This is a genomic window from Photobacterium carnosum (genome assembly GCF_021236965.1).
Classification (GTDB): Bacteria; Pseudomonadota; Gammaproteobacteria; order Enterobacterales; family Vibrionaceae; genus Photobacterium; species Photobacterium carnosum.
In genome coordinates this window covers 115,343-173,013 of record NZ_WMDN01000003.1, presented here as the reverse complement: position 1 = coordinate 173,013, position 57,671 = coordinate 115,343, and the positions used below count along the sequence as shown (strand labels likewise).

At 38.0% G+C, this 57,671-nt stretch carries 50 protein-coding genes, 3 pseudogenes and 1 riboswitch (2 of these 54 running past the window's edge); of the genes and pseudogenes, 28 read left to right on the top strand and 25 right to left on the bottom strand.

Annotated elements, in window-relative coordinates:
• Positions 1-372, bottom strand: partial view of a hypothetical protein gene (locus GLP24_RS04375; protein WP_232615579.1) — the 5' end (the start) only. 1,203 nt of this gene lie to the left of the window's left edge; the window shows 372 of its 1,575 coding nt (coding positions 1-372); the start codon lies at positions 370-372; its stop codon lies off the left edge, out of view.
• Between the two features lie 212 nt (positions 373-584).
• Here GLP24_RS04375 and GLP24_RS04370 point away from each other — a divergent pair, with 212 nt between their 5' ends.
• A complete protein-coding gene (locus GLP24_RS04370; protein WP_232615578.1) occupies positions 585-761 on the top strand; it encodes a phage integrase N-terminal SAM-like domain-containing protein in 177 nt (58 codons plus the stop codon).
• A 680-nt stretch (positions 762-1,441) separates the two neighbouring features.
• On the opposite strand, the gene GLP24_RS04365 is transcribed toward GLP24_RS04370, so the two are convergent.
• Positions 1,442-1,972, bottom strand: coding sequence for a GNAT family N-acetyltransferase (locus tag GLP24_RS04365; protein WP_012551863.1), 531 nt, complete (start codon positions 1,970-1,972; stop codon positions 1,442-1,444).
• A complete protein-coding gene (locus GLP24_RS04360) occupies positions 1,969-2,238 on the bottom strand; it encodes a type II toxin-antitoxin system TacA family antitoxin (RefSeq protein WP_232575517.1) in 270 nt (89 codons plus the stop codon). Before GLP24_RS04360 ends, GLP24_RS04365 begins: the two co-directional genes overlap by 4 nt.
• 311 nt (positions 2,239-2,549) lie before the next feature.
• On the opposite strand from GLP24_RS04360, the pseudogene GLP24_RS04355 reads away from it, so the two are divergent.
• Positions 2,550-2,794, top strand: a pseudogene (locus GLP24_RS04355) (phage integrase N-terminal SAM-like domain-containing protein); the annotation flags it as partial.
• Positions 2,795-3,065: 271 nt separating this feature from the next.
• Here the strand turns inward: GLP24_RS04355 and GLP24_RS04350 are convergent.
• Positions 3,066-3,923 (bottom strand): DUF6236 family protein, encoded by an 858-nt coding sequence (locus GLP24_RS04350; RefSeq protein WP_232615577.1) that lies wholly within the window; start codon positions 3,921-3,923, stop codon positions 3,066-3,068.
• 217 nt (positions 3,924-4,140) lie between these two features.
• Between GLP24_RS04350 and GLP24_RS04345 the strand changes: the two are divergent.
• Positions 4,141-4,380: pseudogene (locus GLP24_RS04345) on the top strand (phage integrase N-terminal SAM-like domain-containing protein); the annotation flags it as partial.
• Positions 4,381-4,924: 544 nt separating this feature from the next.
• Here the strand turns inward: GLP24_RS04345 and GLP24_RS04340 are convergent.
• Positions 4,925-5,326, bottom strand: coding sequence for a hypothetical protein (locus GLP24_RS04340; RefSeq protein ID WP_232615576.1), 402 nt, complete (start codon positions 5,324-5,326; stop codon positions 4,925-4,927).
• Positions 5,305-5,721 (bottom strand): hypothetical protein, encoded by a 417-nt coding sequence (locus GLP24_RS04335; RefSeq protein WP_232615575.1) that lies wholly within the window; start codon positions 5,719-5,721, stop codon positions 5,305-5,307. The genes GLP24_RS04340 and GLP24_RS04335 overlap by 22 nt, the downstream gene beginning before the upstream one ends.
• Positions 5,722-6,454: 733 nt before the next feature.
• On the opposite strand from GLP24_RS04335, the pseudogene GLP24_RS04330 reads away from it, so the two are divergent.
• Positions 6,455-6,553: pseudogene (locus GLP24_RS04330) on the top strand (IS1595 family transposase); the annotation flags it as partial.
• A gap of 45 nt (positions 6,554-6,598) precedes the next feature.
• Here the strand turns inward: GLP24_RS04330 and GLP24_RS04325 are convergent.
• Entirely contained in the window at positions 6,599-7,489 is an 891-nt protein-coding gene (locus GLP24_RS04325; protein ID WP_152652601.1) for a LysR family transcriptional regulator, read from the bottom strand.
• Between the two features lie 205 nt (positions 7,490-7,694).
• Here GLP24_RS04325 and GLP24_RS04320 point away from each other — a divergent pair, with 205 nt between their 5' ends.
• Complete coding sequence (locus GLP24_RS04320) at positions 7,695-8,147, top strand: DoxX family protein (RefSeq protein ID WP_232615574.1); 453 nt, start codon at positions 7,695-7,697, stop codon at positions 8,145-8,147.
• A 162-nt stretch (positions 8,148-8,309) separates the two neighbouring features.
• On the opposite strand, the gene GLP24_RS04315 is transcribed toward GLP24_RS04320, so the two are convergent.
• Positions 8,310-9,173: a hypothetical protein gene (locus GLP24_RS04315; RefSeq protein WP_232615573.1), complete on the bottom strand. Its 864-nt coding sequence runs from the start codon at positions 9,171-9,173 to the stop codon at positions 8,310-8,312.
• 416 nt (positions 9,174-9,589) lie between these two features.
• Between GLP24_RS04315 and gss the strand changes: the two genes are divergently transcribed.
• Entirely contained in the window at positions 9,590-11,470 is a 1,881-nt protein-coding gene (gss, locus tag GLP24_RS04310) for a bifunctional glutathionylspermidine amidase/synthase (protein WP_232615572.1), read from the top strand.
• Positions 11,471-11,566: 96 nt separating this feature from the next.
• Here gss and GLP24_RS04305 read toward each other — a convergent pair whose 3' ends face one another.
• Positions 11,567-13,702 (bottom strand): TonB-dependent hemoglobin/transferrin/lactoferrin family receptor, encoded by a 2,136-nt coding sequence (locus tag GLP24_RS04305; RefSeq protein WP_232615571.1) that lies wholly within the window; start codon positions 13,700-13,702, stop codon positions 11,567-11,569.
• Between the two features lie 323 nt (positions 13,703-14,025).
• Here GLP24_RS04305 and rplY point away from each other — a divergent pair, with 323 nt between their 5' ends.
• Positions 14,026-14,304 (top strand): 50S ribosomal protein L25, encoded by a 279-nt coding sequence (rplY, locus tag GLP24_RS04300; RefSeq protein ID WP_045040311.1) that lies wholly within the window; start codon positions 14,026-14,028, stop codon positions 14,302-14,304.
• A 126-nt stretch (positions 14,305-14,430) separates the two neighbouring features.
• Here the strand turns inward: rplY and GLP24_RS19825 are convergent, their stop codons facing one another.
• Positions 14,431-14,562: a hypothetical protein gene (locus tag GLP24_RS19825; protein ID WP_269154954.1), complete on the bottom strand. Its 132-nt coding sequence runs from the start codon at positions 14,560-14,562 to the stop codon at positions 14,431-14,433.
• Positions 14,563-14,665: 103 nt separating this feature from the next.
• Here GLP24_RS19825 and GLP24_RS04295 point away from each other — a divergent pair, with 103 nt between their 5' ends.
• Entirely contained in the window at positions 14,666-14,983 is a 318-nt protein-coding gene (locus tag GLP24_RS04295) for a hypothetical protein (RefSeq protein ID WP_152652596.1), read from the top strand.
• A 54-nt stretch (positions 14,984-15,037) separates the two neighbouring features.
• Here GLP24_RS04295 and GLP24_RS04290 read toward each other — a convergent pair whose 3' ends face one another.
• On the bottom strand, positions 15,038-17,422 hold the full coding sequence (locus GLP24_RS04290) for a DNA polymerase II (protein WP_232615570.1): 2,385 nt from the start codon (positions 17,420-17,422) through the stop codon (positions 15,038-15,040).
• A gap of 38 nt (positions 17,423-17,460) precedes the next feature.
• Positions 17,461-18,231: a nucleotidyltransferase domain-containing protein gene (locus GLP24_RS04285; RefSeq protein WP_232602499.1), complete on the bottom strand. Its 771-nt coding sequence runs from the start codon at positions 18,229-18,231 to the stop codon at positions 17,461-17,463.
• Between the two features lie 226 nt (positions 18,232-18,457).
• On the opposite strand from GLP24_RS04285, the gene GLP24_RS04280 reads away from it, so the two are divergent.
• The gene (locus GLP24_RS04280; RefSeq protein WP_101768434.1) at positions 18,458-18,784 is read left to right on the top strand and encodes an HI1450 family dsDNA-mimic protein; all 327 of its coding nucleotides are present in this window, start codon (positions 18,458-18,460) and stop codon (positions 18,782-18,784) included.
• A 148-nt stretch (positions 18,785-18,932) separates the two neighbouring features.
• On the opposite strand, the gene emrD is transcribed toward GLP24_RS04280, so the two are convergent.
• From emrD to GLP24_RS04265, 3 genes are all read right to left on the bottom strand, one after another.
• Positions 18,933-20,141: a multidrug efflux MFS transporter EmrD gene (gene emrD / locus GLP24_RS04275; protein ID WP_101768435.1), complete on the bottom strand. Its 1,209-nt coding sequence runs from the start codon at positions 20,139-20,141 to the stop codon at positions 18,933-18,935.
• 341 nt (positions 20,142-20,482) lie between these two features.
• Positions 20,483-21,079, bottom strand: a complete 597-nt coding sequence (locus GLP24_RS04270) for a GTP cyclohydrolase II (RefSeq protein WP_193435461.1) — start codon at positions 21,077-21,079, stop codon at positions 20,483-20,485.
• Positions 21,080-21,331: 252 nt separating this feature from the next.
• The gene (locus tag GLP24_RS04265; RefSeq protein ID WP_232615640.1) at positions 21,332-22,561 is read right to left on the bottom strand and encodes an alpha/beta fold hydrolase; all 1,230 of its coding nucleotides are present in this window, start codon (positions 22,559-22,561) and stop codon (positions 21,332-21,334) included.
• A gap of 381 nt (positions 22,562-22,942) precedes the next feature.
• A riboswitch (Fluoride riboswitch) is annotated at positions 22,943-23,017 on the top strand.
• A 214-nt stretch (positions 23,018-23,231) separates the two neighbouring features.
• Here GLP24_RS04265 and GLP24_RS04260 point away from each other — a divergent pair.
• From GLP24_RS04260 to GLP24_RS04240, 5 genes are all read left to right on the top strand, one after another.
• The gene (locus tag GLP24_RS04260; RefSeq protein ID WP_101768437.1) at positions 23,232-23,924 is read left to right on the top strand and encodes an iron-sulfur cluster assembly scaffold protein; all 693 of its coding nucleotides are present in this window, start codon (positions 23,232-23,234) and stop codon (positions 23,922-23,924) included.
• A gap of 102 nt (positions 23,925-24,026) precedes the next feature.
• Entirely contained in the window at positions 24,027-25,031 is a 1,005-nt protein-coding gene (locus GLP24_RS04255) for a GGGtGRT protein (protein WP_101768438.1), read from the top strand.
• A gap of 248 nt (positions 25,032-25,279) precedes the next feature.
• Positions 25,280-26,188, top strand: coding sequence for a manganese-dependent inorganic pyrophosphatase (locus GLP24_RS04250; protein ID WP_101768439.1), 909 nt, complete (start codon positions 25,280-25,282; stop codon positions 26,186-26,188).
• Positions 26,189-26,538: 350 nt separating this feature from the next.
• On the top strand, positions 26,539-27,768 hold the full coding sequence (locus GLP24_RS04245) for an outer membrane protein transport protein (protein WP_221945297.1): 1,230 nt from the start codon (positions 26,539-26,541) through the stop codon (positions 27,766-27,768).
• Positions 27,769-27,801: 33 nt separating this feature from the next.
• A complete protein-coding gene (locus GLP24_RS04240; protein ID WP_232615569.1) occupies positions 27,802-30,276 on the top strand; it encodes a VolA/Pla-1 family phospholipase in 2,475 nt (824 codons plus the stop codon).
• An 88-nt stretch (positions 30,277-30,364) separates the two neighbouring features.
• Here the strand turns inward: GLP24_RS04240 and GLP24_RS04235 are convergent, their stop codons facing one another.
• Positions 30,365-31,579 (bottom strand): patatin-like phospholipase family protein, encoded by a 1,215-nt coding sequence (locus tag GLP24_RS04235; RefSeq protein WP_232615568.1) that lies wholly within the window; start codon positions 31,577-31,579, stop codon positions 30,365-30,367.
• A gap of 448 nt (positions 31,580-32,027) precedes the next feature.
• On the opposite strand from GLP24_RS04235, the gene GLP24_RS04230 reads away from it, so the two are divergent.
• Positions 32,028-33,020 carry a DUF2860 family protein gene (locus GLP24_RS04230; RefSeq protein ID WP_232615567.1) on the top strand — a complete coding sequence of 331 codons (993 nt, stop codon included), beginning with the start codon at positions 32,028-32,030 and terminating at the stop codon, positions 33,018-33,020.
• A gap of 151 nt (positions 33,021-33,171) precedes the next feature.
• Positions 33,172-34,824: a pyridoxal-dependent aspartate 1-decarboxylase PanP gene (panP, locus tag GLP24_RS04225; RefSeq protein WP_101768444.1), complete on the top strand. Its 1,653-nt coding sequence runs from the start codon at positions 33,172-33,174 to the stop codon at positions 34,822-34,824.
• A gap of 587 nt (positions 34,825-35,411) precedes the next feature.
• Here panP and torR read toward each other — a convergent pair.
• Positions 35,412-36,125: a two-component system response regulator TorR gene (gene torR / locus GLP24_RS04220; protein ID WP_101768445.1), complete on the bottom strand. Its 714-nt coding sequence runs from the start codon at positions 36,123-36,125 to the stop codon at positions 35,412-35,414.
• 198 nt (positions 36,126-36,323) lie between these two features.
• On the opposite strand from torR, the gene torC reads away from it, so the two are divergent.
• The 8 genes from torC (at position 36,324) to GLP24_RS04180 (ending at position 47,235) form a co-directional block, all read left to right on the top strand.
• On the top strand, positions 36,324-37,490 hold the full coding sequence (gene torC, locus GLP24_RS04215) for a pentaheme c-type cytochrome TorC (protein ID WP_101768446.1): 1,167 nt from the start codon (positions 36,324-36,326) through the stop codon (positions 37,488-37,490).
• 93 nt (positions 37,491-37,583) lie between these two features.
• Positions 37,584-40,112 carry a trimethylamine-N-oxide reductase TorA gene (torA, locus tag GLP24_RS04210; protein WP_232575504.1) on the top strand — a complete coding sequence of 843 codons (2,529 nt, stop codon included), beginning with the start codon at positions 37,584-37,586 and terminating at the stop codon, positions 40,110-40,112.
• 152 nt (positions 40,113-40,264) lie between these two features.
• Complete coding sequence (gene torD, locus GLP24_RS04205; RefSeq protein WP_232615566.1) at positions 40,265-40,912, top strand: molecular chaperone TorD; 648 nt, start codon at positions 40,265-40,267, stop codon at positions 40,910-40,912.
• 429 nt (positions 40,913-41,341) lie between these two features.
• The gene (locus GLP24_RS04200) at positions 41,342-42,478 is read left to right on the top strand and encodes a hydrogenase small subunit (protein ID WP_101768449.1); all 1,137 of its coding nucleotides are present in this window, start codon (positions 41,342-41,344) and stop codon (positions 42,476-42,478) included.
• Between the two features lie 3 nt (positions 42,479-42,481).
• On the top strand, positions 42,482-44,185 hold the full coding sequence (locus GLP24_RS04195; protein WP_101768450.1) for a nickel-dependent hydrogenase large subunit: 1,704 nt from the start codon (positions 42,482-42,484) through the stop codon (positions 44,183-44,185).
• Positions 44,186-44,198: 13 nt separating this feature from the next.
• Entirely contained in the window at positions 44,199-44,945 is a 747-nt protein-coding gene (cybH, locus tag GLP24_RS04190) for a Ni/Fe-hydrogenase, b-type cytochrome subunit (RefSeq protein ID WP_152652587.1), read from the top strand.
• Positions 44,946-44,950: 5 nt separating this feature from the next.
• The gene (locus GLP24_RS04185) at positions 44,951-45,496 is read left to right on the top strand and encodes a HyaD/HybD family hydrogenase maturation endopeptidase (protein WP_232615565.1); all 546 of its coding nucleotides are present in this window, start codon (positions 44,951-44,953) and stop codon (positions 45,494-45,496) included.
• Positions 45,493-47,235 (top strand): Kae1-like domain-containing protein, encoded by a 1,743-nt coding sequence (locus GLP24_RS04180; RefSeq protein ID WP_152652586.1) that lies wholly within the window; start codon positions 45,493-45,495, stop codon positions 47,233-47,235. The genes GLP24_RS04185 and GLP24_RS04180 overlap by 4 nt, the downstream gene beginning before the upstream one ends.
• Before the next feature lie 87 nt (positions 47,236-47,322).
• Here the strand turns inward: GLP24_RS04180 and GLP24_RS04175 are convergent, their stop codons facing one another.
• Positions 47,323-47,499 carry an HNH endonuclease signature motif containing protein gene (locus GLP24_RS04175; protein ID WP_269154953.1) on the bottom strand — a complete coding sequence of 59 codons (177 nt, stop codon included), beginning with the start codon at positions 47,497-47,499 and terminating at the stop codon, positions 47,323-47,325.
• Positions 47,500-47,571: 72 nt separating this feature from the next.
• On the opposite strand from GLP24_RS04175, the gene GLP24_RS04170 reads away from it, so the two are divergent.
• The 3 genes from GLP24_RS04170 (at position 47,572) to GLP24_RS04160 (ending at position 50,919) form a co-directional block, all read left to right on the top strand.
• Positions 47,572-48,609: an SIR2 family protein gene (locus tag GLP24_RS04170; RefSeq protein WP_232615564.1), complete on the top strand. Its 1,038-nt coding sequence runs from the start codon at positions 47,572-47,574 to the stop codon at positions 48,607-48,609.
• Positions 48,609-49,652, top strand: a complete 1,044-nt coding sequence (locus GLP24_RS04165; protein ID WP_232615563.1) for a DUF262 domain-containing protein — start codon at positions 48,609-48,611, stop codon at positions 49,650-49,652. The genes GLP24_RS04170 and GLP24_RS04165 overlap by 1 nt, the downstream gene beginning before the upstream one ends.
• Positions 49,653-49,791: 139 nt before the next feature.
• Entirely contained in the window at positions 49,792-50,919 is a 1,128-nt protein-coding gene (locus GLP24_RS04160) for a DNA cytosine methyltransferase (RefSeq protein WP_221944320.1), read from the top strand.
• Between the two features lie 39 nt (positions 50,920-50,958).
• Here GLP24_RS04160 and GLP24_RS04155 read toward each other — a convergent pair whose 3' ends face one another.
• The 6 genes from GLP24_RS04155 to hypB all read right to left on the bottom strand — a co-directional run bounded on the left by GLP24_RS04155 (position 50,959) and on the right by hypB (position 56,565).
• Positions 50,959-52,020: a hypothetical protein gene (locus GLP24_RS04155; protein ID WP_221944322.1), complete on the bottom strand. Its 1,062-nt coding sequence runs from the start codon at positions 52,018-52,020 to the stop codon at positions 50,959-50,961.
• Between the two features lie 1,066 nt (positions 52,021-53,086).
• Positions 53,087-53,443, bottom strand: coding sequence for a hydrogenase maturation nickel metallochaperone HypA (hypA, locus tag GLP24_RS04150; protein ID WP_101768988.1), 357 nt, complete (start codon positions 53,441-53,443; stop codon positions 53,087-53,089).
• Positions 53,443-54,474 carry a hydrogenase expression/formation protein HypE gene (gene hypE, locus GLP24_RS04145; protein ID WP_101768987.1) on the bottom strand — a complete coding sequence of 344 codons (1,032 nt, stop codon included), beginning with the start codon at positions 54,472-54,474 and terminating at the stop codon, positions 53,443-53,445. Before hypE ends, hypA begins: the two co-directional genes overlap by 1 nt.
• Positions 54,471-55,592, bottom strand: a complete 1,122-nt coding sequence (gene hypD, locus GLP24_RS04140; RefSeq protein WP_101768986.1) for a hydrogenase formation protein HypD — start codon at positions 55,590-55,592, stop codon at positions 54,471-54,473. The genes hypE and hypD overlap by 4 nt, the downstream gene beginning before the upstream one ends.
• The gene (locus GLP24_RS04135; protein WP_045037008.1) at positions 55,589-55,828 is read right to left on the bottom strand and encodes a HypC/HybG/HupF family hydrogenase formation chaperone; all 240 of its coding nucleotides are present in this window, start codon (positions 55,826-55,828) and stop codon (positions 55,589-55,591) included. Before GLP24_RS04135 ends, hypD begins: the two co-directional genes overlap by 4 nt.
• A 2-nt stretch (positions 55,829-55,830) precedes the next feature.
• On the bottom strand, positions 55,831-56,565 hold the full coding sequence (gene hypB, locus GLP24_RS04130; RefSeq protein ID WP_221944328.1) for a hydrogenase nickel incorporation protein HypB: 735 nt from the start codon (positions 56,563-56,565) through the stop codon (positions 55,831-55,833).
• Between the two features lie 413 nt (positions 56,566-56,978).
• Here hypB and GLP24_RS04125 point away from each other — a divergent pair, with 413 nt between their 5' ends.
• Positions 56,979-57,554, top strand: a complete 576-nt coding sequence (locus GLP24_RS04125) for a hypothetical protein (RefSeq protein ID WP_101768983.1) — start codon at positions 56,979-56,981, stop codon at positions 57,552-57,554.
• Positions 57,555-57,659: 105 nt separating this feature from the next.
• On the opposite strand, the gene GLP24_RS04120 is transcribed toward GLP24_RS04125, so the two are convergent.
• Positions 57,660-57,671 carry the final stretch of a hypothetical protein gene (locus GLP24_RS04120; RefSeq protein WP_101768982.1) on the bottom strand. The gene runs 384 nt beyond the window's last position, so the window shows 12 of its 396 coding nt (coding positions 385-396); the start codon falls outside the window, past its right edge; it ends in the stop codon at positions 57,660-57,662.

Here is a 57,671-nt window from a genome sequence, read left to right as displayed (position 1 = left end):
ATGCGACACTTCGTCATATTTCTTTTTTATAAGTAATTGTTCTAAAACATCACTGAATTTACTTATGTTATTTTTATTAACTCTAAAGAGTTTAAATTTAACAACTAAGTAAATAGATAAAAGTAAAAATATTAAATATGTAGTATTATTCCGATTAAATCCAAACTTCCATACCCCAAAGTTATACTTAAACCCCAATTCATTAAGTATTGGATAATACATAATATAATGTATAGCTATTAGAGATGCTAAAATCACAATCCTGTCAACGACTGATATTCGTAAACTAAGATCTAATTTATTTTCTTTTGGAATAATCGCATAAACAGCAGTAATCAAACCTAACATAGTAAGAACTGTACTTGAATCCAAATTGCCTCCTAGGGCTTAACGCCTGCATAACACGTTTGCTACGATACAGACTTACCTGAATTTTAACGCCTTAATCACTGAAACTAAAGGCAAACTGACAACGCCGAATGTAGCAAATCGTGTTGATGCATTTGTTGAACGAAGCCGCTACGCGGCAGAGTAAAGCAGACAGCGATTAAGCTACCTTTAATACTCCTTACAATGGAATATTAATGATGAATAACGAACAACAACAACGTTCAGATTATCTTTATGAACAACATGTTACCCACCTAACCTTGCAAGGTAAACGTCCAGCCACTATTGATGGTTATAGTCGTGCACTTCGTCGCATTACTCACCATTTAGATAAATCACCCAATACGTTAACCACTGAGAATTTCAAGTGATACTTGGGTCAACTGATTAACAACCATTTATGGAGTACCGTCAGAATTGATCATAATTGATTATGAAAATTATGGGTGTCCTATGTTTATTTTTCCTTAGCCTAATATCCGTCATCTCGGAAGTGAGGCACGAACTATCCGTGATCTACTCAACGCGTGATCGAGCCTTAAAGACACCAGTGAAACACGTTAAATTTCACGTAGAAACATAGAATCTATAACACTGAATAGTAGATTCTCTATTACTCATATTGAATAAATTGATTGATACATTAACTACTGAGGATCTCAAGCGATACTTAGCTCAACGTATTACAACCATTTATAGAGTACCGTCAGAATTGATCAAAATAGATTATGAAAGTTGTGGGTGTACAGTTTTACTTGACCACTACACTGTCAGCATGTCATGCAATTGGCGGGGATTTTTCGACCCAGATAAAAACGTAAAATAATAAGGATAATGGCATTAACGCGTAATAATTAAAGAGGATCTAATTATAAATCAATGAATTAAATTGATTGGTTCACGCCAAGAATAACGCTCGACTTCTTTTTAGCATCACACTTCATGACATTCGCAATATTTACTTATATAAAGCCGCTCGGGCTTGTCCAACACTTCGAATAGGTGTCGGCTGCGCGACACATATCCTTACCTGTTATATTCACTCTTACGTCTAAGTGAATAACTGGCCGACTGTTTTCATTGGAATGAACATTCTTACTCGACCATTGATTTCACAAAGAACCTCGAAACCATATTTTGCATAGAATGACTCCGCTTGTTCAGTTAAACAATCGACAACAATGGCATAAGCTCTCATGTGGGAGTTAATTTCCCAAAGATATTCGAGAGCTTTGATTAAACTAACTTTACCTAACCCACTTCCATGAAATTCTTTATGAACCGCAAGTTGAGCTAAAAGGAAAACAGGAATTGGATAGCGTGGTAATTTTTTAGCCATCGCTTGTGGCAACGTATCACGGCTAATCGAACTTGGCGCAATACTATAAAATGAACAAATTGGATATTTCTGATTTGGTAGTGGCACTGAAGCAGGCAAAACCATTGTACGGCTAATACCTGCTTGCATATGTTTAGCAGCTTGAGTTTGGATAAAATCATTTAACTCTTTTTCCCCACAGTCAAATGATGCTCTATCATGCTGTGATTTATCCAATTCTTTGAAAGTTTTGGAATAACTCACTTAAACTCACCACTTTTAGTAAATGCTGCAGCTTCAAGTAATGCGTTATTCGGAGCCTTAGCCTCGTCACAAGCAAGCATGAATTGGTCAAATACATTTGCTTCAACAGTGACGCTTTCATGCTCAGAAATTACCTGAGTTGAATTTTCGTCCATTAGACGAACAACATATTCAGTTAAGCTTTTTAAACCAAGTAAAGCTGAAGCTTTCTCAGCCTTAGCTTTGATTTCTTCATCCAAACGGATATCAAGTCTTGCAGTAGCCATAAAACCTCCAATCGTACGGAGTAATTCCGTAATTAACCTGAGTATAAGATTTAAACAACCAAAGCGCAACTTGTACGGAGATAATGCGGATTCAATTTTTAAGCTTTGTGAATATAACGCCTGCATAACACGTTTGCTACTATGCAGATTAAGCCTAAATTTACCACTTAATACGGCAAACCAAAAGAAACCTAGAATGCCGAATGTAGCAAATCGTGTTGATGCATTTGTTGAACGAAGCCGCTGCGCGGCAGAGTAAAACCAAAAGCGATTAAGCTACTTTTAATACTCCTTATAATGGAGTATTAATGATGAATAACGAACAACAACAACAACAACGTCCAGATTATCTTTATGAACAACATGTTACCCACCTAACCTTACAAGGTAAACGTCCAGCCACTATTGATGGTTATAGTCGTGCACTTTGTCGTATTACTCACCATTGAATAAATCGCCTGATATGTTAACCACTGATGATCTCAAGCGATACTTTGCTCAACTAATTAAAACCCATTCATGGAGCACCGTCAGAATTCATCGTAATGGATTACGAAAGTTATGGGTGTCCTATGTTTATTTTGGCGGGGATTTTTCGACCCAGATAAAAACGTAAAACAATAAGGATAATGGCATTAGCGCGTAATAATTAAAGAGGATCTAATTATAAATCAATGAATTAAATTGATTAGTTGACGCCAAGGATAACGTTCGCTTCTTTTCAGCACCACCCTTCATGATATTCGCAATATTTACTTATATAAGGTTGCTCGGTCTTGTCCAACACTTCGGATAGGTGTCAGCTGCGCGACACATATCCTTATCTGTTATACGAGCTTTTTCTGTATACTTGATAAGTACGCAAAATGCTTATATTCGGCTGGAATATTTTTCCCAACACTTAACTCACGATAACTAAATTTAACAGCACAAGCGCCTAAAGCCGCTACATTTAATCCCTGTATGTATGGTTGATAATTTACAGGTAAATAACTATTACCCAACATCATAGCATTACTTACACCAAACCACGGATCTGTAGCTACTGCTGTTAAAGAACGCTTAACTCTTTGAAAACCTGTCTCTTTCATAACCCGATTAAAATCATTTAAATCACGATGAAGTTTATTAATTGCTTTATTTTTACGCTTAGGTATATCTTGGCTTGTAATTACACTATCAACAATAGAATCCATTGCATCTCGTAATGCTAACAGCTCTGGCAATCTTTTATTCTTAAACTCAACTACTTCTGATAAAGGAACATCACCAGTTGGTACTTGAATAGCATTGTATAATTCAAACTCTAAGCACCCTTGTTTCTTAGCATATTGTTGAGGGACAATTAGATTACTAGTTGGCTGTGCAATGCTCCATTCCTGATTTTCAACTTTATTGTTTTCCTCGTAAGCTGCCATTTGTGTAGCTAATGGCAAAAAACCATTTTGATCACCTCGTAGCTCACGGAATCTAATTTCGGTTGACTTAGCGATACCTTCTTGAATTAAAAAATCAACATCTTGGCCGCCAGCAATATGAATCATATTATTTGTTGGGTAGTCGATTTTATCCCAAAAAAGTAGGTAATTCCTAAGATTTGTAGGTTCCACAGAACCATTCATTTGTAAACCATGACCATTATTCAAAATTGAATAATTTGGTGTAATAATTATACCACGTTCCATTTAACCTCCTTGCTCGTATAACGCCTGCATAACACGTTTGCTACGATACAGACTTAACTGAATTTTACCGCCTTAATCACTGAAACTAAAGGCAAACTGACAACGCCGAATGTAGCAAATCGTGTTGATGCATTTGTTGAACGAAGCCGCTGCGCGGCAGAGTAAAACCAAAAGCGATTAAGCTACCTTTAATACTCCTTACAATGGAGTATTAATGATGAATAACGAACAACAACAACGTTCAGATTATCTTTATGAACAACATGTTACCCACCTAACCTTACAAGGTAAACGTCCAGCCACTATTGATGGTTATAGTCGTGCACTTCGTCGCATTACTCACCATTTAGATAAATCACCTGATACGTTAACCACTGATGATCTCAAGCGATACTTGGCTCAACTGATTAAAACCCATTCATGGAGCACCGTCAGAATTGATCGTAATAGATTACGAAAGTTATGACTGTCCTATGTTTTCTTTTCCTTAGCCTAATATCCGTCATCTCGGAAGTGAGGCACGAACTATCCGTGATCGACTCAACGCGTGATCGAGCCTTAAAGACGCCAGTGAAACACGTTAAATTTCACGTAGAAACATAGAATCTATAACACTGAATAGTAGATTCTCTATTACTCATATTGACTGATACATTAACTACTGAGGATATCAAACGATACTTAGCTCAACGGATTACAACCATTTATAGAGTACCGTCAGAATTGATCAAAATGGATTACGAAAGTTATGGGTGTCCTATGTTTTTTTCACCCAGATAAAAACGTAAAATAATAAGGATAATGACATTAACGCGTAATAATTAAAGAGGGTCTAATTATAAATCAATGAATTAAATTGATTCACGTCAAGGATAACGCTCGCTTCTTTTCAGCACCACACTTTATGATATTTTCAATATTTACTTATATAAAGCCGATCGAGCTTGTCCAACACTTCGGATAGGTGTCGGCTGCACGACACATATCCTTATCTGTTAGGTTCATTTCATACGATAAATATAAACATCATCAATATAATGCCCATTTATTGTATTTTTTGAAAACCTAACTCCACCTAAACCATCAACTTGAATCATCATTCTTAATAGCTGAACAATTCCATGATCGAGACTTGATACGCCTATATCATTTAATGATATTTTTTCAAGTTTTCGACCTAATTTCTTATTCGCTTCCATTATTCGTTTATAATACGAACGCGGCCCTTCTTCAGATATTTTTTGAGATACAAATATTAATTTCCAGATTTCTTCTTCAGAAACATAGAACCAGAATGCGGATGATACATCAGCCCCCTGTTTATCCAATTCTCTAATTAACTGAGCACCCGACTTTATCATAGTGTCAGTAAGAGTTTCATTTACCAATAATTCTTTAACCATACCAACACACCTGAGTTATCATCTATAATTGCATCATAAAGGTCTTTCGCTTTAAACTCATCGATACCTGTATCATAGCGAGCTAATTCCGACCAATCTTTTGATACTGCCCAGTTAAGTTTAAACTCTTCATCCTCACCTTCTTTTTCTGTTAACCTTTGTTTCAAGCCGGCAAGACCTATTAAGTCTTTTAAACTATGAGTATGACACGCATTTGCTAACTTTTTATCAGGAAAATCGTTCTCTCTGACTTGTTTACAAATTGAAGCCTTCAAAGCAGCTTCTAATGCATAACCCGAAAGATAGTAAGCACCATGAAATGCACCACCATCAAGTAATAACCTAGCTTCCTCTAGCCTTAGATCAACTAGGTTTTCGAAATCTTGTTTATTCATACAAAATATCTGTCCATTTCTTCACTACTTTAAGATTATACAACAAAATAAAATTAAACTCTCGCTCAAGATATTGTGGGGCACACCAGAACATAACAGCTTATTATATTAACAACTTGCCCGAATTTGTTCTTTGAACCTGCGCCTGTATTTTATTCGTAATTATACAAAAAACATTATTACATTCGTTGCCCGATATAAGTCACAAAATTAGATATATTCCTTTTAGCTTTATTCCTAATACTAATTCGGGTATCCATTAACAGTATAAAAAGTGCAATATAGTTTATCTTTCTCTTATTTAAATAAAGAAACACATCTAGCAAAAATAATAACACTACAACATGCTGTAAGTAGATTCCCTATCTCGTTCGTAACCTCACTGTAGGGAATGACGGGGTGAGTTTTGCATTTACTATTGGAATTTTCAGTAAAACATTGGCAGCAAACATTGGACAGCCATATATTTTGTTCTTAAATCGAGTCCCTAAAAAATAAACCATTCCACCAGCAACAGCTTTTTTTACTGTGAAAATTACTGCTTATTTTTACATTCTTGGTTAAATCGATTCCATTTCTATATTTCAAGATCACCAAAAACCACAATATTAACCGTTATTGCGGTATTTTTATCTCATTCTAAGAAGCTATATTAATTAGGATTTAACTGATAACTCGCTGACTTTCCTTTGCACTTAAAAGCGCAAGATTATGGCTATTCTATGTTTTTTTCTTGATTTCTGATGGGTTAGCTTGCTTCAAAGACGTTGAGAAAACCGATGTGTTTCATCATACCATCGTCGCTGGAAACGGTGGCAATCAGGTACATCTACTTATCAATAATCGATGCTTGCGGTAATAGTTATAAAGTAGACAATTACAACCATGCCTTACTGATTAATTCATTAGTTAACCATTCGCACGCTTTACCATCGTTATCTTTATGCCAAGCAATGAATAAAGGCGGGTTAACTCTTGGCACTGTGCATTTTTTCTCAATCAAAATACCGTCATGTAGTTGCTGTTTAATTAAATGTCGAGGTAAAAAACCGACACCAAGCCCCATTGTCTGAGCCTCAATTTTAGCCTGCATGGTTTTAAAGCGGATTTGTTGTTTGCTTTTAAACAAACCCATGTCTCTGGTGGGCAGTAATACAGAAGAATCAGATACAATTAAAGAGGGATAAAGCAATAAATCACTGGCTTCGATAGGTCGTTCTATAAGGGCTAAGGGATGACTCTGGCTTACTACAAATAGAAAATCGACTCTACCAATCTCTTTTATTTGATACTCGCCTTTTGGTAAGTGATCTGAAACGCCAATGGCGATATCGGTACGATTACTATGCAGCGCATCCCACCCTCCACCAAGTGATTCTTCAGAAATGGTAATATTGGTATCATGTTCTAATTTATTGAACTCAAGAACAGACTCTAGTAATGGAGCTAGCGGGATAATGGTATCTCTTGAGATGATAATATTTCTTTCCCACCCAGAATCAAGTTGCTTTACTGCCGATTCTAATTTATCGGTAGCTATCAAAATTTCTCGTCCTTGATCTAAAATTAATCTGCCGGCTGAAGTTAACTGCGCTTTTTGTTTTGAACGATCAAACAAAACCACATTAAGGTCGTCTTCGAGCTTTTTAATGGTATAAGTGAGTGCAGAAGGGACTTTAAATAAGGATTTTGCTCCAGCGGCAAAGCTGCCTTTTCTATCAATGGCATCTAATGCTCTTAGTGAATCAAGAGTGATGGGTGATTGCATAACGATCCTCATTTTAAAGATATTAAGCCATAATATGACAGCATATAGCGAATTCAAGTTCACTTACCCTACCATGCCTATTTATATATTCAAAAAATTGAACTATAAGCTCAAATACTTCCAATTTTCTTTGAGAACCAATTATCTATAATCATTTAGCAACAGAGAGGAAAATCCTCTTATATTGAATTGGTAAGGAAATAAAATGAAACAGAAAATTGAGCAACTATTAACGTCAAATGCAGGCTTTAGCACGTTAGCACTTCGTATTCCTGTAGGTATTATATTTATGGCTCATGGTTCTCAAAAACTGTTTGCATGGTTTGGTGGTTATGGTTTAGCTGGAACCGGACAATTCTTTGAATCTATTGGACTAGCACCGGGTGTCGCTATGGCATTTTTAGCAGGCAGTGCTGAGTTTTTTGGTGGTCTATTTATTATTCTTGGTTTATTGACTCGACCATCCGCGCTGGTATTAGCCTTTACTATGTTGATTGCGATTGTAAGTGTTCATTTATCTAATGGGTTGTTTATCTCTAATGGTGGTTATGAATTTGGGTTAGCACTATTGGCGGCGTGTGTGTCTTTGATGTTATCTGGTGGCGGTAAAGTAGCTGTAGATAATTGGTTAGCAACTCGACTATCTGCACAAAAGTAATTTTTAGTCAATTTGGGTGGTAGAAAAAGAATAAGATGGTGTTTAAATGAAGAAAAGCGAATGAGCGTGATAGTGAAAATGTTCGTTGGTTAAATGCTAAGGATACCTTCTTCGTTGCTCATTTTGCTATTGAGCAACGATAGATTAGTTAATGTGATGAATCTATTTAATTTTCTCCACCCAGCGTGGGAATTCATTTAAGTAAATCATTGTCGCACCTGAGCCTTTGGTTGAAACATCGTATACTTTATTATCAACCACAACACGCATCTTGTGGGCATTTTTAATCAAGCTCATTACGTTTACATCAAGCTGTGAATCGCTAATAAAATCGTTATCAACAATTAGCGATACACCTTTGCCATCAACGTTATAAGTTAACCAACCTGTTGCTTCATCGGCTTCAAACGTGAGTATTTTTTGAGTACCCGTTAATTCCACATACGCCATTTTACCAACATAACCGCCAGAGCCTTGAGGGTATGATTGAGCAACAGTGTAATCACCAAAGGTTTTGACTGTCTTTAAATCCCAATCTTGATCATCACCGCAATTTGGCAGATTAATCACATGACGAAGCTTATCAGTTAATGACCAGATCCCACAGCGATCACCTTTAAAGTAAAGGTAATTATCTTTAATACCAATATCTTGCAGTTCATTATTGGGGAAATTGACGTCAGTGCAGTCGTTGCCGTTAAGCGCATAAAACGATGTACTACATCCAGCAGATCCACAATATATTGATGATGCATATTGAACCGCTAGGTATTGCTTACCGTCAATATTTAGAGGCCATTGGTACAACGATGGCTCAACCTTGGTTAAACCCTCTTTCATTGCCTGATGAGTTTCAGTAATAAAAGTATTCGCTGTCTTTTTAATTAAAGGGCAAAGATTATGCTCTTGCTTTAAATCAAGTTTAGTTGGGCTAACCCAAGTAATATTATCCGCAGCATTCGCACTCTCAATCGAGAATATAAATGTCGCGCAACAACATAATGTAAAAACTGTTTTCTTTTTCACTATTAGCCCTTAATCATTGCGATATTTAAGTTATCTCTTTCTTTTTTCTCTGTCATTTTAAGCGCCTTTCAACCTATATCAAAAACACATGACATTAAACGACAACAAACATCGCCATGCTTATTTTTTTGCAATACCTCATATTAATTAATCATAAGAAAAAACAAGCTAATAAACTACGGCTACGCTTCTATTTTTAGCTATTCTCAATGTCTATCACATTGCGCAAAACGTCCATATCATTGAAATATAAAGTCTAATCAACAATAACCATTGAAATATCATTGCAATAGTTTTAGGTTATAAAAAAGCCTTTATTTTCAACACTCCCCTGATGCGTTTGCATTCAATAACGCTCAATATTCTGAGCCACATCATCGGTCGAAAAAGGTTCAACAATTAACTAGGCCAAGATAATGAATACAGACAATTCCAATAATGCTCCTTTCGGTACTTTACTCGGTTATGCCGCGGGTGGTATCGCTATTTATTCTTCTGATTACAGCACCATAGATGAAGATGAATATGCTGATGACTCTGCAATGCGAAGCTACGTTCATGGTGAATACATGGGCTATAAATGGCAATGTGTTGAATTTGCGCGCCGTTTTTTATATGTCAACTATGGGTTAGTTTTTACAGATGTTGATATGGCATATGAAATTTTCTCACTCCGTTTTTTACGCCAAGTAGTTAACGATAAAATTTTACCTTTATATGCTTTTGAAAATGGTTCTCGCCAAAAACCTATTGTAGGATCATTATTAATTTGGCAAAAAGGTGGCGAATTTCAAGATACAGGCCACGTTGCGATTATTACTCATATTGAAGATGATAAAGTAATGATTGCTGAGCAGAATGTGACTTTTGCACCCTTACCATTAGGTCAACAATGGACGCGTGAACTCACATTACATATTAAAGATGGTTGTTACACCATTGAAGACACGTTTGATGATACTGAAATTTTAGGTTGGATGGCTTACAATGCCGATGTAACATATAGCTTGCCTCAGCCTTCTCCAGCACCTGAACTACTTAATATTCAATCGGCTCAGCGTCTCAATAACGGTCAGTTTGAAACTAACTGGCTAGATAACACCGATAGCCTTGAACATACATATTTACAAGTTAATGCTAACAAACTGCTTAATGATGATATTTATCGTTATTTTACCATTTCAGAAAGTGCTGAACACGAACTGGCTAAAGCAACTAACGAATTACATTTAATGTATTTACATGCAACAGATAAAGTACTGCAAGATGATAATTTATTAGCACTGTTTGATATTCCAGAAATTCTATGGCCACGGTTACGTTTATCATGGCAAAAACACCGCCATAGCATGCTAACAGGTCGTTTAGATTTCTGTATGGATGAAAAAGGCTTAAAAGTTTATGAATATAATGCTGACTCAGCCTCTTGTCATACAGAAGCTTGTTTGATTATTCAAAAATGGGCAGAACAAGGTGGTGATATTGCTGAAAATAGCCCAGCAGAAGATTTATTGAATGAACTTGCGAGTGTCTGGAAATACAGCCAAGAATATTCATTTGTCCATATAATGCAAGATGATGACGCAGAAGAAGATTATCACGCTTTATTTATGCAAAAAGCGCTGTCTCTCGCTGGCATTGAGAGCAAAATACTTAAAGGTCTGGATGGCATTCATTGGAACTCAACGGGTCAATTAATTGATGATAATGACCGTTTAATTGAATGTGTATGGAAAACATGGGCATGGGAAACAGCAATAGATCAAGTGCGTGAAGTCAGCAGCACTGAATATGCGGCAGTGCCGATTCATACGGGTTATCCTGATACTAAAGTACGTTTAATTGACGTGTTATTGCGCCCTGAAATCAAAGTATTTGAGCCACTATGGACGGTGATCCCAAGCAATAAAGCGATTCTGCCTGTACTGTGGTCTTTATTCCCGCATCATCATTACTTATTAGATACTGATTTTACAGTAACCGATGAGCTAAGCCGTACGGGTTATGCGATTAAACCGATTGCCGGACGTTGTGGCAGTAATATCGATTTAGTCAGCCATAATGAATCAGTATTAGATAAAACTGATGGTCAATTTAACGATCAAAAAAATATCTATCAACAATTATGGTGCTTACCTAAAGTCGCTAATAAGCATATTCAAGTCTGTACTTTTACTGTTGATGGTAATTACGGTGGTGTTTGTTTGCGTTCTGACAATTCATTGGTGATCAAAAAAGACAGTGATATAGAACCATTAATTGTATTAGAAGATAATGCGTTTCTAAAAAACCTATAGCAACTTCACGCTAACTATCTAAAAAGCCGTGTTAATGAACTTTATAATAAAAGATCATGACACGGCTTTGTTTTATCTGGCTATTTTACTATTTAGTTAAAAATCATAATTAACATTAACACCAAAGTTACGTCCAGGTTGACTGCGACGATCAATTCCATCTGTCGTTTGGTTCGTACCCGCCAAATCTTGATACTGCCAATATTCTTTATCTAATGCGTTAAACAGCCCCGCACGCACTGTCATGTCTTTTACTGGGCGGTAATACGTCGTTAAATCAACCACGGTGTAGCCAGCAACATTCAGATTACTTTTATCTTGCCAATTATCTTTTGCTGCAACCATCTTAACATCTAAGGCCGTTCCCCACGCTTCATTAGGGGCATCATAACCGACACCAATCACTGAGGTTAAGGGTGCAATCGTATCAAGTGTTTTACCTGTTTGTTTATCTTCACCATCAATGTATGCAACAGATACTTTTGCGTAAGTCCCCATTGGCGCATTAATAATTTCATCTAACCATACGTTCGCCGATAGTTCTGCACCGTAAATACGGGCTTTATCTATATTTTCATTGGTCATAATCTCGATATTATTAGAGTTTGTTGTCACTTTCTGAATAAAATTAGAGTAATCATTATAGTAAACAGATGCGGTTACATTACCGATACGATTTTCTGCACGTAATCCTAACTCATAAGAATTACTTTCTTCAGGTTTAAGATTAGGGTTTGATTTAATAATGTACCCGTGGGGAATGTTACTTTTATCGTAATACATTTCATACAGTGTTGGCGCTCTGAATCCTTGACTGTATTGAGCATAAGTACTGAAATTATCGTTCCAATGGTATACCGCACCTAAACGGGAAGTAAATGCCTCACTTTTATGATCTTCCAAACCAGAATTTGAATCAGGTTTAGCCTCAAATTCATCATAACGTGCGCCAGCTGTCACCACGGCTTTATCATTAAGCATGAAGATCTGATCTTGAATAAACACGCCACGTTTTTCAGATTTCGCCTTAGGCACTTCCGTCGGCCCTGGCTTTGAAGTGCCATTATCTACATTATAATCAATGTAATTTAAATCAAACTCATCATTGACAATCGTCGCACCGTAAGTCAGTTTGTGGCGTGATTGCGTCAACTCAATGGCTTTAGCAAACTGAATATCAAATTGCTTACTGGTATCTTCCCCTTCACGATAACGGTTACGATCACCAAACATATCGGTATGATCATAATTATCATGTTGGCTATGTTGTTGTTGCCAATTGACTTGCCATTTTAATGAATCAAACACGGCATTATTCGCTAGCCATTCATGCTCAAAACCAAATCGTTTACGATTATCCTCATCGACACCGCGCGTTTTAGTATAAGTAAACCCAGGCATAACGCTATAACCATCACGAGACAAAATATCACCATTAGCACTACGCGTATAATACTCACCCGTAAACCCAATACGGTTAGCGTTGTTTATCTGATAGAACACTTTGGCTAACACGTTGTGCGATTCAATATTCAACGAATCAGCTGACTTACGCGTTACCCCTTTGCTGTTATCATGAGTATCATAAGCATCGGTCTCATGGCCATTACGGTAGGTGTAGATGATCATTGTCTCTAAATCACCTATTTGCTTAGCCGCTTCAACACCTAGCTTATATTGATCATCTGCACTTGCGTAACCACTCTTTAAACCGACATGTGATGATTCACCGTTTAATAAGTCTTCAGGATTTTTAGTGCGCATGATCACAGTGCCGCCCAAAGCATCACTGCCATAAAGGGTTGATGTCGGTCCTTTATTCACTTCAATTGCTTTGAGCGTATCAATCTCATAGTTATTGCTATTCTTACGCATTGCATCAGCACCAGGATTATAAGATGCTGGCTGTTCAACCCCATCAACTAACACTTTAACGCGACTGCCTTTCATGCCTCGAATGGTAATATCTTCCATACCAAATCGACCATTACCATTAACCGACACTCCGGGTTCATATTTCAATGCTTGCTTTACATCTGTGGCTAAATTTTTATTCATTTGTTCAGCGGTAATTTTAGCCACAGAAGCGGGTATGTTTTTTATCGACTCTTCCGTTCGAGTACCTGAAACAACAATTTCATCAAATTGAGAAACGCTATCTTGCGCAAAAAGTGATGGTGAAGAAAATGCCATAACGAGTGAGCTGGCAATAAGTGTCAGTTGCTTATTCATAATTCCCTGCTTTAACAAAAATCCAACAATAAGGTTCGACGACGATTATACATATACGAATGAGAATTACTATCATTATCATGTGTATTTATTTACTCCCGATCTCATTATTATTTTTTATAAATAAGCCGCTGTTTAGGTAGATAAAAAACACGTTAAACGCTGGTATAATAATCAATAATTCCCTTAACCAATAAAAAAAAGTCCATTACGTTTAATGTGCTTGCATGTACTTGTTTTGATTGTTAGTATGCGCGCTCGTTTTACGATGCTAAGTAAGGTCGCATTACTTAGTAACTTTATTAAATCAAAGAGTATTGATTATGAAATTTAATGCAATTGTACGTACAGACCTTGGTAAAGGTGCGAGCCGCCGCCTTCGTCTTACTGAGCACTTCCCAGCAATCGTTTACGGTGGCGAAGCTGCACCAGTAGCTATCGCTCTTAAGCACAGTGATGTTATCAACCAAATGGATAAGCCTGAGTTCTACGAAGGTTTTGTTCTTGTTATCGATGGCCAGGAAGTTAAGGTTAAGCCTCAAGACATCCAACGTCACGTGTACAAGCCAAAGGTTGAGCACATGGACTTTAAACGCATCTAATTGCGGGTTCATAAAACTCTTCAAAAAAGCACTCTTCGGAGTGCTTTTTTTATGACTACGATTTATGAATATCGTCAAAAATTCAGTTGTTCCATGTCATTCTACTCTTTGTTATTACCCTCTCCTTTATTGAGCATAAATCATGCTCCCTTCGCGGTATTTAAATCGAATAAATACACTGAGTAATGTTACTAATGCTTCTTTATTGTGTTTGTTATAAATATTAATTGTTATTTTGTCATGTTGATTTTTGGTCACTAATTCTGCTAAGGTTATTAATATTGTCACGGTAGATAATTATTTATCACTTAAATGCATTTATTTATCTATAAAATAATAAATGTATTAACTGGAGGGAACCATGGATTTTTTCGTACCATTAGCTAAGAATATTGATCAAGCACAATCGGTTTATTCATCGATTGCAGAACATGTATCAGCCCCAACACCGACGACTAATAAACGTATTCAAAAATTAGTTTGGACCCATGAAGGCGTTGAATGTATAGGTGAGATAGGGAAATTACCACCTGAAATTTTTTGCGCTAAGGATGAAATTTTAGCTATTTTTGAATGTGATAATGTTTATAAAATTTGTACTCAAAATCGTGGTGTCATTAATTTTGACCCTATTTTAGCAAGTACTGATACAGTAAAACATGTCACTTACTTTGACTAACCGTCTTTGTTTTAAATCGAAGCGCGCTCAATATAGCGCGTTTTCATTGTTCCATTAAAACAAACCTAACTGTGGCGCGGTTATATTATCAAACGATTTTCCAATAAAAAGAAGGATACCATCAGCTACGGGTTTTAATTGTTTTTCTAAATAATGATTATAATCAATAGCACTTTGACGATATTCTACGGGTTCAGCGCCTGAAGTTGTAAACACATATTCTATTGCCCCTTTTTGTTGATATTGCAACGGACGTCCTAGCTTAGCATTCATTTCATCTGCCAACCTTGCCGCTCGCACTTGGGGCGGAATATTTTTCTGATAATCCTCTAAATTACGGCGTAAACGCTTACGATAAACTAATTGATCATCAAACTCCCCTGCTAAAGTTCGATTGGTATAATCACGTACGTAATCATCAACAGCCTGATCATGAAATACCATAGAATATAATGTTTGTTGAAAATGTTGAGCTAACGGTGTCCAATCAGTTCGTACTGTTTCTAAACCTTTAAAGACCATTTGTTCAGCATCACCACGCCACACTAATCCCGCATAACGCTTTTTACTGCCGGTTTCTTGTCCACGAATGGTTGGCATTAGAAATTTATGGTAGTGAATTTCATATTCAATTTCTAATGCAGACACTAAACCATAGTGTTGTTGTAAGTGTTGTTGCCACCATTGGTTGATATGCTCAACTAATGTATTTCCAATATGATTTGCATCTTGCTGAGAGTGAGCACTTTTAAGCGATACAAAAGTCGAATCTGTATCACCATAAATCACTTCATAACCTTTTGCTTCAATCAACTCACGAGTGAACTTCATAATTTCATGACCACGCATAGTAATTGACGATGCTAAACGGTGATCAAAAAAACGGCAGCCAGATGATCCTAATACACCATAAAACGAGTTCATAATGATCTTAATCGCTTGTGAAAAAGCTTTATCTCCCTCACGTTTAGCCCGATCACGGGCAGCCCATAATGATTCAATCATTTCAGGTAAAAAGTGACGCGTTCGATGAAACTGACCACCACGAAAACCAGCAATAGCTTGGTGTTCAGCTTTACCCTCTTCTAACAATAAACCTTCCACCAAGCCCATTGGATCGATCCTAAATGATCGAATAATAGAGGGATACAGCGACTTAAAATCTAAGACTAACACTGAATCGTATAATCCAGGCTTAGAATCCATCACATAACCACCAGGGCTGGCGATCCAATTTTCACTTTCAAGATTAGGGGCTATATAACCTGCGCGGTGTAATTGCGGCATATAAAGATTAGTAAATGCCGCAACTGAACCCCCAATACGATCAAGCTCCACCCCCGTAAGACGACTTCGCTCTATCGCAAACGCTAACAAATGTGTTTGTTTAAAGATTCGCGTAACTAACTTACAATCTTGCAGGTTATATTTAGCCAATGAACACTTATCGTGCTTAAACATATGATTAATTTCAGCCATACGATCATGCACATTATGAATCGCTTTACCTTCACCTAATAGTTCTTGCGAAACTGCTTCTAACGACCACGATCGAAAATTATAAGACGCCGTTTTTAAGGTATCAATACCATCCATGACAACTCGACCAGGAACACTGATAAAACCTTGATTGGCATTTTGAGTAGAATGTCGATAATGCGGAGTTTGTTTACCACGACCGATACGAAGACTAATTTTATTCCACTCTGCACGATGCAACAGTAATCGGAAATCAAAATCAATCACGTTCCAACCAATAATGATGTCCGGATCATGCTCAATAAACCATGCTTCTAACGCCAACAATAATGCTTTTTCGTCAGCCACCCATTCAATATTAAGTTCAGCATTAGCATCATAATCAGCGGGACGCTCTCCGACCATAATAACGCGACTGTCCATCTGGCTATGAAAACCAATCGAGTATAAAACCCCTTTTTCTGAACACTCAATATCTAGAGATACCAAGGTCAGATTTGGAATATAGTCAGCGGCTTTGGCTTTGGTAAACAATATATCTTGATAACCATTACGCTGTTTTACCTCCCCAGAAAAAACTAGCCCACCACGAATAAAACGTTCCATCAAAAAGCGATCAGCCAATCGAATATCTGCTTCAAATGCCTGAATCCCTTCAGCCTGTAAACTTTTACTAATGGCGTAATTGTCACGAATAGTATCGCTATAACAACCAACGATATTCTGATGCTGAAATGTTTTGAGCGTTAACGGTTTCCACTGCACTTGAATATTAGTCGCTCGAATAATATCCATGGCTTGTTGCTGCTGATCTGCACAAATAAAGAGCACAGGTTTATCGCCAACAATCGATAATCGACAAGGACCCGTGGCGGTTTTTACCCACAGAACAATTTCCGTTTGTCCTTTTATATCTCGACTTTGACGAGTTAATACAAACCCGGTTGAATTTGACTGCAAAGAAACCTCAATCTGATCTTAATAGGGTAAAATAAGTGTTAGCCAATTTTTCGTTCAATATTATTAAACTCATTCACGATCCATGCACCAAATTGCGACAACATAAAAATAGACGCTTTCTTTGGTACTTGTGGGCCATTAATTAACACAAATAATCGTTCAATCTCTGTTGCTTTATCTGGGTAATGCGTCAGAAAAAAATCGGCACATTGTTGATCAGTATATGCCCAATCATCAACGTAAATAGCCACCAGCATAAAGCAACTTCTTAACATTTTCTTACCCGCGCACCGACAATAATATTGATATTCGCTAATACTTTTAGTGCGCCTAATCTGTTGTTCTATCGCCACTAAAGCGATTGCAATATCGTAATTGAACGCTTTTGCTATTTCCCAACAAGGTTCAAAATCACCAAATTGTTCACTGAGGTTAGTACCATATAAACACACACTACAATGTTTTAGCCAAAAGCCCCATTTAAAGATGGCAGCAATAGACAGTACATCATCAAGCAGTACCCATGTAATATCAATCGCTGAAATCACAGGATAATCACGGCGTAACGTCTGTGACACACTGGCTATTCGACGTTGATCTTCCACTGTTAATGGCGACGTGATCACCACGGTCAAATTCAAATCGGAAATACCGCGCGTTGCCTGCCGATAAGCAATACTGCCATTAAGATAAATACTGTGTAATACCGTCACTTGAGATTGTAAATCTGTAACAGCAGCCATAAGCAATGGCATGAAATCTAATTGAAAAGCGGTTTGACTATCCAACTGAGGTAAAAACTTAGCCACAAAACATACTCATTACACAACTAACACATATTAATGACGTTTTATTATCAATCTAAGTCATTAACTTACCGAAAAATCCTAATATTACCCAACAATGATTACTCAACCATATCGACATCAAATAGAATAATTATCCATACAATTAACGATTATCGCTAAATATCGCATATTCCAAGGGTTTCGGTATAATAACACCACTAAACACAGATAGAGATCAATCAGTATCATGGAAACAAAAAACCTTATTTCATACGATGATGTTATTGACGTTGCATACGATATTTTTCTAGAAATGGCAGCAGATAACTTAGAGTCTGCAGACGTATTGCTTTTCACTCTACAATTTGACGAGCGTGGCGCAGCGGAAGTTGTTGAAACCCGTGATGATTGGGAAGAACATTTAGCGTGTGAAATCGATAAAGATCTTTACGCAGAAGTCTGTGTAGGTCTAGTTAACGAAGAAAATAACGAACTTGATGATGTTTTCGCGCGTTTACTGATCAGCCGTGATCCTGAAAACAAAGGCTGTCACATTTTATGGAAGCGTGACTAAGTCAATCGCTACCCCATAAAAAAGGCGCGGGATATAACTTTCAACTAGACATTAACTAGTAAGAAAATCGTATTCCGCGCCTTTTGTCTTTCTAATCACTATTACTAATTTGCAATTCGCTAACCAATAATCTTACGTACAAATATCATTAACGAGCAAGAATCGTCGTATCTTGTTTACTGTAACGGATCCACCATAAGCTCATTATGACAATAATCGACATTACAGTCATCACTGCACCTAAGCTAAATTGGCTTTGAGCATTCATAAATGATGCCGCTAATGTTGCAGAACCAGCGCCTACATTTTGCAAACCACCAAGCACAGCGCCAGCGGTTCCTGCATGATTAGGAAAGGGTTGCACTGCCGCAGTCGTTGCAACAGGACATAGCATACCAGTACCTACAAAATACAAGAACGCACCGCCAATCAAACTCTTAATCGTAATTAAACCCGCAAAGCCAGGAATAATAATTGTCACTGCACCCAGCACAAGTGCAATCATGCCGATAACCAATACCCGATCAACACCAAGACGTCGTACTAATCGACCAGATAACCAAGCGCCACCTAAATAACCAGGCAAAGGTAAAATAAACAACCAACTAACAGTGATAGGATCTAATTTCAGCACACTACCAAGTAAGACACCCGCCGATGCTTCAAATACAGCAATACCCGCAAATGTTGCGATAAGACAAATAACATAGCCTTGAAAACGACGATTACTTAATACATATCGGTAACTTACCCATACACGTTCAACATGACGCTTCTCTGGAGGTAATGTTTCACTAAAATATCGCATCATGGCAAGCGTCACTACAGCACCAAATACTAATAGAAACGCATACACCGACTCCCAACCAAAATGCTTAGAAAGATAACCCCCTAAAACGGGTGCAATCAGTGGTGATAAAATAACACCCATACTAATTAAACTATTAGCTTGGTGTAAATCATCTCCATCATAACTATCACGAGGTACTGTACGACACATCGCACCACTACAACCTGTACCACAACCTTGAATAAAGGTAGCAAACAAGAACCAATGGAAATTTGATGATAATAAGGTGCCGATGGTACCAATAAGGAAAATCACCATTCCCGCAATGATTACAGGTCGACGACCTATACGATCAGACAATGGACCATAAATAAACTGTGATAATCCATACGGAATAAGGTATACAGCCATTACCGCTTGTAAATATGCGGATTTAACAGAAAAAAATGTTGCCATATCAGGTATCGCTGGCACATACATTGTTTGTGTCATTTGCCCTACAGCAACTAGAACAATTATTAGTATTAATAATTTACTTGTATTACTAGCCGAAGATTGCTTAATCACAACCGTCACCCTCAAAAAGATTAATATTGTTAGTTAATTAATTATTAATAATCAACATATTAAATAAGAAAAAAAATATAGAATAGTGTATCACTGCTATTGAAGACGAACGTGTTCGTTTAAATAGTATCTATGCCTGTAAAATAAGCGCAAATAGTAGTCTTCTGATTAATAACTAACAAGTGAATCTTGTTCATAATGCACGATAGTTTATTATGGTCTGCATTAGAAAAACTAATCCAAAGTAAAGATACGCATTAGGGGCGTTTTTTAGCCCAAAAAAGCCCCGTAATATTTCAATTAGACAAAGAATATTACGAGGCTCTATGGTTTTATCAATATTAGTCAAACTTTAAGCGATGCTTACCATGTGAAGCTTTCACTTTTAAATAATTTTCATTGCCATCTTTAACATGTGCTTTCGTACCAACAACTTCAACGATATTGATACCATGTTCTTCTAAGTCACGAATCTTTTTAGGATTATTCGTCACGAGGCGTACTTCATTAATCCCTAAAGCTCTTAACATGTTGGCTGCTTCAGAAAATTCACGTAAATCATCATCAAAACCCAGATGATTATTCGCCTCATAGGTATTCATACCTTGAGTCTGTAATTCATAGGCATCGATTTTATTATATAAACCAATGCCACGCCCTTCTTGGCGTAAGTAAAGAATGATACCGCCAACTTTACCCATTTTTTCGATAGTTTCATCAAGTTGTTCGCCACAATCACAACGCGAAGAATGAAACACATCGCCCGTTAAACATTCAGAATGCATACGAACCAAAGGGACTAGCGTTTTATCTGCGTCTTGAAAAATAATGGCAACATGCTCTTTACCTGAATCAAGACCGTTGAATGAAAGCAATTCAGCTGGGATATTGCTGTTAAGACCTACTTTAAAAGGCACTCTTGCCCTAACATTTACCATATTCTTCCTAAGCATTTCTTTACACCCCTGCCATAGAGGGGTATTTGATTATGATTAAATAATACCGAAATTAGGGTACTAACAACAACTATATCCAAAATCAATCAGGATCATTAATCCACATTTATTTTGAATGCGTTACATTACCACTTAGTGCCACAAATTTAAATGTTATATTATAACGTTTAATGACAATAGATAATATTAGCGATAAAATGACAAAATAAATACACCTTTAACGCTGTATTGATCTTACATACTATCGGCTAACGTAATAAGTCGCTCAAAAATATATTCACCATCAACACGTAAGCCATTATGCTCATATTGATTTGTTTGCCATGATTGCGCATTTGCTAATAAGGCTAAGGTTTCACAACTATAGCGATATTCAACATACATATCTTCAACATACACCGCAGCGGCAATCGGTACAGTATTTTTAGCCAATTGCTGTTCACAATATAATAGTGGCCAGTCTTCTTTTGCTGCTAATAAATGTGCCGCTTCGCGTAATGGTTGCAGACATGTCATTTGATCAAACATCCACGGATAAACCATTTCACCCGTAAAACACAAATCACTGCCTTTTTGATAATGGTATTGAGGATATTGCTGACGTACTCGCTCAGCGGCCCAGTCAGATGCTTGTTGCTGGCAATAAATAGCCTCATGCAAAATCGCATAAATAGGATTAGTTTGGTAACTCTGTTGGTTCAGCATGGTATTAAGAAAAGTATAGCTCAAGACTTGCTGCCCTTCGACTTCTACAAATGCGCTTTCTAACGCATAGTACATCGCCAAATCCCCTCCCGTACCGCCGAGTGTTATGCCCCATGTTTGAAATTGTTCAACCGTAAATAATTGCTCATTCGGTAAATAGACCTTATTGTTTATAATGTACTCAGCAATAGCGTTGCACTGTTGTTGTGCACCAGCAAAACGTTTAAAAAAGGCCTTATTTTTATCTGCTACTCTTTTATAGGTTGCTTGATACACCTCATCAGCTGTTGCGGTGAGCGATGGTATTCCGCCCGTCATAAATACACGCGACAAACTATGCGGATAAAAAGACAAATAATGCAATGCGCAGAAACCACCAAAACTTTGTCCAAGCAATGCCCATTGATCAATACCTAAATGTTGACGTAATTGTTCCGCATCTCGAACAATATTGTCAGCACGAAAATGCGTTAAATATTCAGCTTGTTGTTGCGGTGATTTTGCCGCTAATGTTTGATGAGAAATCGCACTACTCGCACCAGTACCACGTTGATCAAGTAATAATACCCGATAGTATTTTAACGCGACTCTTAACCAACCACTGTTTGCTTCTGGTCGTGGAGCAGCAAACCCTGGACCACCTTGTAAATAAACCAACCAAGGTGATTCTTTATTAATGTTGGATTTATGTACAACCTCTCGTGCAAAAATAGTTAATGAACCCTCGGTTATTTGTTCATAATTTAAAGGTACATTCATATTTATATTTCGAAAGCAAAGTTCATCATTCTGAATAAAGTCTTGCAATGGTATTATCTCCCTTAACAATAAAAACGATTATCATTTAGCATTGTACAAATAATAATACATTTAACTCTAATATTATTTTTATTTTTTTGATGATTTAATTTTCAAAATAAAAAACACTTTAATATTAACAGTTTACAATATTACTGTTTTTTATTTAATAACCACAAATATTAATAAGAATAATTATCAGTTAATGATTTCATATTTGAAATCTTTCTTTCAAAATTTAAGTAATATTATTTATAAAAAAAAGCGTATATTTACTCCATTAACAAATATAGGTATTAAAATCTATTTTGTTGCTATAAATGATAAATTATTATAATAATCGTTATAGCGGGAGATGATGTTCCTCCTTTAACCGCCTTATTGAATTTCTTTAAGGATAATGACGTCTGACAACATTCGGCTTTTAATAGTTGAGGTCCGTGTTATTTTCTATTGAATATCTAACGATAGATGTTCATTTTCAAACACGTCGCGTTGTTTACGTATCCGTCCTCTTCTTATTACCTGCACGATAACGAATTATCAATTCTACACTGCTCACTGTAATAGATTAATACCTAAAATATGTATTATTTTATTACTTATAAAGCGGTGTCTATGAGGCAGAGCAATGCAATACTCAAGTGAAGTTCAAAACATGTGTCCTATCTCTCGTGGTCCACAACACGAGTCAGCGCCAATTCCAGTAGAAGGTCGCTGGGTTAGCCCTAAAGATGTTATTGCTATTTCTGGCTTAAGCCATGGTGTTGGTACTTGTGCTCCTCAACAAGGTGCTGCAAAACTAACACTTAACGTTAAAAACGGCATCATTGAAGAAGCTCTAATCGAGACTATCGGTTGTTCTGGTATGACTCACTCTGCTGCTATGGCTTCAGAAATTCTTACTGGTAAAACTATTCTTGAAGCATTAAACACTGACCTTGTTTGTGATGCTATCAACGTTGCAATGCGTGAAATCTTCCTTCAATTTGTTTACGGTCGTACTCAAACTGCATTCTCTTTAGACGGTTTACCAATCGGTGCTGGTCTTGAAGATCTAGGTAAAGGCTTACGTAGCCAAGTAGGTACACACTACGGTACTCTTGCTAAAGGCCCTCGTTACATGGAGATGGCTGAAGGTTACGTAACTAAAATTGCACTAGATGATAACGAAGAAATCATTGGCTACCGTTTTGTAAACGTAGGTAAGATGATGGAATCTATCGGTAAAGGCGTTCCTGCTGCAGAAGCAATGGAACAAGCTACGGGTCAATACGGTCGCTTTGATGAAGCAGTTCGTACTATCGATCCTCGTCACGAGTAATCATAGACCTATATCACACAAGTAAATGACGCATTTATTTTAACTTTTCAAGAGTTACAGCGTCACTGAAATTGTTTTTACCGAATTAGAGGAAACTCCATCATGGCTGCATTATTTGAAAGTTTTGATCGTCGTATTGCAAAAATCACTCCAGTACTAGAACAATATGGTTTTGCTTCACTAGAAGAAGCACGTGATTACTGTAACGAACATGGTGTTGATGCATACAACATCGTTAAAGAAACACAACCTATCGCGTTTGAAAACGCATCTTGGGCTTACGTTTTAGGTGCTGCTATTGCACTTAAAGAAGGCGCAAAAACAGCAGCTGAAGCGGCTGAATTCTTAGGTCTTGGTCTACAAACTTTCTGTATTCCTGGTTCTGTTGCAGACCAACGTCAAGTAGGTCTTGGTCACGGTCGTCTAGGTGCTCGTCTACTAAGCAACGAAACACAATGTTTCGCATTCCTTGCTGGTCACGAATCATTTGCAGCAGCTGAAGGCGCAATCAAAATTGCCCTAAACGCTAACAAAGTACGTACTAACCCACTACGCGTTATTCTTAACGGTCTTGGTAAAGATGCTGCTTACCTAATCGCTCGTATCAATGGCTTCAACTATGTTGAAACTAAATATGATTACGTAACTGGCGATCTAAACGTTGTTTCTGAGCGTCGTTTCTCTCAAACACAACGTGGTGACATCAACTGTTACGGTTCTGATGATGTACGTGAAGGTGTTGCAATTATGCACCGCGAAGACGTTGATATCTCAATCACTGGTAACTCAACTAACCCAACACGTTTCCAACACCCTGTTGCTGGTACGTACAAAAAAGAACGTCTAGAAGCAGGCAAAGCTTACTTCTCAGTAGCATCAGGCGGCGGTACTGGTCGTACTCTTCACCCTGATAACGTTGCTGCAGGTCCAGCTTCTTACGGTCTTACTGATACTATGGGTCGTATGCACTCTGACGCTCAGTTCGCAGGTTCTTCATCTGTACCAGCTCACGTTGAAATGATGGGTCTTATTGGTATGGGTAACAACCCAATGGTTGGCGCAACTGTTGCTGTTGCCGTTGCTATTGAGCAAGCTCAAAAAGCATAAGCTATAGTTAAAAAAGATTTTATCTTCAAATAACGAAAAAGGCGCAAGATTAGACACTTGCGCCTTTATTTTTTATCCTTAATTGTTATTTCTGCAAAATACTCTACAATCATCCCCCATTCCAAGTTCTTGATCTCGCTTATCCCTATAAAACAATTTATCTTCAAGGTATAATCGATCAAGAATCGAGTTAATCTTATATATCTTACACAGCACCATGCTGTTACAGATAAAGTAAAGGAAATATCATGATCCAAGTTGTAGGTCACAAAAACCCAGATAGTGACAGCATTTGTTCTGCACTAGTTTGTACAGCGTTTCTTAAAGCTCGTGGTCTTGAGGCGACAGCAATTCGTCAAGGCGAAATGAACCGTGAAACTCTACATATCCTTGAGCTAGCTGGCGTTACGGCTCCTGAGCTACGTACAAGTGTTGCTGGTGAGAAAGTATGGTTAGTTGACTATTCAGACCTTGCTCAAGCACCTGATGACCTAGCTGAAGCTGAAGTTGTCGGTATTGTTGACCACCACCGTCTAGGTGATGTAATGACAATCAACCCAATGGAAGCATGGATCTGGCCTGTAGGTTGTACTTGTACTGTTCTATTCAACTTATTTAAGATTGAAGATCACAAAATCACACGTGAACTAGCCGTACTAATGATGTCAGCTATTTTGTCTGATACTGTCGGTTTTGCATCTCCAACGTGTACTCAAAAAGATAAAGATGCAGTACATGAGCTTGCTCAAATTGCTGACATACAAGACTTAGAATCATTCATCAAAGCCTTACTCATTGCCAAGACTGATATCAAAGGTCTAACGGCTGCACAACTTGTTGAAAAAGATCTTAAAGGCTACCCTTTCAACAATCGTGACGTTGTTGTTGGTCAAATCGAACTTGCGACTCTTGAGCAAGTAGATAGCATGATTGAAGAGCTTCAAGCTGATCTTCAACGTCGTTGTGACGAAGACGGTTTAGGTCTGGCAGCATTAATGCTAACAGATATCACAACAAGTACTACTCGCCTACTTTACACCGGTGATTGGAATCACATTCTTGATACACACGCAACAGACGGTGTATTAATGATGGAAAATACACTAAGCCGTAAAAAGCAAGGCTGGCCTTGGCTACAAACAGTACTTGCAAAATAATTATTTCAACTAATTATTGATAATAAAAAAGGCTCTTTTTAGAGTCTTTTTTTTGATCATAATAAAGATAAATAACACCAATAATAACCACCAATTTCCCCCTAAAAATAAAATATGTGCTACACCAATTTCCAAATTAGAGCAAATACTTTAATTATTTAAATCAATAGAAATACATCTAAAAACCATCGCTATGAGTAAATTATAAGCAAACAAACTATTTTATTGTGATATTTATCCATATTTGCTTATTATTCTCTTGAGGTATAACTATAATCCTCTCTCTTTTAAATCCAGCCTTCTTTGAAGGGTGAACAAGAAGCTACTAGAAATTATAGAGAGACAGTATAATGTCCATAAATAAAAAGCATATCTCCTTCATTATTACAGCCATACTTTCAAGCCAAGCGCATGCTGCTGGATATCAGGTATCAGAACACTCTGCTGCAGGTCTTGGTCGTGCATACGCAGGTGATGCTGCAATAGCAGACACCGCTGCGGTATTAGCACGTAACCCTGCCGCAATGACACGTTTTAAACATGCTGAAGTTTCAGGGGTAATGAGTGTCATTAATCCATCAATCAATATTGATGATCATACTCACAATGAAACTGCAAAAGATATTTCACCAATAAGTCTAGTCCCCGCAGCCTACTACATTCAGCCTATCAATGATAAAACAGCGATTGGTTTAGCTATTTTTAGTAACTATGGCGTGACCACTGACTACCCTACAGCGATGCAAGCAGGTAGCCTTGCGGGTAAAACTGCATTAGAAACGGTTAACTTCAATCCGAATATTGCTTATCGTATCTCACCAAAATTAAGTATTGGTGCCGGTGTTAGCCTTGTTTATGGCACAGCAGAATTTAATCGTCGTTTAGGCTCTTTAGCTTACGCAGCGCCAAGCCATAACCTTATCAATATGGAAGGTACCGATTGGAGCTGGGGATGGAATGTTGGTGCGTTATACGAACTAAATGACAATACTCGTTTTGGACTAAGCTACCGTTCACAAGTAGACCTCAATTTTAAAGGCCATTTTACTGACTACTTGGGTCAAGCAACATCCAAACGAAATGAAACCGTTGCAGCAAGCCTTGCACTTCCTCTTCCTGCAATTGCTGAATTTTCAGGCTTTCATCAACTGAACCCACAATGGGCGATTAGCTATAGTGTGCAATGGACGCAATACAATAAATTTAAAGAAATCAGAGCAATCAGTTCTCAATGTAAAACAGGCACTTGTTTTGTTAAAAAAGAAAACTTCAAAGATACTTACCGTTGGGCTGTAGGTACTACCTATACATTAAACCCAACGTGGACACTGCGTTATGGTTTTGCCATTGATCAAAATGCTGGACAGGCAACATTAAGCATTCCAGATACTGATCGTTATTGGTACTCAGCGGGGGCGACTTATCATTACAATCCAGCTCTATCTGTTGATCTCGGCGTATCTTATATTCACAGTAAAAAAGCTGACTTTGTAGAACAAACACCAGCAGGTGAAAATGACAGCATTACGTCATCAGGCAAAGCTTACCTTGCTGCTGCACAAGTTAATTACCGCTTTTAATGCGAAATAAACTATAAATCATTAGGAATAACAATGAAGATACGTTCAATAGCATTATTAGTCACCTCTGCATTAAGTTTAATGGGCTGTAAAAGTGATGGTACATTGGAGAATCAATCACCGATTGATCCTAATATTGCTGCAAGCTTGAATGCTGAAACAAAAATAAACTTTGACCTTTTGTCTGCCAATAAAACGCTAATATTACCAACCTATTTAGCGATGGATGCTCAAGACGGCACCCTTGCAACAGAAGCGATGGCGCAAGATAAAACCAATACCTCAGATCCATTAGTTGCCATGGGACAAACCGACGGTTGGAGTACCACTCAACCGATTACGATCAATTTTATAGGTAAAGCTCTTGATCCTACACCAGCGGCGACTAGCTTTTATTTGATTAAATCAGGCGATCCAACAAATACTGACGATACAACAAAGCCGACTCTATTATCTCAACAAAATAAAGATTTTACTCTTCAAGTCTCGGGTCACAGTTTAATTGTGATACTGCTTAAACCGTTAGATCCTGCGAGTAACTACATGTATGCCGTTACTGACGATCTAAAAGATATGAACGGCCAAGCTGTAGGTATGAGTAACTCATACGCATTATTAAAATCAGATAATCTGCCACCAGCACCTGCATTGTTACCTGCACAAAAGATCACCCATGTTACAGAAGAAGCTTTCCATGGTATTGTGCAAAAACGCGATATTATCTTCTCATCATGGTTTACGACATTATCATCTGGTGATGTGTTATTTGCAGCGAAGATGGCAACAAAAGAAGCCATGGCGCTAGGTGCTAATAATGTATGGCAAGGTTCTGCTATTGCCAAAACTGTGACTCCCGAGCAGCTTTCAACATTATTTACGTTCTCTCAACCTGTACAAGTTGACGACCTAAATAAAGTCAGTAAAAAAAGTAATGTCACAATCTATCAAGGCACTGTTTCATTACCATACTACCTCGATATTCGTGCTAACAAATTTATGAATACCCCTTGGCAAAGTGGTATGCCAAGCCTTGCTAAGATTAAATATGTATTAAGCAATGGTAGTAATGCGGATAAAGCGACGATTTTAGCTCAATTAGCCGCTGCGAAAGTAACACTAACCGACATGGCGCAAGTGGCGACAAACCCACAAGTGCAAATTAAAGTACTCACTCTATTAATGGGTAAAAAGCTATTTTTAGCCAATGGCAACCAACTTGACCCTGAACGTCTAATTACTCGCTACAGTGCTATACCTGAACTTAAATCAGTGCAGACGATTGATTACACTTTAGTCTTACCAAACAGTAAAAAATGTCAGACTCTTGGTGCTAATGATGTCACTATTTTCCAACATGGTATTACCGCAGATAAAGATGTATTAATTAAGCATATTAAAATTAAAGATGATAAAGATAAAATAGTTTCATTACCTTCTTTAGCAGAAAAATTAGTTGGGGATCAATGCCGCGCAATTTTTGCCATAAACCAACCACTTCATGGTACCGATCGTGGTATTAATATCACAAATAAAAGTGGCGTAACGGTATATAAAAATGCAGCAATAGATCCCTCAATGTATTTAAATCTTGAAAACTTAACCGTTGCGCGCGATAACTTGCGTCAAAGTACCATTGATGTAGTCAACCTACGTGCTGCTATTGGTAAATTATTTACCCATATTCAGCAACAGCAAAAAGAAGGTCAAGCTTCAAGCAATATTTCACCGTTAGACATGTTAAATCCTAATAACGGGGTGAGTTTTTCAGGTCACTCATTAGGCGCTATTGTCGGTACTAATGTCGGCAATATTGCCAACCGCCCCACACTTGAGCCGACGTTTGATAAACAATACTTTGCGATTGATAAACTGGCATTAGCGAACCCAGGTGCCGAGATCCCTTACCTACTATTAAACTCAGGCAGTTTTGGTGGTCTTCTAAAAGCAGGGGTTCTACAAAGTTCAGTATCTAATCCAGCACAAATAACGCCAGACGTAATTGAAACAGGTAAATTTCTACAAGCACTGAATGTTTGTTATGTCGCTCAAGATGATAAGCACAAAGATTTGAACAAATGTTATATTGATAACATTACAGCGATTAAAGATAACAACCCAAGTTTATTCGCTAAATGGACAGAGACTTACGTTAAGTTCGCTTATGCCGCCCAAACAGTAATGGATCCAGTTGATCCGATTAACCTTGCTGATGGTATTCCGTCTTCTGTCCCTGTCTATGTGCAAATGGTTAAAGGTGATAGTACGATTCCAAATATTACTACGCCAAACAACCTGCCTTACTCACCGTTCACAGGTACTGAACCACTGATTAAGCAATTAGGTTTAGCATTAAACAATGCAACTAAAGGTTGGAAAGAATATACACCAGGCAGCCATACATCATTACTCGATATCACGATGCCAACAAATGATAGCTTTACCATTGAAGCGTCTAAAGCAACAACATTAGAAATGCAGACTGATATGGCTGATTTTTTAAATAAATAATCTAGCCTAACAAAAAGCCTTGATACTCTTGTTTATACCACGCAAGTTATCAAGGCTTTATTTTATGTGCTTTTTTTATGTAATTGACCTAACGTAAATGCTGCATCAGACTGGTTTTTTTATTCAGTAACTGTGAAAAAGACGTCACAAACTGCTCACCAATTTGTTTTCCTTGCTGGTAATCAAGCTCTAAATCTTCATAACTACTTAATAACGCACTACTATTTAATGCCTTCTCAGGTGCAATTTGAATAACCTGCAACCCTTGCGGTGGATTCACTAAAAAATCATTCACATCACGATAAGTATGATGATAACGCGCTAACATTTCTAATATTTCAGAGTTTGTTCCCTGCCCAGTTAACGCAATGAGTCGCTCAACATTTAACTGTGAAAACCAACCTTTTTTAGATATCGATTTATTTACTAATTCAGTCTCTTGAGAATCGTTAGTTTCATCATTCCAATAATGTTGTCGCCATTGTTCAAATCGCTGGCTCAACTCTTGATGAATATTTTTAATTTTATCAACTGACTCATTCAAACTTAACTTATCAATATAATAAGGTAGTTGAATTTCAATGTTTTCCCGCCAATCATCAAAAATACCCCGTTCATTATTATCGCTACTGTCTGTATCGCTATACTCTAGTGGCTCAGTACGGATAACCACCACTAAATCAGCACCACGCCGCCATGCTTCTTTAACAGGAATTGCCGCACTCACGCCACCATCAACCCATTGAAGCTCATCCATATTGACAGGTTGATTATAAAGCAGAGGAATCGCACACGATGCTAACAGCACATCTTGCCAATCTTGTTGGTACATTGGCAAATAATAATCTTGCAGAGTATCTTTACGGGTCGCACATGCAAGTGCGGTTCGACACATTAATGTTTTGTGCGCGGTTGCAACATCGAGAGGATATAGCCCAGAGGATGACACTTGCTGTAACGCCCACTCCAAGTTCATCGGCTGTTGCTTGCTAAGGTATTTATAAAGATTAAAAAATTTATCATCCATCGATACATCACGAATAAAATGATAACCAAATCGCGGTTGGCGGCTAATAAAAGAAGATAAATTGAGCGCACCGGCAGAAGTACCAATATACAACTCAAATGGATCAAATTGATGATCAAGAAAGCTATCAAGCACACCAGCAGAAAATATACCCCGTTGGCCGCCTCCTTGAACAATTAATGCTATTTTTTTATTCGATGTAGTGTTAAGCATCAAAGAAAAATCAGCGACCGATTTTTCATTAAAATCACGTAAACTAAACGGAAGATAATTCATTGCTTCTCCCTGTTAAATATGTAAACCAACATACGTTACTATATCTAAGAGAGTAGAATATACAACGCGTACATACCAACAGGCAATAATGCTAAAAAATATTATTACATTAACTAATAATGCAGTGTTAATTACTATGCATGTACAACAATAATTCCATAGCCTGCTAATGCGAAAAGTATGATAGTTACTGTTATTAGCGTAATTTTAAATTCAATATTCATAATAAAGCCCTCTTATAATACGGAACATAACATTACCTTAAGTCTTGTTCAGGTTGTTACTAAAAGCAATATGAATTGCGATCATTACGACAATACTCACACAATACATTATCGCCAATAAAGAAAATTTTTCATTATGCTACACTATGCAAATAAACAGCTTTTTTATATTCTATGTAAGATTATAATCAACTGATTATATAGCTTATTTTATAGGGAAAATAATGAAACCATTACTCACTGTCAGCTTAATTGCTACGACAATAATCTCCACCACGGCACTGGCAAAACCCGTCGATTGGACGCCTGGAATTGGCGGTGATGTTTCTTTCATGGTTGGCTACAGTAAATCTAACTCACAGTTTAATAGTGATAATCACACTACACCAAATCTAAATAGTAGCGGTGACGATCAAAATAAAATGTTCGTTGCCCCTATTGGTAGCCTCAGCTACACCTTTAATGATGGTGATAAACAACTCTATTTTGGTACTAACCGTTCTGATATTGCTCTGGGTCGGTTTCATGTTGATATAGGTTATCGACAAAAGTTTGCTGATAATTCCATGCTAACCCTGAGCTATATACCCGGTGTACTGACTCAAAAAACATGGCAAGATCCTTACCTACAAGATGTAGAACGCAGCAAAATAAAAACCAGCATTAATGCATTTAGCGTCAAGCTTAACAACATTCGTGGTTCTCGTTTTTCTGGTCAAGTTGCCTACGGTAAATTTAGTGTTGATCATGAACGTAGTGGCAACGATCCTTTACTTTCGCTGACTATCAACGAACAAGCCACTCTAAATCGTAATGCTAACGTTCTTTATACTGAAGCCTCTTATACGAAACCATTTAGTCGTAGTTTAATTCTACGAACCTCTCTTAATTTCACTAATATTAATGCTGAGGGTAATGCCATGCGTAATAATATGTATGGTGTAGCCGCGACTATTATTCAGTTATTACCTCAATCAAGCTTTGCATTTACTTTAAATTACAAAAGAGCATTATTTGACTTAGCTAATCCCGTCTTTAATAAAAAACAACAAGATAATAAATTCGGAGCATTCTTAGCTTATGAATATAACCAACCCTTTAATTGGAAAAACTGGGGTTTAGTTTCTCTCGTCGGTTATAACTCAACACAATCAAATATAAACTTTTATGATAGTAACGAGATGTTAGTTAGTATCGGTTTAAATTATAAATTCTAATAACAACATAATAAATAATGGCACTCTTTAATTAATGGATTTCATTTGAAGTGATTACATTTTGACCATATCGAAATAATTCGAGACATCATTCAAAATATCGATTAGATTAACGATACTTTGCCAACGTTATGGAAACGTTAAATAAATTATGGCGGCTAATAATCGTACTGCAGATGCATCCCTAGAATCTTTGCATCGCATTTTTACTATACCAGAAGCACCTGATTCAACTTTGGGATCCATCGAAAAAGAGCTTTCTGAAAACCTCAATGAATTTCTGCGAACCCATATCGCAGCAATCGAAAAACCCTTAGCTGAAATTGAAAAAGATTTCTCTAATCCGAATATTCCGGAAGTTCCTTCTTTTGTTTCTGAACATACCCAATTCTTATTAAATAAACTTGTCGCCCAATCAGTTCATACTGCTGCGCCTACGTTTATCGGTCACATGACCTCTGCACTACCCTATTTCATGATGCCTTTGTCTAAGATCATGATCGCGCTAAACCAAAACCTCGTAAAAATAGAAACATCAAAAGCATTTACACCACTAGAACGTCAAGTTTTAGGTATGCTTCATAAGTTAATATTTAATCAAAATGAAAGTTTCTACCAACAATGGATGCACAGTGCTGACCATTCTTTAGGCGCTTTTTGTTCCGGTGGCACCATCGCCAATATCACCGCATTATGGGTTGCTCGTAATACAGTATTACAACCTGATGGTGATTTCACGGGTGTAGGACAACAAGGTTTACTGCGAGCAATGAAGCACTATGGTTATGATGATCTTGCTATTCTCGTATCAGAGCGCGGTCACTATTCTCTTAAAAAAGCAGCAGATGTTTTAGGTATCGGCAGAGATAGCCTTATTGCGATTAAAACTGATGATAATAATCGTATTGATCTTGATGAATTACAAATCACACTCGATATTTTAAAACAGAAAAATATTAAACCCTTTGCGATTATTGGGATTGCAGGTACCACAGAAACGGGCAATATCGACCCCCTTGATCAGCTTGCAGATATTGCGGCCGAACACCAATGCCACTTCCATGTTGATGCGGCTTGGGGCGGTGCTACTTTAATGTCAAATAAATATCGTCATTTATTGAAAGGGATTGAACGCGCAGACTCAATTACTATCGATGCCCATAAGCAGCTCTATATTCCAATGGGTGCTGGCATGGTGATCTTTAAAAATCCAGAATTAATGAGTGCAATTGAGCATCATGCTGAATATATTCTTCGAGAAGGTTCAAAAGATTTAGGCAGTCATACACTTGAAGGATCACGCAGTGGTATGGCGATGTTACTGTTTGCGAGTCTGAATATTATTAGTCGCCCTGGCTATGAATTATTGATCAATAACAGCATTGAAAAAGCCGCTTACTTTGCACAATGTATTAAACAGCACCCTGATTTTGAGTTAGTTACTGAACCTGAATTATGCCTACTGACTTACCGCTTTGTTCCCAAAAACACACAACAAGCATTACAACAAGCAACCCCAGCACAACGTGAAATATTGCTAGAGCTGTTAAATGATCTCACCCAATTTATTCAAAAACGCCAACGAGAATCAGGTAAATCATTTGTATCACGTACGCGTATTACCCCTGAAAAGTGGCAACGAAAAGCAACGACTGTGTTTCGGGTTGTGCTAGCAAATCCTCTAACAACCACTGAAATTCTAGAAAATGTCCTTATTGAGCAACAACAACTTGCACAACAAAGCACTATTAGCCTGCCTAAAATCATTAAATTGACTGAAAAAATACTAGAAAAAAGAATTTAAAACGATATATAAGGCGCTTATATCTATACGGTATTTTCTTAAAATTAACGGCATATCGCATTTTTTGCCATTTTATTGGTTTTAATTAGCGTAAATGCCTCATTCGATATATGACTATTTTATGAATAAATCACAACTTAACTATGAACAGTGAATGATTGTAGTATGAATAGCATCACCAAAAAGCATTATTTACCTTTATTAATATTCACTCACTTACACATTGAAAGTATCAATTTAAGGTAAAATAAATTTTACAAGGGAATATAGCTCAAAATACATGTTCATAAGATTTCATTTTTCAATGCCATTGCTGCGAAGATGTTTCACCAAGTGTCCGTAAATCATTTTTATAGTTTCTATGATGTTACAAAACGGCCTTGGTATTAATAATAATTCTCAGTACGCGATTTTGTTCCATTTTGACCCAAAAAAATATTTCAATGAATCATGATATAAATCAAAAAATCGCCCAAATAGCGTTCAAAAAAAATGCCCTATTCTTTTCAAATAGGGCATTTTTATGTCAATTTATGTCATAACTATTTTATTGAGACAACGTTTTTCTGACCCAAACAAGACTACTATCAGTCGCCAGCAAACATATATCCTTCGCCATGGACGGTAACAAAAATCTGTGGGTTCTTCGGATCAAGTTCCATTTTAGAACGCATTCTACGAATTAAAACATCAATAGTTCGGTCATTCGGCGCTTCAACACGGTGGCTTAGCATGTTCAAAATACGTTCACGGCTTAGCACTACATTTGGGTGTGAAGAGAACGCAACTAACAGCTCATATTCAGCCTTAGTTAACTTCACTGGAAGACCGTTATGTGTCAGTGCGCGTTTATTAATATCAAACTGCCATTCACCAAAACGAATGATGTTATCTTCCTGCATTTCAACCATCGTTTCATCACGCGCTTTTTCTACTAACGTCATGCGCCATAACAAATTTTTCACTCGAACTAATAGCTCTCGCAATTCAAAAGGCTTAGTTACATAATCGTCTGCGCCCATTTCTAGACCAACAATTCTATCAATACTATCGGTACGTCCAGTCACCAAAATAATACCTACTTCAGAACGGCTACGAAGCTCACGAGTTAGCATTAAACCATCTTCGCCAGGTAGGTTAATATCAAGCATTACAAGGTTGATTTTTTCCGTTGCCATTATCTCGCGCATCTGTGCGCCACTGTCTGCTTGGCTTACCTTGTATCCTTCATTCTCAAAATACCCAACCAATTTTGTGCGGGTAACAATTTCATCTTCTACAACAAGTATGTGATGGGTCATGTCGTTCTCTTTTTAGTTTTTGGCTTTCTTGCTGAACGGTAGCACAAACTAAGACCATTCACAATTTGTCATAACTCTGCCTTGGCTATTCATTCGTAGCGTTAACCTTATTCATATCGTAACAATAAGATTACCTCATAAAATTTTAACCGTCACCGTAGCCTACGGTGAGCATTCTTTTAAATGGAATCTTTCAAAATGAAAAAAATTTGGCAGATGTTGACAAAACCAAGCAGCAAGTACTCAATTCTTGCTCTGGTGCTTGTTGGTATTGGTATCGCCGTGAGTGGCATTTTTGCTGTGCACAAAGGTTTTGAACATGCATCAACCAATGAATTCTGTGTTGGTTGTCATACCATGCAGCAAAACTATGAAGAGTATACCCAATCTGTACACTTCAAAAATGCTTCAGGTGTTCGTGCTGACTGTGTTGACTGTCACCAACCGAAAGATTTAGTCGGTATGATAGAAACTAAGTTAATGGCATCAAAAGATGTGTATAACCAGTTTATTACCAAGAAAATCGATACGCCTGAAAAATTTGAAGAGCACCGTTTAGAATTAGCTCAAATGGTTTGGAAACGCATGGAAAAACAAAACTCAAGCACATGTAAGAGTTGCCATAACTATTCTGCTATGGACCATGCTAAGCAATCACCTGCCGCTGCTGCTGCAATGACAGAAGCAGCGTCAAAAGACATGAACTGTATTGAATGTCACAAAGGTATTGCACACGAACTGCCTAACATGGCAGGTGGTTTCCAGAAAGATTTCCAAGGGCTACAAGCCGAAGCAACCTCTCAAGGTGCAACGGCTGAGAAACTTTACTCATTAGGTGAGAAAGATATCTTTGCAACTGATGATCCAAAAGGTAAATCAGAAGGTAAATTATTACCGGCTTCTGAAGTCACCGTACTTGAACGCAAAGGCGACATGCTAAAAGTTGAAGTTAACGGCTGGTTAGAAAAAGCAGGTAAAGGTCGTGTAATGACTGAGTACATGGGCAAGCGTGTCTTTAAGGCAACTATCCGTGGCGAAGTGAAAGCGAACGAGAAAATCATTAAAGAAGAAACTGATCCTGCAACTAACATTGTATGGCAGAACATCAGCGTTCAAGGTTGGGTTACTAAATCAGACATGATTGATAGTATTAAACCAATCTGGAACTACGCAGAAGATATGTACGCGTCTACATGTAACGCTTGTCATGCGGCGCCTGATCCTGGCCATTTTACTGCAAATGGCTGGATCGCAAGTCTGAAAGCCATGAGCTCTTACTACCGTCTGACTAAGACTGAAGAACGCACACTACTTAAATATCTTCAGAACCATGGCAGCGATACAGGTAGTACTGGCGCGCATTAATCCAGCGCACCAATAAACGATTAAATGATAGGCGGGTGATAACGGTTATCCCCGCCCCATCGATAAAAATTAAAGTTTAAGGATTCTCCAACTATGGCGACTCAAAACAATCATAAAGGCATTACACGCCGCCGCTTCTTATCTGGTCTTGCGATTGCAAGTGCTGCATCAGTTGTCGGTACTAGCCTGCTTGCTCCTCGTAAAGCAATGGCAGCAACAGATGCAATAACAGGTTTTAACGGTGAAGTGCTTTGTGGCTCTCACTGGGGTGCTTTCCGCGCTAAAGTTGTTAACGGTGTATGGACTGAAACCACACCGTTTGAGAAAGACCCACACCCAACAGTTATGCTAGATGCCGTACGTGAAGTGGTATACAACCCTGCACGTGTTAAATACCCAATGATCCGTATCGACTGGCTAAAACAAGGCTACAAGTCTGATACAAGCCAACGTGGTAACAACCGTTTCGTACGTGTGCCTTGGTCACAAGCATTAGATTTCTTCCAACACGAATTAAACCGTGTTCAAGAAACTTATGGCCCAAGTGCGTTATACGCAGGTCATACTGGCTGGCAGTCTGTAGGTAAACTACACAACGCCGGTACAATGATGAAACGTGGTATCAGCCTACACGGTACAACCCTTGGTAAAATGGGTGACTACTCAACAGGTGCTGCACAAGTTATTCTTCCTTACGTTGCTGGTGCAATGGAAGTTTACGAGCAACAAACCTCTTGGGATATCGTGCTTAAAAACACAGATACCATCGTAATGTGGGGTACGGATCCCGTTAAAAACCTTCAAGTAGGTTGGTTGGTTCCTGATCACAGCGTATACGGCTCATACCAGCAACTTGCTGAAAAAGTGAAAAACAAAGAAATTAAAGTTATTCACATTGACCCTGTCCGTAACCAAACCATGAAGTTTGTTGGTGGTGAGCAGTTACCTGTCCACCCACAATCAGATATTCCGTTGATGCTGGCGATTGCGCACACGCTATACACTGAAAATCTATACGACAAAGAATTCATCGCTAACTACACCACAGGCTTTAAGCAGTTCATGCCTTACGTGATGGGCGAAACTGACGGTATCGTTAAGACTCCTGAATGGGCAGAGAAAATCTGTGGCATCAAGGCAAGTCAGATCCGTGAACTAGCACGCACAATGGCGGGTGGTCGTACTCAGCTTGTCGGCGGTTGGTGTCTACAGCGTATGCAACACGGCGAACAATGGGCGTGGATGCTAGTTGTTCTTGCCGCAATGCTTGGTCAGATTGGTCAACCTGGTGGTGGTTTCGGCTTTGGCTGGCACTACAACGATGCAGGTACTATCACTTCTGCTGGCCCACTAATGTCAGGCTTTAGTGGTGTAACAGGCGTAGAGCCAATCTACAACGGTTCTTTTAAAGGTTACGCTAAGACAATTCCTGTTGCGCGCTTTGTTGATTGTATCTCTAATCCAGGTACTAAGATTCAATGGAATGGTAACGAAATTACCTTCCCATACATGAAGATGGCGATCTTCAGCGGTAACAACCCATTTGCTCACCACCAAGATCGTAACCGTATGATCAAAGCGTGGACAAAACTAGAGACCGTTGTTTCTATCGAGCACCAATGGACAGCGACGTGTCGTTTTGCAGATATCGTCTTACCTGCAACAACCACTTACGAGCGTGATGATATCGAGCAGTTTGGTAACCACTCCAACAAAGGTATCCTTGCATTACGTAAAATTGTTGAGCCAATGTTTGAATCTAAAGATGACTTTGATATTTTCCGTGAGCTATGTGCACGCTTCAACCGTGAAGAAGCATTTACTGGCGGTAAAACAAAGATGGAAATCATCGAAGAAATCTACAACGGTGCGCGTTTGCAAGGCCGTGGTATCGGTGTTCGTATGCCAAACTTCTCTAAGTTCTGGGAAGGTGATGGTTATATTGAATTCCCTGCGGGCAAAGAGTGGGTACGTCACGAATCATTCCGTAACGAACCGGATCTTGAGCCACTAGGTACAGCATCAGGTCTAATTGAGATCTACTGTAAGACCATCGCAGATATGGGTTATAACGACTGTCAAGGTCACCCAATGTGGTTTGAAAAAGAAGAACGTAGTCACGGTGGTCCACGCTCTGATGTCTATCCGCTTCACTTACAAAGCTGTCACCCCAATAACCGTTTGCACTCACAGTTATGTTCATCAACTGACTTCCGTGCAACTTACGCTGTTGCAGATCGTGAGCCGATTTACATCAACACTCAAGATGCTGCTGCTCGTAATATTAAATCGGGTGATTTGGTACGTGTCTTTAACGGTCGTGGTCAAGTATTAGCGGGTGCGGTTGTTACAGAAGACTACTCACCAGGTGTTTGTCGTATTCATGAAGGTGCTTGGTATAGCCCATTAGAAGGCGGCAAAGCGGGTACAATTTGTACTTACGGCGATCCAAACGTACTAACGTTAGATATCGGTACTTCTCAACTTGCACAAGCAACATCAGCACATACAGCTGTGGTTGATATTGAGAAATACACAGGTCCAGTACCTGAAGTTACTGGTTTTAACGGCCCTACGTATGAAACTGGCATTGATCCTCTATTCCCTGCAATGGATAAATAATTAATCCATTGTTAACATAGTAAATCAATCCGTAAAGGCGATGAATCTTACTTTCATCGCCTTTATTTCATTTTTTAGAACCTATTCTAATAACCGTTAGGTATACTCTACTTAATTGCTTTATTTGAATATGTTTTATGTCTGGAGTGACCATGCAAGAATTTATCGCATTCAATGAACAACGAGCTGAAATCTATTGGTGGATGTCTTCACTTTTCGCCCGTGAGTTAAGTGATGCAGATCTACATGAATACCATGGCGGTGAGATGTATACCTTCCTGTCGGGTCTTGGTATGACTGAGGAATTAAAAGCATCCGTTGATAACTTTCGAGCTGCCATTACAAAGTCTAATGCACGCAGTGATGAGCAACTAGAACTTGCGGCTGATTTTTGTGGATTATTCCTAAGCACACCAAAATCAGGTGCATTGCCTTATGCTTCAATGTATGTGGGTACAACTGGGCTATTAAACGATAAACCAGCACAAGAAATGCATGAGCTTATGGCATCATTTGATATTGCACAGCGCAAAGAATTTAATGAACCAGCTGATCACCTTGCCATTGAATTAGACTTCATGGGTAATTTAATCATCATGGGTAATCAGCAGAAAACTGAAGAACAACGTGAAGCTCTGATGCAATCACAATTGTCATTCATCAATACAATGCTACTAAACTGGTTACCGTTATTTGCTAAAGAATGCCAGATACGTGATCGCTTTGGCTTCTATGCTGCAGCTGCAAATCTACTCCTTTCATTCTGCATGCTTGATAAGAAATTTCTTATTGGTGAATAAGCTTTTTTAGCTTTCATTACACGCATTAAAACGGCCTTATTTAACCAAATAAGGCCGTTTTTTATGTCACATTGCTAAAAAATTCTAATTTTAGAATTTAACAAACTACTCGTTCAAAATATTTATATTTTAATTTCCTTTTATATTGCATAATAATGCAAAAGCTTAGCGAATACATTCAATTCGCCGCTTAAATAAAATCATTTCTAATCATAGGGTTAATGGTCAAAAATAGACTATAACACTTTGAAATAATAGCAATTATCATTACCACTTATTATTTTATGCATAAGTTCATTTTTGATTTTTTATTTTGTCACACAAATTTTCAAAATCTGATTCAGATCAACTAATTCTATTGATTTAAGTCATAAAATTAGTGTGTAATACTTCTAAAGTATATTTAATCATAGCTAACAAGGTTGATACATGGACTCGCATGCAGCCCTTTTTGAACTCGGCCAGAAACGTCTTGCTGAGCTTCGAAATACGAAACCTCTTCGTGAGGGATCTTTTCAGAAAAAACTTGAACAAAATGGCTTTACCCGTCGTGACTTCATGATTTGGAGTGCAACCATCACTTCATTACTGGCACTCCCGCTACCTTTTAGTACCATGGTTGCAGAGGCTGCAGAGCTTTCTGACCGTGTTCCACTTATCTGGTTGAGCCTTGCCGAATGTACAGGTTGTTCTGAATCATTAGTACGTAGCACCACACCTGATATCAGTACATTACTGTTTGAACATGTGTCACTTGAATATCAAGAAGTGCTCATGGCCGCCGCTGGCGATCAAGCAGAAGAAAATCTTGATAACGCAATGAAAGCTTATAAAGGTCAATACCTACTTGCCGCTGAAGGTGCAGTACCAACAGCGAATAACGGTACTTTCCTTACTATAGGTAGCCAAGCTGAAACAGGTGTCTCACTAATTAAACGTGTTGCAGCCGATGCTGCCGCGGTTATTTGTGTCGGTACATGTTCATCTTTCGGTGGCGTACAAGCCGCTCGTCCTAACCCAACTGGCGCGAAAAGTGTCGGTACGGTTATTGACCGTCCAGTGGTTAACGTTGCAGGTTGTCCACCTAACCCAGCCAACATTACTGGTACATTAATGTACTTCATTATGTTTGGTCGTTTACCAGCATTAGATATTTTCAACCGTCCTAAATGGGCTTATGGCGCACGTGTTCATGATAACTGTGAACGTCGTGGTCACTTTGATGCTGGCGAATTCGTAACACAGTTTGGTGATGACAATGCCAAACAAGGTTACTGCTTATTCAAAATGGGTTGTAAAGGTCCTTACACTTACAACAACTGTCCTACTGAGCGATTTAATGCTCACACTAGCTGGCCAGTACTTGCGGGTCATGGTTGTATCGGTTGTTCAGAACCTGACTTTTGGGATGATATGGCAGATTTCGAAAAACCATTAAGTCGCCAACCTGTTCATGGTTTAGATGCTACCGCAGATACCATTGGTGCAGTTATTTTAGGTGTCACTGCCGTTGGTATTGGTGCACACGCAGTCAGTAGTATTTTTGCTAAAAAAGTCGAGGAATAATCCATGAGCAAGCGCGTCGTTATCGATCCCATTACTCGTATCGAAGGCCACTTACGCATCGAAGTTGAACTTGATGCGAATAACGTGATCAACAAAGCATGGGCATCATCTACCCTGTTCCGTGGTCTTGAAATTATTATGAAAGGCCGTACACCGTATGATGTTGGCCTATTAATGCAACGTATTTGTGGTGTATGTACATCATCACATTACTTATGTGGTACGTTGGCTGTTGAAGATGCAATTAATGCCCAAGTTCCTCTCAATGCGAAATACATTCGTAGCTTGATCTTAACGACTCTACAATTGCATGACCATATTGTGCACTTCTACATTTTGCATGGTTTAGATTGGATAGATGTTGTTTCAGCATTAAGTGCCGATCCGGCTAAAGCTGCGGCTGAAGCAATGAAGTACTCAGCAACACCAATAGCAGCTGGTGAAGGCGACTTACGTGCTGCACAAGAAAAAGTGCAAGGCTTAGTCAATACCGGTAAGTTAGGTCCATTTGCTAATGCTTACTGGGGTAATAAAACCTACAAGTTTACGCCTGAGCAAAACTTGATCGGTTTAAGCCACTACCTTAAAGCTCTTGAAGTTCAACGTATTGCAGCAGAATCAATGGCAGTTTGGGGTGGTAAGAACCCACACCCACAATCGATTGTTGTTGGTGGTGTAACATGTGTACGTGACATGCTAGACCCTGCTCGCCTACAAGAATTCAAGCAAAAATATCAACATGTTGCTGACTTTGTTGAACGCGCATACCAAGCTGATATTTTAATGGCAGCAGCGGCTTATGGTACTGCTCCAAGTGTTCTTGGTGGTTGTAACGTTGATACGTTCATGTGTAGTGAATCTATTTTACTTAACCCAGATGATCATCTTTTTGTTAGTGGTGTCATCCGTAATAAAGATTTATCTAAAGCAGAAAAGATTGATATTAATCTAATTGCCGAAGATGTGACTCACTCATGGTATGACGCTAACAAGCCTCAACATCCATACGATGGTACTACAATCCCTGAACATACACCGTTTATTGAGCGCGATACTATTGTTGGTAAACGTCCAACAATCAATGAAGCCGGTAAATATTCTTGGGTTAAATCACCACGTTATAATGGCGAACCTGTTGAAGTAGGTCCACTTGCAACAATGGTTGTTAACTACGCACAGGGTAACCCTCGTGTAACACCAGTTGTAAATGATTTCCTAAAACAAACAGGACTCCCTGCGGGCGCTTTATTTACCACCCTTGGTCGTACTGCTGCACGTATGTTGCATTCATTAACTATCTCTCGTCATGGTCTAGAAACATTTGAATCTATGGTTACTAACCTAAATTCAGATCATACCACTTACATCGAACCGACGATTGATCCTAATAAAGAATACAAAGGTGTTGGCATCATTGAGGCACCACGTGGTTTCTTAAGCCACTGGTTACGTATTAAAGATGCTAAAGTTGAAAACTACCAAGCAGTAGTACCAACAACATGGAATGCGGGCCCTATTGATGGTAACGGCAAGGTTGGTCCATACGAAGCGTCATTAGTAGGATTACACCTTGAAGATCCGAAAAAACCATTAGAAGTATTACGTGTTATTCACTCATTTGACCCTTGCATGGCGTGTTCAGTACACGTAATGGATTATAAAGGTCAATCTCTTAGTGAATTCCGTATTCCAGCTCAGGCAATGTAACTAAGGATTTATCATGTCAACAAATACTGTGTTGTATAAACGATCCTATGTATTTTCATTCGTTATTCGTTTATGCCACTGGCTACGTGCCTTTGCAGTTTTTGGACTAGTCGTTACTGGTTTTTATATTGCTTGGCCGTTTTTAGTCGCACCCGATAGCACCAATGTGCTTGAACAAGGCTGGATCCGTTTAGCACATGAAGTATTAGGCTTTATTTTAATCGCCGTAACACTGATTCGTGTCTATCTGTTCTTTTTCAGTCGTAGCAACGTTGAACGGCGCTCGATTCAAGATATCGTGAGTCCCAAAAGCTGGGTAAAACAGATCAAAGCCTATTTTTGGATGGGTAATGCTCCGCACCATGGCGCTTATGGTCCTTTACAACTGATGGTTTATGCAGGGATTTCTATCGCTGCCATCTTCATGTGTGTGACTGGCTTAACGCTATATGCTAATGTGTACCACTTAGGTATTGGTGGCATGATGTGGGAACCTGCTCAATGGGTCGCATACGCGATGGGCGGGCTAGATGAAGTACGTAAATGGCACCATTATATTACTTGGGCATTCATTATTTTTGTATTGATCCACGTGTATATGGTGATTTGGACAGGGATCCGTTTCCGTAACGGTTCTGCTGATGCCATTATGTCTGGTTATGATTACCACGCGGTAAACGTAAAAAAAACAGATAACGGCAATCATCCCGTTCAGCATCATGCTCATCAAAATAGTCACTCAAAAAATAAAGGCCACTAGCGCAAATGAAGATATTGCTGCTTGGTATTGGCAATGTCTTGTACGCCGACGAAGGAGTCGGCGTACATTTCGTCAATTATCTCACAGAAAATTACCGCTTTACGCACCCCGACCATCAGATTGATCTTATTGATGGCGGTACGTTAGCACATTGTCTTATTCCGACATTAATCCAATATGACCACCTTGTTGTGGTTGATACAGTGAATGCCGCAGATGTAGATGCTGGTGAAGTGTATTTCTTTGACTTTGATAAAGCCCCTGCTGAAATCGATTGGCAAGGTAGTGCTCACGAAGTGGAAATGCTACAAACATTAATCATGATGGAGCTGGTTGGCGATCGTCCAAAAACATATGTTTTAGGCGTTACACCAACAGTGTTAGAGCCAATGCATATGGGTCTAACCTCTAAAATTAATGCAGCAATACCTGTTATGGAATCTGCACTAATTAAGCACCTTTCCGCTCTCGATATAACGTGCGAAAAAGTGAATAATATTGATATTAACAGCCTGATTCCTACGGCTTACAAACGAGGCATTGAACAATGAAATTAATTCAATTTTCTTTTACCTGTTCACGCCCTGTACCTTTCTATGCACAATTATGTAACGATTATTTAGCCAATCAACAAGTGGAAATCACTATTGCTTATGATAAAAATCGTTACCTTATTGAAGCCGTTGGCACCCAACCACAACTTGAAGCATTAGCTGATCAAATATCCAAAGATTTCTTACTGTCTATTTGGCTAATTGACTCTTCAATCAAAGAAATTCGTCACCGTGAAGGGCGTATTGTTCCCTTAATAACAACTGCGCATAACCTGCCTTTTTGTAGTTATTGCGAACCTGCTCTTGGTGATAACCAATCTGAGTTATTTGGTGAAGTGGATATTACTTGTTCACATTGTCATGGTGAAAAATTGGTTGATCCCTCTATTACTAGCCAACAGATTCAGCAATGGGCTGAAACGGTAATGAATACGGGTCATGTCAGCTTTAGCTTACCGCTGGCTAATAACCAACAACATGAATTTCATTTAAGTCGTGGTCCTATTGTCGTCGCACACCAGCAGCGTCAACAAGTCATTGTTTGTAACCCTAATAATGTACCAATGCACTTTCTTGTGCCATCGTTACATGTATTAGCGTTATCGAGCTTAGAAAAACCCCGTGTTACTGTTCGATCTAAACAACATCACGCTCAGCTTGATCAACCGTTATATGATCTCTGCTTTAGCTACAACCGCGTATTAACAATACTGACTGAAATACTCCGTGTACGTGGTATCGATTATTTACACATTGAAACCAATCATCAGCAACCTTTAATTGCACGAATTAATAAAGGTTGGAGTCAGGTTTGTAGCGATCCGGTAATTAATCCTTTAGCGCCATTCAAAGCGGTTGAACCATTACATGATCAAGCTTGCATCAATGGCTTAAATGCCTATTGGAGCAAGCGTCGCATTCATTTTGATTATCAACCTCATCATTCCAATGATGCACCAGCACAAACTATTCCGATCTGTGCACTGCATGGTGGAATGTTAGAATCAGGAGTGGGTCGTCATAGTGCCGCTATTTACTTTGGCCGCTATGCCGCAGGCGAGATTGTTAGTCAAGATAGATTTACTCGCACTGAGACTTTCTTAACCATGCCTACCCTGCCGCATTCAGGCTCAGAAATGATTGCGACATTAGCCGCTGGTGAACAAGCTGAAGTATTAGCTAAATTTAAATATCAAATACCTGTAAGTTATAACGCGCTTAATAAATTAATCTTAAATGAGTGTAATAACCAACTTTCTGGTTTATTTGCATTGGCAGCTACGATACTAGGTTTATCTAAAACAGGTCATGATAGTGTTCAATATCTGAATGATGCCTTGATCGCTAAATCACTGCACAATGCTGACAATCAAGGTCACCGTGTCGATTTTCCATTAGATATGGTTGATAACAAACGTACCATTGATTGGGCAAAAATGGTCGGCAGTTTAATGAGTTTCTGTTTGGTCGTTGATGAAGTTAATTACGACAAACTCGCCTTTGGTGTAATGGACTCACTAGCAGACTATATTGCTAACTGGATCGAACGTATGGACGAAACTGGTGGCATTAAAGCCGTTACCCTTGCAGGTAGTGACTTTGCTAATGAAGTGCTAGCAGATCGCGTTTGCTTACGTGTAGGTAAGAACTTCCCTATCGTGGTAAACCGTAAACTAGAACTTGATGGCAGCAATTTAAGTGCTGGGGCATTGTTCTTAAAAATGCGCCGCCGTTAAGGTTTTATCTTATTGAATTAAATAGCCCCATTGCTGTTAGTGATGGGGCTTTTTTGTGGGGATTATTTTTATTATTAACCAATACCACTATTTACCAAAGTGCATTTCACGATGGCAGTTGGGGCATATGGCTTTCACATTCTCAAGTGAATCCTCACCACCTTGAGACAATGGCTTAATATGATGGACTTCTAAATAAGGTTCACCATTGGATTTTTTCGTAAATGGTGCAAAATTAAGATACTCTCTATTAATAAATTTCATTCATTATTTTTAATGCAATATACTGCATAATTTTTTTTTGCTATTATCAGAAAATATCTGGAGTAGTACAAAATGGCAAAAAAATTATATTTAGTTTTAGGTAATGGTTTTTCTATAGATTTACTTTCTCATATTGGTAAAAAAGATATTATCGATGTAGTTAATTTATTTCGTTATGGTGCAGATGTAACGTGGCCATGTAATCATATGGCTGGATTTTTATCTTATCGTCATTATCCTAATTTATGGAATTTAGGTGCTAGACCTAATATGTCTCCAGAAGAGGCAATGGATTTAGTCGAAAGAGTTATTACTTGTGCTAATGTTTTTGCACTTAGAAAAAAAAATGTACCACATGGACTAGAAAATAACACAAACAAAATTTATGTTGATGCCTATCATGAATTAGCTCTTTATTTACGCTCTCTTTTTACATTTTATAATTCTAAAGTTGAACGTATTCTTAGTGATAATTTCGATTGGCCTTGGGCTAAGTTTATAGAATTCGCAAATAAAAGTAGTGAATACTCTGAAATTAATATTGTCACATATAATTATGATATTTGGTTAGAAAGAATACTTCTAGAATTAAAAATACCATTTAGTGTTCCAGGATTAAAAGGTGGTGATGTAGATGGAGCAAAAATAAACATATATAAACCACATGGTTCTATAAGTTTCTATCATAAGACACAACAGGAATCTGATTATAATATACCTTATGGTCGCGATATATTTCCTGATGCTAGCACTAATCATTTTAATCTAAATCATAATATTGTACTTAGTCGTTGCTTAGTTAATGCGATGATTCCTCCTGCTGGTGATTCTACTAGAATGGCAAATACATGGTCAGGTCAAACTAGTCAAAATGTTATTCTTGAAGCCGGAGAGCTTACTGCTAATGATGAGTTAATGATATGTGGTATATCTTATTGGCATGTAGATCGTGCGGAGTTAGATAATATATTAGTTAATGTTGATCCTCTTGTTAATGTTTATATGTTTAATCCAAATCCAAATAAATCGTTAAATGCCGTTCTTACTAGTATGTTTAGTAACTATGTCTACCATACTAGTTCTTATTCTCTTAAAGGAAGATATGAATAATGTTTATATTAAGCAGAGAATCAAATACTATCTCATTAGCCAATTTTTGGGAAAATGAACAATTAAACAAATATAACTATAGCCCTGGTTATCAACGTGATAGTGTCTGGTCAGACGAGAAACAGTCATTTCTTATTGATAGCATACTTAAAAACATACCAATCCCCCCTATTTTCTTGCATCAGATAATTGATGATAAGACAGGGAAAACAAAATATGCAGTTATAGATGGTAAACAACGTTTAACATCTATTATAAGGTTTATTAAAGGTGAGATTGGAAGTGTTTCTGAAGATGAAAATTCACCACTTTATGATGAAAGAATCTCAGGTATTAAATTTTCAGATTTAAAAAAAGAAGAGAATGAAGATTTAAGGAGATTTTTTTGGCGTTATTCTATTCCCATTGAATATGTTGATTCCTCAGATAAAGCTATAATTGATGCTATTTTTGACCGTTTAAATAGAAATGGAGAACCTCTTACCGGGCAAGAACTGCGTAGAGCTGGTTTTTATGGAACAGACTTACTTAACACTATTGAATCTATAGCAAGTAATTCAATTTTTTGGAAGAAAAGGCTTAAAAATGTTGACATAAAAAGAATGGAAGATAGAGAGTTTATATCAGAAATTTTATTCTATATGTTAGAGGATAATTATTTAAACTCAGATCAAAGCGTTCTTGAGCTATTATATTCTAAGTATTCAAAGAGTGATTTAATTATTGATTGGCATGAGGTTCGTTATAACTTTGATAAATATACCCAAGTAATGTCTGATCTTGATTTAAATTATTCAGGGTTTAAAATATCAGGAGTATCTCATCTTTATGCTATTTGGTGTTTATCTATTTATCTCAATAAGAATGAAATTGATCCTGTTTTGGTTAGAGTTAAATTAAATGAGTTTTATTCATTATTACGAACAGAACCAGACTCTTTAGATGATGTGAAGCAATATAAAAACAGTATGTCATCAGGAACTAAAGGTAGAGCTCAACGTCGAAGAAGAGTGCAATCTCTTATTAATTATATTAGCCAATAAAAATATAACCTTCATATTTAGCTATCATCTATCATAATAAGAAGGATGATAGCTGTTTCAACGAGGAACTTCTATCCTTTGTATTGTATGTACATACAGTGTAAAATCCGCAATCTTCCGTTTTTTTCCAAGGTTTTTTATGGCTAGCATTTTCTCATTTTTTACTGGTTCCGGTTTCCTTGATCTGGGATTTGAAAAAGCAGGATTTAAAACAGCGGCAGTAAATGAATATCATGCTCCTTTTTTAAATGCTTATAAGTATTCAAGAAAAATAATGGCACTACCTGAGCCACAATTTGATCATTATCTTTGTAGTGTTGAAGAGTTTGTTGGTGATGGATCTAATGTAACTATAATTGCTGACCAAATAAGCTCATTACAGTCTAACGGTGAATTAGTCGGATTTATTGGTGGCCCTCCATGTCCTGATTTTTCGGTAGGTGGCAAAAACAAAGGTCAAGAAGGTGAAAATGGTCGATTATCGCGTACTTACGTTGATGCCATTATTCAACATCAACCAGATTTCTTCTTATTTGAAAATGTAAAAGGCTTATGGCGCACTAAACGTCACCGTGAGTTCTACGAAATACTAAAAGCAGATCTACGTAATGCTGGCTATGTAATTACAGATCACTTAGTCAATTGTATTCAATACGGAGCTCCCCAAGATCGAGATCGTATTTTAATGTTTGGAATAAAGGTTAATCATGTTTCACGGCATATTGATCAAGAATCCTTAGATGCAATGTTAATTCCTGAAGCGTTGTTTAATTGGGAATCTCATATGAAATTTTCACGGGATGAGGCACTAAAGCAACCTTCATGGCCTACTACTGCTATTTTTGCTGAAGATATAACAACACCCCTCCCTGAAAATATTATAAAAGAATTAACTATTCAGTACTGGTTTGATAAAAATAATGTTTTAAATCATCCGAATGCTGATGCCTTTTTCACACCAAAATCAGATAAATTCAAACTTGTTGAAGAAGGTGATACAAGCAAAAAATCATTTAAAAGATTACATCGTTGGCGTTATTCACCAACAGCTGCTTACGGTAATAATGAAGTTCATTTACATCCATATAAAGCTCGCCGACTAAGTGCAGCAGAAGCATTAGCAATTCAATCACTACCAGCAGAATTTGAGTTACCACCAACAATGACGTTGAGTAATAAATTTAAAACTATAGGTAACGGGGTCCCGTTTGTAGCTGCTTTAGGTATTGCTAATACAATTAATGATTTTTTATTAAAAATAAAATAATGGAGTAAGCTTCACTCTATGTGAAGCTTACCTATCATACTATTTAGTATCTTCTAAAAATGTATGTAAAAATTTAATATTATCAATACCACACATTTTTCTTCTTGTTAGATGGTATAAATCCAATATTGACGAATACGGTAAGTACTTAATATTTAGTGCTTTAAATTGTGGCTCGTTCGCTTTCCTAAATATTTTAGCTCGGTACTTATCATCTGGAGCTGCAATTATATACGTCATATCTTGTAATTTAGGGGCTTCATCCATAAACCCTTTCATTCTTGTTAGGCCAGATGTTACTCCGGTGCTATGCTCAATCTCTATAATTGCAGGAATACTAAATCCTTCCTTATCAAACCAAATGCAATCAATTAACTCACCAGCTTTAACCGCTTTCGGATAAGATCGTAATGGCGTAGTTTGCTCTAATTTTTTTATAACACAGTCAAGTTCAATAATCGGCTTACCATTATATTTTACACCATGATCATTTTTTGCAACCCAAGCATTTAGCCCAAGAGCTTCTGCACACTTTACAAGCAATACTTGCATTTGTTCATGCTCTCTTTGTATATCTGCCGCAGCACCTGTTAGTTGTGGTTTATTTGAAATTAAAGCATCTAATTGTATTTCTCTATCAGCTTCAATAATACATACACCATGTATTTTAAGTTCTTCTATTATTCCTTTTCTATGCGGTTTTTCAGGACAATAGATAAGATGCTTATGACCTTTTTTTTCTTGAAAACCTTGACCTATATTTTGAATACGTCCAGGATAACAAAGATAAAAATATTCAGTATGAAGTAACAATGTTTCTAATGCAGATCGGGTGTTATAGCTTGCTCCAAAAACACGATCAACATTAATAGGTTTATCCGGTTGTATAGCATTAGCCAAACGTTGAATCATATCTACAGATAAACTTATCTCTTTTGATATACCACTAACTATTATTCTTTCTAAGACTATCGGCCCTTCAGGCAATGTAACGTCAATAATTTTAAGACGACTTTTAGATGTTTTTGTAGGGTACTCATAAATAAAATTTTTATTTAAACTATTTATTGCTTTTATAAGATTTGATGCCGTGTATTCCATGTGTCACTGCCTGAATTTAAATGCATTGCAACAGATTAATCTTATTTTTTTTGTAGTAAAGATTTAGTATTAACTAACGCTAAATCTTTTATAAATTGACTATTATAGAGAATACTACCGCCTATTATCCGTCATCTCGGAAGTCGAGGAACGAGGGCTATCCGTGATCTATTCACCGCGTGCTTGAGCATTACAGACACCAGCGAAAATACTAAATCTACAACGCGTGGATAGTAGATTCCCTATCTCGTTCGTAACCTCACTGTAGGGAATGACGGAGGTTGAGGTTGGCATTCGTTGTAGAGAGTGGCGAGATTGGTTTGTGCATTTGTTGTTGAAAATGATGCAGCCTATTATCCGTCATCTCGGAAGTCGAGGAACGAGGGCTATCCGTGATCTATTCACCGCGTGATTGAGCCTCAAAGACACCAGCGAAAATACTAAATCTACAACGCGTGGATAGTAGATTCCCTATCTCGTTCGTAACCTCACTGTAGGGAATGACGGGAGTTGAGGTTGGCATTCGTTGTAAATAGTGGCGAGATTGGTTTGTGCAATCATTATTGAAAATACTACAGCCTATTATCCGTCATCTCGGAAGGCGAGGAACGAGGGCTATCCGTGATCTATTCACCGCGTGCTTGAGCATTACAGACACCAGCGAAAACAAGAACTCTACAACGCGTGGATAATAGATTCCCTATCTCGTTCGTAACCTCACTGTAGGGAATGACGGGGGGTTGAGGTTGGCATTCGTTGTAAATAATGGCGAGATTGGGTTGTGCAATCATTGTTGAAAATGATACAGCCTATTATCCGTCATCTCGGAAGTCGAGGAACGAGGGCTATCCGTGATCTATTCACCGCGGGCTTGAGCATAAAAGACACCAGCGAAAATACTAAATCTACAACGCGCGGATAGTAGATTCCCTATCTCGTTCGTAACCTCACTGTAGGGAATGACGGAGAGGTAAAGTAACCCGATGACTCGAACCTGATTTTCCTCCAATAAAAAAGGCCATACCTGCGTTAACGGGTATGGCCTTTTTTTAGCGATAATCGCTACTTATGCGTCTTTGCTTTGCTCGACTTCTAGCTGCATGAGCATTAAGTCTTCACCATCAAGTACCTGAGTATGATTACTACCGCAATGCTGACAGATAATGCTGCGCTCGGTGTGAATGGTTTCTTGTCCACATTCGAGGCAGGATAACACCAGCGGCTGAATATTCATTTCAAACTCAGCGTCATGACAAATGCTTTCCAGCTTAAAGGTCTGAAAAGCAGTTTCAAGTAAAGCTGGTTCTACCCCACTTAAAATGCCGACCTTAATCGCAACGCGGGTAACTTTGTCTGCATTATTATCACGAGCATGTTGTTCGCATTGTTCGATAAGTGCGCCAACAATAGAATACTCGTGCATTAACAGATCCTCGGTAATAATTCACCTTGAGGAAGGTCAAGATAACGACGGCTACCCCAACCACTGGTTAGAATAACACGACCCGTATGTTCATTATTTACTGAACCAATAACACATGCGTTGTCACAGGCAGCAAAGGCTTCAAGCACCTCTAATGCTTTTTGCGCTTGTGCTTGAGGCAATGCAAGAATGAATGTGCCTTCGTTCGCTAAATCAAACGGTTCAAACCCGTATAATTCACATAAGCCGCGCACTTCTTCACTTACAGGTACATCATCTTCAACAAGGCTGATACCAACATCAGATGCTTGCGCCCATTCGTTTAATACCGCAGATAAACCACCACGGGTTGCATCACGCATTGCATGAATATCAAGCCCTGCTGCAATTAAGGCTTCAACCGCAGGCCATAGCGTATTGCAATCACTGATAAGCCCAGATTCAAGGGTTAGGCCTTCACGCGCCATTAAAATAGCGGCACCATGACGACCCACATCACGCGAAACAATAATCGCATCACCATCAGCAAGATTACGTACTGAAATGCCTGTTTGCATAATTTTGCCAACACCAGTGGTATTAATAAAAATACCGTCAGCACAACCTTTTGGCACCACTTTAGTATCACCACAAACGATTTTAGCACCTGAAATGCTTAACTCTTTTGCCATGCTACTAACGATGGTTTTAAGCTTATCAATCTCAAAACCTTCTTCGATAATCACGCTGCAACTTAAATATTGCGGTTGTGCGCCCATCATCGCTAAATCATTCACGGTGCCTGCAATGGCTAATTTACCGATGTTACCACCAGCAAAAAACAACGGTGACACTGTAAATGAATCAGTAGTAAAGGCTGTTTTACCTTCAAGGGTTAATACCGCAGCATCTTCTTCACTACGTAAAATAGCATTATCAAACGCTTTAAAGAATAAACCCTTAATGAGCTTATTCATTTCCTGACCACCACCGCCGTGGCTTAATTGAATGGATTTTGTAGTCGATAATGCAGAAAAATCTTGTTCACTCATTTTACACCTCGGTAACGGAAATACGCATTACACGCACCTTCTGAACTCACCATGCAACTGCCAAGTGGCGTTTGTGGCGTACAACCACGGCCAAAGACTTTACAATCTTTTGGTTTCGCTAAACCACGTAAAATATCACCGCACTGACACGCTTTATGATCATCAATCGGTGTCATGGGCAAATAAGCAGCAAATTTAATTTCAGCATCGCGATGACGATATTTTGCATTAAGTTGTAATGCTGAGTTAGCAATCGGCCCTAAACCACGCCAGCGGAAACTATCACGAATATCAAAACAACGTTTAACTGCCGCTTGAGCAACCGTGTTACCTTCTTCTGTTACAGCGCGTGTATATTGCACATCGAGTTCAGCAATGCCTGCGACTCTTTGCTTGGTTAAGCGCAGAATAGATTCCATCACATCAACGGGTTCAAAACCTGCCACAACAACAGGTGTTTTATAATTTTCAACCACTGAGCGATAAATTTTAGCGCCTTCAATAACACTTACATGCGAAGGACCAATAAACGCATTCACTTTAACCGCAGGATCAGCCATTACTACATCAATCGCAGGTGGCACTAATACATGATTAATGTGGAAATAAAGGTTATTGACCTGACGTTGCTCAGCTAATTCAATCAAAATAGCCGTCATTGGGGTTGAAGTTTCAAAGCCAATCGCAAAGAAAACCACGTCTTTATCTGGGTTATCAAGCGCAATAGCTAAACAATCCAACGGATCATAAATTGGTCGAATATCACACCCTTTAGCGCGATATTGTGCCAAACTGCCTTTTGAACCTGGAACACGGATCATGTCGCCCAATGTTACTAAAATCACATTTGGCTGACAGGCTAATGCTGCTGCATGGTCAATACGCTCTTTGGGCATTACACACACAGGACAACCGGGGCCGTGAATAAAATCAATATTGTCGGGCAATAACTGCTTTAAACCATACTTCATAATGGTATGTGTATGACCACCACACACTTCCATTACTTGCATTGGTTCAGGTAAATCAACCGCAAGCAATTTAATTTGTTTAGCTAGATTAAGAACTGTGTCGGCATCACGAAAACCTTCATACAGTTTTTTAAGATCAAAACTCATATTGGAAGTGGCCCTGATTCATCCATAATAAACTGATACATTTCAAGACTTTCTTGTGCATCTTTGTCATCGATTTTGCTCATTACAAAACCAATATGAACTAATACATATTCACCAAGAACAAGCGGATCCATTAATAAATGGCAGCTTACTCGACGCTTCATGCCCATAGTATCAACAGTAACCGTATTATCTTCGTGAATTTCTACAACCTGCGATGGAATCGATAAACACATAATTACGCTTCCTGTTGACGTAGATTAGCCGTTAGCCATGTCACTAAAGGGGCAAACGTTGCTTCATCTTTCGTTGATAGCGTAATCACTTCAATATTAGGATTCAGTTTCTTAAGCTGCGCTTTCGCTTCTTCAATGCTGAAATCAAAATACGGTAACAAATCACACTTGGTAATTAATACCACATCAGCACGACGGAACATCACTGGGTATTTTTCAATTTTATCGTCGCCTTCTGGAACAGAAACCAAAACAATATTTTTATGCGTACCCACATCGTAGCTTGCAGGACAAACCAAATTACCTACGTTCTCAACAAAGCAAATATCAAGATTTTTAAGATCAACATGGTGTAATGCACCGTGAACCATAAAGGCATCAAGGTGACAAGCAGAACCTGTTTGAATTTGGTATGCATCAATACCGTGTGCTTTTAAACGATCAGCATCACGCGAGGTTTCTAAATCACCTTCAATAACAGCATATTTTAAATCAGAATGTTGATGTAAGTGCTCAAGCAATGTGGTTTTACCGCTACCTGGGCTACTCATCAAATTAAATGCCGTCACATTCTGTGCTTCAAAATGGGCTCGATTGTGTGCCGCTTCCACATCATTCTTATCTAGAATTTTATGAATAACCGACAATGTTTTTTTATCATTTAATTGTGGATTTGCTTGTAGTTGGTGATGATGGTGATCACCTCTCGGTAATGAACAACCGCAATCTTGGCACATATGAACTCCAGTATAGGGGGGATTTTATCTATCGTTTTGATCAAAAATATAGATAAACGTTAGAAAAAATTAAACAGGACTCAGTTCAGGTTATTAAACACTCAAATTCTGAGAATTATGATAATCGATTATCTATTCTTTAAGAGGATAAAGCAATTTGTGTGATAATTTATTTACCGAATTATTAGATTGATATTATATCTCTATCTCCCTTTATAGCGAACTGATAAAATAATCAGGCTACGATTCAGTTTAGCTTCAGACTTAATGACAATAATCTGACATAAGCGTAAATCTGGACGCGTATGTTATATCATAAGCACTTCAAGATTAATCACGATGAGACTTGCTTTGATGCTCTCTCACGCCTTCTTGAATAATAATGTTATTCATCGAACAAAAGAGAAACCATAATGCAAACAAAAACATCTAGCTTAAAAACCAAGTTTCTTAAATTAGCTGTACCAGTAGCGTTAGCTTGTGCATTTGCAGCAGCGCCAACAGTAGCAATGGCTAAAGATGCTCCGAATGCCTCTATGATGGCATCTCAAAAGATTACCGCAGAGCAACAACACGTTGCGGGTGAAATTGGTAAAATTCAACAAGAACTTGCCGCTATTCGTGTGAAGACATTAAAAGCAAATCCTCAATTAATCACTGAGATGAAAGCTTACGAAACTGCATTTAACAATAAAGTTAAAGCATTAGGTTACCAGCCAGAAAAGTTAATTAAACGTGCTCAAGAAATCCAAATTGAAGCAACGAAAAAAGACATTTCAAATGACAAGCGTACCGCTCTGATTAAAGAATTTACGACTATTCGTACTACGCTTGAAAAACAACAGCGTTCAATCTTGAATGATCCTGCAATCAGCAAGCAAGACAAACAAGTACAAGATGACGTTATCAATGCAATGAAAAAAGTAGATTCAAAAACAACAGATCTACTAAAACAGCTTAATCAACTAGTAATGCAATTTAGAAAATAATTACGCTACACAACTGAATAATCTTTTATTCAAAAAAAAAGGATAATCCAATGATTATCCTTTTTTATGTCTCATTTTTTATATCTAATTAAGAGAAAATATAACTTACAACTTAAC

Coding starts and splice junctions, on each gene's coding strand:
- GLP24_RS04370 (WP_232615578.1), top strand. CDS start 585: ATGATGAATAACGAACAACAACAACGTTCAGATTATCTTTATGAACAA.
- GLP24_RS04360 (WP_232575517.1), bottom strand. CDS start 2,238: ATGGCTACTGCAAGACTTGATATCCGTTTGGATGAAGAAATCAAAGCT.
- GLP24_RS04350 (WP_232615577.1), bottom strand. CDS start 3,923: ATGGAACGTGGTATAATTATTACACCAAATTATTCAATTTTGAATAAT.
- GLP24_RS04340 (WP_232615576.1), bottom strand. CDS start 5,326: ATGGTTAAAGAATTATTGGTAAATGAAACTCTTACTGACACTATGATA.
- GLP24_RS04335 (WP_232615575.1), bottom strand. CDS start 5,721: ATGAATAAACAAGATTTCGAAAACCTAGTTGATCTAAGGCTAGAGGAA.
- GLP24_RS04325 (WP_152652601.1), bottom strand. CDS start 7,489: ATGCAATCACCCATCACTCTTGATTCACTAAGAGCATTAGATGCCATT.
- GLP24_RS04320 (WP_232615574.1), top strand. CDS start 7,695: ATGAAACAGAAAATTGAGCAACTATTAACGTCAAATGCAGGCTTTAGC.
- gss (WP_232615572.1), top strand. CDS start 9,590: ATGAATACAGACAATTCCAATAATGCTCCTTTCGGTACTTTACTCGGT.
- GLP24_RS04305 (WP_232615571.1), bottom strand. CDS start 13,702: ATGAATAAGCAACTGACACTTATTGCCAGCTCACTCGTTATGGCATTT.
- rplY (WP_045040311.1), top strand. CDS start 14,026: ATGAAATTTAATGCAATTGTACGTACAGACCTTGGTAAAGGTGCGAGC.
- GLP24_RS04295 (WP_152652596.1), top strand. CDS start 14,666: ATGGATTTTTTCGTACCATTAGCTAAGAATATTGATCAAGCACAATCG.
- GLP24_RS04280 (WP_101768434.1), top strand. CDS start 18,458: ATGGAAACAAAAAACCTTATTTCATACGATGATGTTATTGACGTTGCA.
- GLP24_RS04270 (WP_193435461.1), bottom strand. CDS start 21,079: ATGGTAAATGTTAGGGCAAGAGTGCCTTTTAAAGTAGGTCTTAACAGC.
- GLP24_RS04265 (WP_232615640.1), bottom strand. CDS start 22,561: ATGAATGTACCTTTAAATTATGAACAAATAACCGAGGGTTCATTAACT.
- GLP24_RS04260 (WP_101768437.1), top strand. CDS start 23,232: ATGCAATACTCAAGTGAAGTTCAAAACATGTGTCCTATCTCTCGTGGT.
- GLP24_RS04255 (WP_101768438.1), top strand. CDS start 24,027: ATGGCTGCATTATTTGAAAGTTTTGATCGTCGTATTGCAAAAATCACT.
- GLP24_RS04250 (WP_101768439.1), top strand. CDS start 25,280: ATGATCCAAGTTGTAGGTCACAAAAACCCAGATAGTGACAGCATTTGT.
- GLP24_RS04245 (WP_221945297.1), top strand. CDS start 26,539: ATGTCCATAAATAAAAAGCATATCTCCTTCATTATTACAGCCATACTT.
- GLP24_RS04240 (WP_232615569.1), top strand. CDS start 27,802: ATGAAGATACGTTCAATAGCATTATTAGTCACCTCTGCATTAAGTTTA.
- GLP24_RS04235 (WP_232615568.1), bottom strand. CDS start 31,579: ATGAATTATCTTCCGTTTAGTTTACGTGATTTTAATGAAAAATCGGTC.
- GLP24_RS04230 (WP_232615567.1), top strand. CDS start 32,028: ATGAAACCATTACTCACTGTCAGCTTAATTGCTACGACAATAATCTCC.
- panP (WP_101768444.1), top strand. CDS start 33,172: ATGGCGGCTAATAATCGTACTGCAGATGCATCCCTAGAATCTTTGCAT.
- torR (WP_101768445.1), bottom strand. CDS start 36,125: ATGACCCATCACATACTTGTTGTAGAAGATGAAATTGTTACCCGCACA.
- torC (WP_101768446.1), top strand. CDS start 36,324: ATGAAAAAAATTTGGCAGATGTTGACAAAACCAAGCAGCAAGTACTCA.
- torA (WP_232575504.1), top strand. CDS start 37,584: ATGGCGACTCAAAACAATCATAAAGGCATTACACGCCGCCGCTTCTTA.
- torD (WP_232615566.1), top strand. CDS start 40,265: ATGCAAGAATTTATCGCATTCAATGAACAACGAGCTGAAATCTATTGG.
- GLP24_RS04200 (WP_101768449.1), top strand. CDS start 41,342: ATGGACTCGCATGCAGCCCTTTTTGAACTCGGCCAGAAACGTCTTGCT.
- GLP24_RS04195 (WP_101768450.1), top strand. CDS start 42,482: ATGAGCAAGCGCGTCGTTATCGATCCCATTACTCGTATCGAAGGCCAC.
- cybH (WP_152652587.1), top strand. CDS start 44,199: ATGTCAACAAATACTGTGTTGTATAAACGATCCTATGTATTTTCATTC.
- GLP24_RS04185 (WP_232615565.1), top strand. CDS start 44,951: ATGAAGATATTGCTGCTTGGTATTGGCAATGTCTTGTACGCCGACGAA.
- GLP24_RS04180 (WP_152652586.1), top strand. CDS start 45,493: ATGAAATTAATTCAATTTTCTTTTACCTGTTCACGCCCTGTACCTTTC.
- GLP24_RS04175 (WP_269154953.1), bottom strand. CDS start 47,499: ATGAAATTTATTAATAGAGAGTATCTTAATTTTGCACCATTTACGAAA.
- GLP24_RS04170 (WP_232615564.1), top strand. CDS start 47,572: ATGGCAAAAAAATTATATTTAGTTTTAGGTAATGGTTTTTCTATAGAT.
- GLP24_RS04165 (WP_232615563.1), top strand. CDS start 48,609: ATGTTTATATTAAGCAGAGAATCAAATACTATCTCATTAGCCAATTTT.
- GLP24_RS04160 (WP_221944320.1), top strand. CDS start 49,792: ATGGCTAGCATTTTCTCATTTTTTACTGGTTCCGGTTTCCTTGATCTG.
- GLP24_RS04155 (WP_221944322.1), bottom strand. CDS start 52,020: ATGGAATACACGGCATCAAATCTTATAAAAGCAATAAATAGTTTAAAT.
- hypA (WP_101768988.1), bottom strand. CDS start 53,443: ATGCACGAGTATTCTATTGTTGGCGCACTTATCGAACAATGCGAACAA.
- hypE (WP_101768987.1), bottom strand. CDS start 54,474: ATGAGTGAACAAGATTTTTCTGCATTATCGACTACAAAATCCATTCAA.
- hypD (WP_101768986.1), bottom strand. CDS start 55,592: ATGAGTTTTGATCTTAAAAAACTGTATGAAGGTTTTCGTGATGCCGAC.
- GLP24_RS04135 (WP_045037008.1), bottom strand. CDS start 55,828: ATGTGTTTATCGATTCCATCGCAGGTTGTAGAAATTCACGAAGATAAT.
- hypB (WP_221944328.1), bottom strand. CDS start 56,565: ATGTGCCAAGATTGCGGTTGTTCATTACCGAGAGGTGATCACCATCAT.
- GLP24_RS04125 (WP_101768983.1), top strand. CDS start 56,979: ATGCAAACAAAAACATCTAGCTTAAAAACCAAGTTTCTTAAATTAGCT.